Source organism: Rosistilla ulvae, assembly GCF_007741475.1.
GTDB lineage: Bacteria > Planctomycetota > Planctomycetia > Pirellulales > Pirellulaceae > Rosistilla > Rosistilla ulvae.
The window spans coordinates 7,036,447-7,094,117 of record NZ_CP036261.1 but is presented as its reverse complement, the minus strand read 5'-3'; the positions used below and the strand labels follow the sequence as shown (position 1 = coordinate 7,094,117).

The following is a 57,671-nucleotide window of genomic DNA, read 5'->3' as shown; positions in this document are numbered from 1 at the left end:
TATCCCGACCAGACCAACGTCCTGGTCGTCTCCTATCTGACGATCCGCCGCGCGATCGGTGTCAGCGGGCTGCTGCTGCCGCTGGTCCTGGGCCCTGGAGGCTGGCTGTTTGGAATTCCGTTTCAGCACAACATCAGCAGCTACTATCACACCGGGATGCGTGACATCTTCGTCGGCACGCTGTGCGCGATCGGTATTTTTTTGTACTGCTACCGCGGTTATGACTGGATCGAAAACTGGACCGCCAACCTCGGCTGTGCTTCGGCGCTCGGCGTGGCGCTTTTTCCGCTGGACTTCAACAGCGACCCGCTGGTGCAGAAATCGCTGACCGGGTACCTGCATACGTTCAGCGGCGGCGTCTTCTTCCTGACGCTCGCCTTCTATTCGCTGTACCACTTTCCCCGCGATTCGCAGCGGGAAGCCGAACCGCACCTGCAGGAACGACGGTGGATCTACCGGGCCAGCGGGATCGTGATCCTGATCAGCTTGGTCACGATGGGAGGATTCCTGTTCGTCTTGAATAGCCAATGGAAGCAAACGCTCAACGATTACAACTTCCTGTTCTGGATGGAGTGGATCGCGATCTGGGCGTTTGCCGCCGCCTGGCTCGCCAAAGGACGCACGATCATCGCCGACATCGCCGTCGACGTATTGGCCTACGCCAATCAATTGATCCCCAAACGCCGGACGGGGAACGATCGGCCCCAATGAGCAGAAAAAGCACTCCAACCAGCCGCTGCGACCCGGCGATTCGCGGCGGATCTCATGTCAGCCGCCGCCACATTGGACCGGATCTTCAGCGGCGATGTGCCGATTATTTTGGAAGCCGATGCGTCGATCGCCGCCGCTTCGCCCGGGATGGCGGCCCGGGCGGTTTCCTGGACAATGCTTGCAATTGCCGGCCGGTTCGGGATGCGGGCGGCCGCGTCCCAGCGGCTGAACGTCGACCAGTAGCGTGCTAGCAATACCGACCAGAACTCACATTTTCATCGCGGACCTGAATTAGTCATGCCCGATTTTCAAGACCGCTTGCGGCAGCTGAGCCCCGAGAAACGTGCGCTCCTGGAACAGATGCTGCTCGAAAAATCGCGGCGTCGGCCGGCGCAAACTGCTCCGACGACCAAGATCCCGCGGCGCCCCGCCGATGCGCCGCAGCTGCTCTCTCAGGCCGAACAGCGGTTGTGGTTCGTCGATCGACTGGAACCGGACGATCCGTTTTACAACATGCCGCTGGCCGCGCGGATCACGGGGCCGCTGGATCGGCAGGCCTTCGCGCGTTCGATCCAGGCGATTGTCGATCGCCACGAAACGCTACGGTCGACCTACCACTTGGTCGATGGCCAACCGGAGCGGCGGGTCGCCGAAACGCTAGCGATCGAGCCGCGGTTCGTCGACGAATTCGAAGACCTTCCGCGACAACTGACGCTGGAGAGCCGAGAGTCGTTCGACATCGAGACCGGGCCGCTGTTCCGCGCGATCGTCTACCGGATCGCAGAGGAAGAACATGTCGTGCTGTTAGTGATGCATCACATCGTCTCCGACGGCTGGTCGATGATCGTGATGCTCAAAGAGATCGCGGCCTTCTACGCCGCTTTCCAATCCGATCCCTCGCGGCCGATCGACGACGCGTCGATCCTGCCACCGCTGCCGATTCAGTACTCCGACTTTGCCTATTGGCAACACTCGGCGATGTCGGAATCGCGGATGGAGCAACAGCTGGAATACTGGCGAACCCAGCTGGCCGGAGCTCCGATGGCCCTCGACTTCCCGACCGATTTCCCGCGGCCGGCGACGCAAGATTTTGATGGGGCCACGCTGCCGTTGGAACTGCCGCAGGCGTTGACGCTGCAGATCAACGCGCTGGCCCAGTCGATGCAGTGCACCCCGTACATGGTCTTGTTGGCAGCTCAAGCAACACTGCTGTCGCGGTTCGCGCGGCAGAGCGACGTCGTGCTGGGAACCGCCGTGGCCAACCGCACCGAACCGGAACTCGAAGCGTTGATCGGGTTCTTCGTCGGCACGCTGCCGCTGCGGATCAAGACCGCTGGCAACCCGACGTTCCGCGAACTGTTAGATCATGTCCGGCAGGTCACTTTGGGCGGCTACGATCACGCCGATCTGCCGTTCGAGCGGATGGTCGAAGAGTTTGCTCCGCGACGCGACCGCAGCTATTCACCGATCTTCCAATCCGCTTTGGTGATGCAGAATCTGCCCCGCGACTTCAACCACGGCCAGACGACGATCCAGCCAATTCCGATCGACAACGGAACGGCTAAATACGACCTGACCTTCTTCTTGTGGGAAGAGACGCAGCGGTTGATCGGTCACGTCGAATACCGCACGCGGCTGTTCCGCCCCGAGACGATCGCTCGACTGATCGACAGCTTTACCGTCCTGTTGACCGCTGCGGTCGCCGATCCCGATTGTGGCATCGATCTGTTGCCAGCGGTCTCGCCCCAGCAGCGGCGGTGCGTGATCGACGATTTTAACCCGCCCGTCGTGGAGTTCGTTCCGCCGCATACGGTGCACGAACACTTCGATCTCCGCGCGGCGACCGATCCCGACACGGTTGCGGTTCGGGCCCAGGGAGATTCGATCACGTTTGGCGAACTGAACCGGCGAGCCAACGCATTGGCGGCGACATTGGTCGCCCGAGGCGTCGGCGACGAAGCGACCGTTGTCGTGGCGTTGCCCCGATCGATCGACGCGATCGCATCGATGTTTGCCATTTTCAAAGCCGGCGGGACCTACGTTCCGATCGATCCCGCAGTCCCCTTCGCGCGGGTCGCGTCGGTCGTTGGCGACGTCGCGGCGACGCTGACCATTGCCGATGAAGACCTCTGTTCGGAGCTAACGTTTGCCGGGATCACGTGTTCCACCGTCGCCGGCTTGTTGGAATCCACAGCCTCCGCGCCGGCCGAAGCGAACCTGGCCGGACGCGCCACCGCGACCAGCCGCGCCTACATCATCTTCACCTCCGGATCGACCGGAGTTTCCAAAGGGGTGCAGATCGAACATCGCACGATCGTCAACTTCATCCTCGCTCAGATCGAACGGATGGGAGTTACCGACAGCGATCGCGTGATGCATGGCTTTTCGCCAAGCTTCGACGGTGCGATTTCGGAGATCCTGCTAACGCTGCTCAGCGGCGCGACGTTGGTGATCGCCGACGCCGATACGATTCGCGATCCGCGTCTGTTGACCGCGATGCTGCAAGACGAACAGGTCACCGTGGCAAAGTTTCCCCCTGCCCTGCTGTCGATGCTGCACAGCGATCAGCTTCCCAATTTGAAGATCGTCGCTTCGGCTGGCGACAAATTGACCGGCGAACTGGCGCGGCGTTGGGTGCCGGGCCGACGGATGTTCAACGGCTACGGACCGACCGAAGCGACCGTTGGCGTGTCGATGATGCTGATCCCCGATCCGTGCAGCGACGATCGGCCGCCGATTGGTGGCCCGATGCGGAACATGCGGATGTATGTTCTCGATCCGCAAGCCCAGCCGGTGCCGATCGGGATGCCGGGAGAGATCTACATCGGCGGCCGAGGCGTCGGTCGCGGCTACTTGAACCAACCCGAACTGACAGCCAAGGTCTACGTTCCCGATCCGTTTGTCGACGATCCGACGGCGCGGATGTATCGGACGGGCGACCTGGGCCGCTGGTTGCCCGACGGCGTGGTGCAGTTCCTTGGCCGCGTCGACGATCAGATCAGTCTGCGTGGTTTCCGCATCGAACCGGGCGAGATCGCGGCGGCACTGGAGCGTTTGCCACAAGTTCGCCAAGCGGCGGTGGTGCTGCGAGGCGAAGCTGATTCGGGACAGCTGGTCGCTTATGTTGTGCCCGAGTCGGCCGACAGACAGGATTCCGCGGCGCAATCGCTCGAGCACGCGCATGTCGACAGTTGGAGCGATCTGTTTACCAACGCGCACCGCGTCGCGCCACCGGTGCTGAACCCCGAGTTCAACATCACCGGTTGGATCAGCACGTTTACGGGACAGCCAATTCCGGGCGATGAGATGGTCGAGTGGGCCGATGCGGCGGCGCGGCGAATCGAAGATCTGCAGCCTCAAAACGTGCTGGAGATCGGCTGCGGAACGGGGCTGATTCTGTTGCGGATCGCTGGCCAATGCGATTCGTACGTCGGAACCGATCTGTTGGCTCCGTCGTTGGAAAACGTGCGGCAAGCGTTGAAGAACCGTCCCGAATTGGCGGGCAAAGTCGAATTGTTCCATCAGCCGGCCGACGATTTGGAAAACCTGGCCGATCGCCGCTTCGATCTGATCGTGCTCAACTCGGTCGTCCAATATTTCCCCAGCGTCGACTACCTGGCTCGCGTCATCCAACAGGCCTCGCGTCTGCTGGCTCCCGGCGGACGGATGTTCCTGGGCGATCTGCGGAACTACCGTCTGCAGTCGGCGATGGCGACGGCGATCGAACTGCAACAGGCTCCCGACGCGCTGTCGATCAAGTCGCTGCGGGACCGCGTCGCGGCGCGGATCCAGCACGAAGAGGAACTGTTGATCGACCCACGGTTGTTCGCGGCGCTCAAGTCGCGAATCGAAAACTTGACCGGCGTCACGGTCCAGTTGAAAGATGCCACCGCCGAAAACGAACTCAGCTGGTTCCGGTACGACGTCGTGCTGGAGTTCGATCGACCGACGCCGGCCGAGGATCGGCAGCGGATCGAATTCACAGACGACTTCGATTTCGAATCGTTCTCGCGCCAGTTGGCTCAATCGCCGCAGCAGGCTTTTGTGCTGCAGGGTGTCCCCAACGCGCGGGTCGCCCGCGACGTCGCGATCCAAAACAAACTGGCCAGGTTTGTCGAGGACCGAAGCGTTGGCGAACTGAAGCAATCGGTCGGCGAGATCCCGACGCAACATCCGCAAACATTCTGGAAACTTGCGACCGAGCTCGACAGGTCGGTCAATCTCTCCTGGAACGTGGACGATCCCGCAGCCTTCGACGTCACGATCGACGCGGCCATCAATACGGCGGAATCGGTGCCGGCGGTGGCTCCTGTGGTTCCAGGCACGCTGGTCGGGCTGGATGGGCTTGGGCAATTCGCCAGCAACCCGTTGGCCAGTCGGACGCAACAACAGTTTGCCAAACAGGTACGCGATGCGTTGAAGGATCGGCTGCCGCAATACATGATCCCGTCGTCAGTGGTTACGCTGAACGAAATCCCACGGACGATCAACGGCAAGCTGGACAAAGACCGCTTGCCCGCCCCGGCGGGACGCCCGGAAGGTGCCGCGGGATTTGAGCCACCGGCGACTGACGAGGAACGATTGATCGCGGGGATCTGGGAAGATCTGTTGGATGTTCGTCCGATCGGCCGCGTCGACAACTTCTTCGAACTGGGCGGGCACAGCATGTTGGCGGTCCGGATGATGTCGGAGATCGAACGCCTGGCCGGGCATGCGATCCCGCTAGCCGCTCTTTTCCAAGACCCCACGGTGGCGCATCTGGCATCGATCCTCGGACGCCCCGAATCGGCCATGACCGCATCGTCGCTGGTCCCTCTGCGAACCAGCGACTCCGGCGTCCCGTTGTTCTGCATCCATCCGGCCGGCGGAACCGTCTTCTGCTACCTGGACCTGGCCCGCAGCTTGTCGCAAGACCGCCCAGTCTATGGACTGCAGGCGGTCGGTGTCGACGGCAGCCACCCACCGCAAGAGACGGTGGAGGAGATGGCCGCGCATTACGCGAAAGCGATCGAGCAGCAATGCCCCGAGGGAATGTTGCACGTCACCGGATGGTCGCTGGGAGGGAACATCGCGTACGAAGTCGCTTGTCAATTGAAAGCGATGGGACGCGAGGTCGGGATGCTGGGGCTGATCGATTCGGGGCTGATGGACGACAACTCGACGCTCAGCGAAGAGGACTTCCTGCCGCTGATCATGGCTCTGTTCCCCGGCGCCGAAGCTCATTTCTCGTTGGAAGAATTGCGGAAAAAGTCGCCAGCCGAACAGCTGGCCTACTTCACCAGCCAAGCTGCTCAGGCGGGGATCGTGCCGGACGAAGCCTCCGATTACGGCCAAAACGTCTACCAAGTCTTCCAAGCAAATGTCAAAGCGGTCCACACGTATCGGGCCCCAAAGTTTGATGGTCCGCTGACCCTGATCCGCCCCGCCGAACAAGCGCGGACCGGCAACCTGTTCGACGACACCGCTCTGGGGTGGCAGTCGCATGTCACCGAAGTGCGGAACGTCCAGGTCCCAGGCGACCACGCTCACATGCTGCAGCCCCCCGCGGTGGAAGTGCTAGCAAAATCGCTGGAGACGATCATGCAGCAGACCGAACAGACTGGCCGCTAAAAACAAATGCTTATCCGTGGCGGGGCGTCGGTATGGGCACCCTTGCGGATCGGCAGATGGCGTTTCGCTGCAAAATCTGGCTGTCCAACGAGGATGTCGGCGATAAAAATAAATATTCTTTCACCGCCGGAATCGCTCGTCATCAGATGACTCTAAGTCGACTGATTTGCCATTGAATGCAGTTTTGCCAGCTCAATGGCGATCAAAGCGTCGGGCAAAACTGGCGTGAAAGCCGCACGAATTTGGGTGGTTTGCAGATTGTCGGCCAATGTATACGCATTGGCGTGGACAATGGTTCGGTGGGTCGCTAATATTTCCCTCGGACAGCAGCTGAGTGGTTTTCCGACACATTGGGAAATCGAAAGCTTGGAGATGGCTTTGGCAGCATGTCCACTTATTACATCTCTAAACCTTATACTGAGTGCATTCGTCGATTGGCGAGTGCACTTTTTTTATTGCCTGAGACCGCTTTCTCACCCTCCCTGGCAATACGAGCGCGAAGCGCAAGCGAGTGAATCCTCAATTCTCTGTGAAACGATACCAGCACGAAGCGCAAGCGAGTGATTAACAAAACTCTTCACTCCGCGATGATACCAGCACGAAGCGCAAGCGAGTGACAGGGAAATCCACTCGCTTGCGCTTCGTGCTCGTATGGGGACCTCTAACTCTCGTGCCCCGGTGCCATGGGCGGATGGTTCTGCACGAACGACCGCAGGCACTCTTGGAAGCGGAGCACTAGCTTGCTCTGGAATCGATACGGGTTCCATGCCATCACGATCTGACGCGTCGGTTGGTTGCCGGCGAGCGATCGGTAGATCCGCCGATCCGAAGCGTCCAACGCCCGAGCCATCGCGGGGATCAAACTGATCCCGTGTCCCAGCGTCACCAGTTCCTGGACCGATGCCAGTTGGCTGGTCCGTTCGACCGAGACCGGCTGCATCGCCTTCTGCTGGCAGAATTGCACGATGTTTCGCGTCAGGCAGTGCGCTTCGCCTAACAGCACAAACGGCATCGCATCGAGATCGGTCAAGTGGATCTGAGGTTTGTCGCGCAGCGGATGCTGTGGCGACATCACCAGCAGCAGCTCCTCTTCGAACAGGTCTTCGAAATCTAGATACTTCGCGTCCAACGGGCGAGCGAGGATCGCGAGGTCGGTCTCGCCATCGGCCAGCTGTTTCAGCAGGACCTCGGTCGTATCCTCCTGCACGCGAACCGTCGCCTCGGGACAGGCTTGGCCGAATTCGCGCAGCAGCGGCGGCAGGAAATAGGGGACGATCGTCGGGATGCCTGCCAGCCGGATCGTCCCGGTTTCGCCATCGTCGGTGATCTCGCGATGGACGTCGTCGACCAGCGCTAAGATCTGGCGAGCCCTCTCCTGCAGGATGTGCCCCGCGTCGGTCAGCGCGATCAACCGTGGTTGGCGTTCAAAAACCGGCTGCCCCAGTTCCTCTTCGAGCCGCGCGATCGAACGACTGAGCGCCGGTTGAGAGAGTCCGATCGCTTCGGCAGCGCGGGTGAAGTTGCCAAACTCGGCGACCCTCAAGAAATTGCGTAGCTGATCGAGTTCCAAAGCGACCTCATTGCCAAAGGTTGGCGGAATGATTGAGAACAGAATGCGCGGCGTCGAATACATATCATTCTGCCCCCATCATTCTGCCAACCTTCCCTCTGTAGGGTAGCAAAATGTCTCCGAGGGCGAAGGTCGAGCGTCCTGCGACTCAGCCCGCAACCGCGAAGGTGCCGAGCGTTAGCGCACCGCTGCGGGGATCGACCGCTTGGTTGGCGAAGCGGAGTGGTTTGCCTGAGGGCATCGGGTTGGGGATCTGCAGTTGCAGTTGATGTTTGCCGGCGGGCAGTGTTGCCGGATCGAGCGTATGTTCGAACGTCTTCCGCGCTCCCGGTTGGATCATGCGTGGCGACCAATCGGTCGCCAGTTCCCCAATCAACTTTTGATCGCTGGCGATCTGCAAACGGACGGTCCAGCCATGGTGATAAAACGGAGCGATCCCGCGGTTTTCGACCGTCACTTGAACCTTGACCGATCCGTCGGGCTGACGCTTCGCCGCCGCGGCGACAACTTGCAGGTCGTAGCCCATTTTCTGAACCGCCTCGATCGCCCGCCGATAACGATCCGCATCGGCTTTCTTGCGACTCAACCCCGTGTCCATCATCCAGGTCGCGTGCGTTACGTCGCGGCACTCATCGAAACTCTGCGATGCGGCGGTGCAAGGTTCCTTATCGAAACAGCAGCCCCAGACCTCCGGCCGAATCTCGCCTCCGATCGGCGCGGTCTGCCAGCGCTGCGACAAACCAGCGTGCAACATCTTGGGCCAGAAGTACCAATCGTCCTGCTTCCGCCCGGTGGGGAGTGTCGAATGAGCGAACGAGTCGTCGTGGTATCCGAAGGGATAGGTGGTGCTGTCGTAGTAGAGTTCGTCGTTGGGGCCGGCGGGATAACGCAGCAGAACCGGTGTCTTTGGGAACGCGGCGACATACGCATCCAAGATCTCACGCTGCACCTGCTTGCTGGCCCACAGTTCGGACTTCGGATAGGTGTGCCATTCGCCCCACGTCCCCAACAGCCCCGCGGTGATGTAGGCCAGGCGAGGGTCCCCGTCGTAGCGTGCGCCCCAAGCGGCGATGAAATCGGTCATCGTTTTCCGCAGGTTGGGATCTTCGTAATCGGGAGTCTCGATCGCGGCCGGTGGGTGTGGCGCGGTGTTGGTGTTCATGTAATAATGAACCTTCAATCCGCCGTCGATCAGAAATTGTGGGATCAGGTTTTTCCTGCCCGGGTATTCCAAGAAGACGCGGACCACGGTCTGCCGGCCGCGCGACGCGATGTCTTCGAGCATCGCATCCATCGGTTGCCAGTCGTATTGCCCCGGCCCGGTCACCAGCTTGGCAAGCGGCAGATAGTTGAACTCCATGCTGTACGGAAACCGATCCGCCGGCGGATCCTGATAGGGAACCAAACCTTTGAGCGGATTGTCGGCGGGGCCCGGGGAGTAGCTGAAATCGGCGGGCGTGAATCGCCACGATGCCGTTGGCTGGGCAAGCGTTGGCGATGCGAGGGCGGCCAGCAAAAGCAAGGCGATCGAAAATGGGAGGCTTGCAAACGGGCGAGTTCTGGTCACGTGGAATCTCCGGTGGTGGCAGCGCGATGTGCCGCAGTCGCCCCTGGTTGCCCTCCTACTTCGCAACGACTTCGATTCGATACGGTTGCGATTGTACCAGTGTCTTGCGCGCCGCAGGTTTTGCCAAGGCGGCGATCTCTTTGTCCGCAGCCGCTTTGGCAGCGGTGATCTGCGCCAGCTTCGCATCGAGAGCCTTCTGTTTTTCGGGATCCTGCTCCGCGGCGCGTTCCGTTTTGGTCGCCTGTTCGACCGAGTCGAGATGCTTGCGGTACGCGACAGCTCGGGCATGAGCCGGTTGGTTGGGGATCACGCTGACCGCGGCGTCGGATTGCAAATAGAAATCGTAAACGCCCGGCTTGGCATCTTTGGGAACGGGGATCGCATAATCGGCGGTCGCGGTTTTTTCATCGATCGTGATCTCGGGAACCTTCCAATTCGCGGCCAGCCCGATCGCTTTGAACTTCAGCGGCGTCTTAAAGTCCATCCGCCGCGTGACGTTGCACTTTACCGTGTGCGTCTCTTCCGGCTTCACCTGCGGCGTCGCTTCGGGATGCGTGAGGTCGACAGATGCGTGCGACGAATCGCCCGCCAGGGAAAGTATCAGCGTCGATGTCGTCCGCGCCGCGGCAGCAGTGGTCGTGACGTTGGCGCTTGGACCAACGCAGACGACCGGGATCGCTGTCGTTTGAAATTCCGTATCTCCCATCGTGGCGGTCGCCGTGACGGTGATCGGCGTCGCATCAAACGCAGCTTGTTCGGCAGCCGACAACAGCAGCGTCGTCGCGTTTTCGCCAGCGGAGATGATCGATGGCCGGGCGATGATGCCGTCGGGAAGTCCAGCGGCTGCGACCTGGATCTCGCCCGCGAAATCTTCGCGATCGACTTCGACAACCAACGGAATCGTTTCTCCCTTGCGAACGGCTAAGGAATTCGAAGGGTAGTGATTGGCGTTGTCGATCCGCAGCTGTTTGACCAGCGCGTAGGCGCGGAACTGGGGCCGCGGCGTCCGCAGCGTCAAGCGATATTGGATCGGTGGGCCGTCGTTGGCGGCACTGAATTGATCGCCGACGCGAATGTAAAACGGACCATCGCGATCGGCTTTAAACGCTCCCGAAGGATCGACGCTGGAGCGATGATACGGATTGGTTCGCTCTTTGTCGCGGGCCGGATGGTCATCGAAAAACTGGACCTGCACCGCGTTCTGTTTTCCGTCTGCAGCGGTGTCGACGCGGAAGATGCCCAGCACCGGATCGCAGGTCTGCCCAAGCCGACTGGCGAACAGGTCGACCTTCACCGTCTGGTCTTTCTTTGCATCGAAGCGATACCAATCGGCATCGCGTCCCGCCCCAAAGACCCCCGAGACTTCGCTGTCGATCGCGATCGGCATCGCTTGCGGATGCGAATCGTTTGGTTCCTGTTCGACGTTCACATCGACATCGGTCAGCGCGATGCTGTGCCCGTCGACTCGCAGCGTGTCGTCGAGAAAGCGATCCATCGTTGCGGTGGTTGGTCGACCGACGGGCGGAGTGGCTGCTGCGACTGCAGGAGCGGTGATCGTCCGCTGCGCTGTCTGCCATGGGCCTGTCTTCCCCGTCGGTTCTTGGAGCCCCAGTCCTGTCAGCGTGATCGTTGTTTCGGAGTTCGCTTTGGCCGCGATCGGTTGCACCCAACGGACGACCGGGCCGCGATGCAGTTTGATCGCAAAGAAGGCGTTGTCGCCGCCGGCAAACAGATGGTCGGAGATGGCCAGGTAGTATTTGCCTGGAGCCGGCGGGGTGAACAGCACCACTGGGTCTTCGCGAGTCGGGTCGGTTGCCGCTCGGACCAGCCGCCGTCCCGATTCGTCGAGGACTTCGATTTCCAGTTCCGACGCGGAGTCGATACTGCCAGCAGCGGCTTCGATCACGATCGGGTCTTTGGAATCGAGTTGGAACGCGATGTAAGCGAATCCGCTGGCGCGAACCGTTCCGGTGACCCAGCATGGCAGCGTTGCGACGGCAGCTTTTTCGAGCGTGCTGGTGTCGGCTGGCATCGTCACGACGGGTAGGTCGGTGACGATCAATCGCAGCGGATTGCTGCTGCCGTGAAACCCGTCGGCGCGGACTTCGTAAACGCCCGGTTTCGCTTTGGCGGTGATTTCGAAGTGACCGTAGTCGTGCTCGGTAGCTTCCGCGGCAAAGGCTTTGCCAGCGCGTGATTGCAGCGCCGCGGTGATCGCTGGGTCGGAGAACCACAGGCGATCGATATCGACAAGATCGCTGCCGACCAAACGTGTTTTGGTTGGTTGGTCGACCTGGAATACCGGCGGCTGGATCGCTCGCAGATGACCGATCGGGTATTGGGCGGAGAGCTGCGTCGACAGTCCGGCAGCAGTTAGCGTCAGCGCAAGGGTCAGGAGAGTTCGCATGTTGGGATGGCCTTGCCGAAGCGTTTGCGATCTTTGGGTGGGGTGGGACTTCAGGTGTCGGTAAGCAGCAAGCAGGGAATTTTCTAGTTTAACCGCGTGGGCATCGCCCCGCGTTTTTCAGGGCCGCGCGGCCCGATGGGCACGCGGTTAAACGAAAAAATACAATACGACCTGCTTAGCACCGTCGTGATCGATGGTTGAGCGGGCGGGCGAGTGCAAAAAATTTGCAGTCGCCCGATTTCCGCGAGGCGATCAGTGGTTGAACAAAAACTCTTTGGTGTTGATGATCGCCCAGACCAGATCTTCGATCGCAAGTCGGCGGTCGGGTTTGCTGGCCAGGTAATCGGTCGCTGCTTTTGCTTCCGATTCGATCGGCTTCCGCGACAGCGCGGCCAGGTAGAGTTCTTCGACAAGGGCGTCGTCGGCTGATTTCTCAGCCGCCAGCCGCGCGATGCGACCTCCCGCACCGGTCAGTTTGGACTGCACCTCTTTGCTGTTGATCAAGTGCAAGCACTGGGCCAGGTTCGATTCGCCGCTCCGTTCGCACTCGCACGCACTGCTTCCCGCGGGCCGGCCAAAGACCGAAAGGAAGTAGGAGTTGAAGCCGTTGTCGGGCAGTTCGTAGGGGCTGGTTCCCGCGGGCATGCCGGCGAACTGCGTCGGGACCTCGGTCACCGTGTCGATCGCCGAAAGCAAGGTCTCGGCGGCCAGTCGGCGTGGGTAGAAACGCGAGAAGTTCAGTTTGTCGTCGGTGTTCCAGTCGTTTGGTTCGCTGGAACGTTGGTAGGTCTGCGATGTGCAGATCAGGTGCGTGAGCGCCTTTAGATCGTAGCCCGAATCGACGAACCACTGCGCCAGGCCATCCAGCAGTTTTGGGTTGCTGGCCGGATTGGTGACTCGCATGTCGTCTTCGGGATCGACAAGTCCGCGGCCGAAGTAATGCTTCCAGTAGCGATTGACGATCGCGCGGGCAAAGAAGGGGTTGTCGGGATTGGTCAGCCAGTCGGCCAGTTCGGTCCGCGGATCGTCCCAGGCGTCGACCGATAGCGGTTCATTGCCGAGGCTTGTCGGCGGAACGGCTTGCTTGTTCTTGGGATTGGTCGCCGTCGCGTTGCCGGGACGATGCACGACCAGCAACTCGCCCGGCGTGTCTCCCGTCTTGCGGCCGACGCGCGAGAAGAAGGCGGTCAGGCCGTAATAATCTTGTTGGCTCCAGACTTCAAACGGATGGTGGTGACAGCGGGCGCATTGCAATCGCAGCCCCATGAATAACTGAGCCGTATCTTCGGTAAGCGATTCGGGGTCTTTGACTTCACGGTACCAACCGACAGCCGCGTTGCGGTCGGGAGAGCCCGATGCGGTCAGCAGGCCGCGGACCCATTGATCGTAGGGGACGTTGTTGTCGAAGGCTTCGTGCAACCAGCGGTAGAAGGCAAACGTCGATTCGCGGTCGGTCGCTGCGTTTCGCTTGTTCCGCAAAATCGCCGACCACTTGGTCGCGAAGTGCGATGCGTAATCGGGGGATGCCAGCAGGCGATCGATCAGCTTTTCGCGACGTTCTGGATCGGTGTCGTCGATGAACGCACGCGTCTCTTCGATCGACGGCAAGCGACCGACGATATCGATCGTCGCACGGCGCAAGAACGTCACGTCGTCACAGGTTGGCGATGGCGGCAGTCCCAGTTCCTGCAAGTTTTCAAAAACCCAACCATCGATCGGATTGCTCAGCGATTCGGGCGCTGGCACTTCCAGACCCAGAGGGATCGATGCGCGGAACACGCCAACGTGACCTTGGTAGCGAGCCATCACGGCAACCGAACCACTTAGTTTGTCGACCGATACCAGCCCCGCGTCGTCGACTTCAGCCATCGACGTGTCGTTCGATTCGAAGGCGGTCGTCCGCGTAACATCCTGCGTCGAGCCATCGCTGTAGCGGGCGACGACTGTCAATTGTTGAGCGCTGCCACGCTGCATCGTCATCTCCAACGGCAGCACATCGATGCCAACAACCACGGGATCGTCGGGGCTTCCGTAGGGCATTCCTTGAGCGATCCAGCGACGCATCACGCGGTAGGAAGGACTGTCGGTTGCGACCAGCGATCCGCCGCCGTGAGGGACGACGCCCGATGCTTTCTGCAGCAACAGGCTGTGATCGGGAGAGGTCGGGAAGACGCGGCGGTTACGTCCTTCGGCGACTAGCCATTCATAATCTTCCTGCGGTTCAAATCCCAACAGCGACATGCGGAAGCCGTTTTGGCCGCCGCTTTTGCCGTGGCATCCGCCGCCGTTGCAGCCGAACTTGGTGAAGATCGGCGTGATCTGATCGGGGAAGTTGATCGGGACGTCGTTGACCAAGTTCTCCACGCGGACGGCGATCTTCGCGGTCTGCTGCGTCGCGTCGTCGGCTCCCAAAATCGCCGCGGTGACGGTGCAGTCCCCTTCGGCCAGCGTGCTGATGTATCCGGTTTCCGAAACGTCGACGATTCCTTCGGGGTGCGGATGCCATTGCACATCGCGCGTTACGTCGCGGATCTGCCCCGATTCGTAGTGCCCCAGCACAACGCATTGCTGTGCGATGTCGCGGCCGCGGAGGGTGACGATACCATCGACCTCGCGTCCGGTGACGATCTCGATCGATAGCAAATTTCCTGGAGCTCCCATGCCCGGCGGTTCCACCGCAGCGGAGGTCGGCTCCGACGTGGCTGGACTCGCCGCGTAAAGAGACCCAACGAGGGGAAGTGACAACAACGCAATCAGACAGCACGTCGCACGCATGACTCGAAATCCAAATCGAGGTGACGCGGTCTACTGCATTCAAGGTGGGGCGAGGGGCAGGAGACCGCTGAAGGAGGGCATTTAATGGCAGTCGGAGGAGTGATTATCTGCCATCGAATCGCAGATATCAAGTCTTTCCAGCGATTTCGGTGGTTTTCCGCCAGCCGCGATAACGCTAGCAATCTCGTTTAACGGCGGCGGCAACGCCCCACGCACGCGTCCACTACGAGGCCGAGTGCGCTTGCCGATTTGGACGCGCGGCCCGTTGGGCACGCGGTTAAACGATTGGGCGTAACGCGTTGGGTGCGAAGGGCTTAGGCTTTTGCGAAGACGCCGCGGAGGTTGTTGGCTTCGAAGCCGCCGGGGGCGTCGCCGCTGGAGCCGTACATATAGATAGCGGCTTGCACGATCGCCGACATCGCGCTGGAGATCAGCGAAACCAGCAACAGGCCGATTACTCCCAAGACGATCACAGCGATTCCTGCTGCTCCGATCGAAGCTGTCAGGAAGCCGCCGCCAACGATCAAGGCGATGCAAGGGAGCGAGGCGAGGAAGCCGAAAAATCCGATTCCTCCCTTGGCACCCAGCGATTCGCCCCAGGTGCTTTTCAGGATCGTTGCCGATCGCTTGAGGGCTTCGAACGGGCCGGCTTTTTCGATCACCAGTACCGGGACGACAAAGAAGCTGGCCGCCGCCCAGGCCATCCCCAACAATCCTGAAACGATCGCGCCGACCTTCTCGCTGCGACTCTCGATCACTCGCAAGATCACGCCGACGGTGGCGCTAAGCAATGCCCAACCGGCGATCTGGGGCAGTCGAGACATCGCGGCGGAGATGCCGTCCGATAGCGTCGGTCGCTCGCCGTAGAAGCTTTTTACCGCGCATGCGATCAAGGCGGAGTTGAAGAAGACGATCACGAAGTAGTTGACGAAGTAGAAGGCAAACAGAACCGCCAGGTAGAGCGGGTTCTGCATCGGGTCGCCCGCTTCCTGTCCCTGTTCGATGGCGTTTTCCACCGCGCCGGTCATCACCAAGGGGATGGCGAAAGAGATCATCACCAGGGTGCAGCTGATTCCGCTGAGCAGCGGGAAGATGATCAGTTGCTTATCGCGTTGCAGTACGCCCAGGCTTTGTTTGGCCAATGCATACCCATTACTTAATCGTTCGAACATCGTCCTGCCTCTGTGTAAGTTCTGTTGTTGTTTTAACCGTCTGCCGCCCCAGCAGCAGCTCATATTTATAAAAGTAGTTCGTTCACCACGTCAGTGGTTTGCCTGCGCGGAGATCGTCGCGAACCTTCTTGAGAATTACGGGGAGATCAAAGACGCGGCGAGCGGAGTTCTGGTCGGGATCCAAGACAGCGACTTCGATCGCTCCTTCGACACACATCGCCATCGTGCGAACCAGGTCGATTGGGCTCGGTTGCAGGCATTGTGAGTTCTGCAGTTGAGCATTGGTTGCGTATTGTTGAGCTTTGGCTTGGTCGGTGAACATCGCCAGCGCGATCCGATCGTCCTGCATCTGCCAGCAGGCCGGACCGGCATCGGAGAGCAACAGCCAGGGTTGCAGATTCACCGATTCGGAGGAGAGGTCATCCATTAAGAATCGCTCCCGGCGTCGGGAGTTGTGGGTTGGGTGGCGGGCGAATCTTTGGGGCCCAGGCTGTCCAAGTCGGCATCGAGTTTCGCATCGGCCGCCGGTTTGTCCGCCGGTTTGTCCGCCGGCTTCGCATCGGCCGCGTTATCTTTGTCCGCTGGTTTTGCGTTCAGTGCCGGTGAGACGGGGATCATCACCATCCGGATCGGCGTTCCTCGCGGTGGTATGTTTTCGGTGCACGCGCTGAATTCCAGGTACTCCGCGTCTTTGCTGCTCTCGATCGGAACGTCCAGCGTCGCCGAAGCGAAGTTCGAAACGCAAACGAGATCGCCGTCGTCGGCTGAATAAAAGTCGCGTCCGCTGCGGGGATCGGTCCACCATTGGCTGCCCGCGAAGACGAAATCGGTGTTCAGCTGCTCTTTGGTTCCGGTCTTGCAGATCCATTCTTGCGCCTTGGCTCGATGGCGTTTGCCCTCCTTGTCGCGCCACAGCACCCAGATCGCGATCCGATCGCCGGTGGGGGGCGAGAACTTGGGCTGGAACTGAACCGGCCGGCCGGGGGTCGCTCCCACGGCCAGCAACGCCGCGTGGACATATTGACTGCGAGCCAGCACAGCGACCGCCGATTCGTGTTCTTTGGTCCCCGCCGGGCAGGCGAACATCTCCAACAACCCCTCTCGAACGGCGACGTATCCGTCGACGATCACCCGGCGGTTCGGTTTGTCGATCCACAGTCGGGCGTCGGGAGACAACCGCGTTGCACCTTTAGGGGCGTCGAAAGCGGCGATCACTCCTTTGATCGTTGGACTCTCGCTCTCCTCAGGCGTCGGCGGCCGTTGCGGACGGTCGGGATCTTCGCTGGCTGGCAGGTCGGCAATCGGTTTGCTGGTGTCGGCTGGCTGAGCCGTCGCGGATCCGATGCTCGCGAGCGTCAACAACAAACAGGCCAACGAGCGAGGGACCCGCGCAGCGCTCTTTTGGTTGCCGTGTCGCAGTTGAATTAGGTTGGCAAGCATCGGATATCCTTCTCGCGTGGGTGGCAAAATGCAAATGTCGATGGCGATGAAGAATCGCAGCGAACAACGATCTTCGCCCCAACAGGCATTGCATCGCAGGTTGGATCAGAAAGAATAGGCATCGACAGTCCCCGGCCGTAGGGCAAATTGGCCCCACAGGTCGGCAGCAAGTATCTTAGCATCGTATCCACCATGGCGACTACAACATTGACACAACGAACTGAAGCACCCCCAATCGATGCGAGTGAGGACTATCTGATGGACAGCGAAAACGCTTGGGGTGAATTGATCGTCCAGTTGACCCGGCGGCAGACCAGCCGTCGCAAATTGAAGGCCGATCCGGTTTGGGAGATGTTTTCCGACCTGCCGCCCTCCGCTGGCAACGCCGACGTCGACACTGCATTGGCGGATGCCGCCGCTGCCCTGATCGCTGCGGCTCGCACAAAAGAGGAGGCTGCCGAAGCGAAGCCTTCGGATTTTGATTGGTCAGCCGCTGCGGCGGCACTCTCCGGCAGCACGCCAACCGAATCGGATCTGTTGACCTGGGGCTACGTTCTGCCATTGTTAGCCGACACGCTGGGCGAGGCGCAGTGGTGGGAGGTGTTGGGCGTTTTAAAGTCGGCTCGGCAAGCGGCACTCACCGACCTGCCATTCGAAAGTTCGCGGCGAGTGATCCTGGCGGCTGAGCTGGGGTTGGTGTTGGCTTGGGGGCTGAAGAACTTTCAGACCTCGGTTCGTTTAGCCGAGTCGAGCTGGAACGTCTATTGCGAGTACTTGGAATGCGAAGACGATCGCTTGCAGGAGTTGTTGTCGGGCGGAGCCCAGCGGTTGCCGAAAGCGTTGGCGTCGGCGCTGCGATCGATGCAGATCGCCCGCGTCGGATTTAAGCACAAACCGGCCAACGAGCAGCTGGGCGAATTGAACGAGATGGCGGCTTGGCAGTCGCATTTGGTCCGCTGGGACGGTTCGTTGTGTCTGCAGCCGATGGAGACCAAGCTGTCGAGCGATCTGTTGGATACGGCGACGCGGTTGTTGAAGGATCCAGGGCTGCGGATGGCTTACGATTTCGCTTGCCGCACTGCCGACAAGGCTTTGAAGAATAAGCTGACGACCGAAATCGAACTGCCCGAGAGTGGGATGTATTGCGATTCGGCCGGCCTGGTTTCGATGCGTCCTTCGTGGTTCCGACATCACGGATGGATCGTCGCCGATTTTCATTCGCAGCCCGCGCCGCGGATCGAACTGTCCGCCGGCAAGCGGATGATTTTGGAAGGGGCTTGGGAAGCGACGATTCAAATCGATGGCCAGGATTGCCAACCTCGCGGCGACTGGGAAGAGGTCTGTTGGCACAGCGATGACGACGTCCACTACATCGAGATGGAACAGTGTTGGACGCATGGCGTGACGTTGCAGCGACAATTGATGGTCATCCGCGAGGATGGGGCGGTGCTGTTGGCCGATACCGTGTTGTCTCCCGATGCCAGCGAGATCTTCTACCGTTCCAGCGTCCCGCTGGCGGCGACGATGCAAGCGGCGGCGGACGAGGAAACGCGCGAGGTGGTGCTGCACGATAACAAGCCGCGGGCGATGGTCCTGCCGATCGGATTGTCGGAATGGCGAGTCGGTCGCAGCCCGGGGAAGATGGAGGTCGTCGAGGGGCGTTTGACGGTCAGCGGCCGAGGCGAGAGGCGGCTGTATGTTCCGGTGTGGATCGATCTAGAACGCCGTCGATTTGATCGCCCGCGGACGTGGCGGAATCTGACGGTGGCGTCGCGGTTGGTGATCGCCAAGGCGAACGAAGCGGTCGCGTCGCGTGTTCAATTTGGATCGGAGCAATGGATCGTGTTCCGGTCGCTCAGCGAGCACAAGGCTTACACCTTCTGCGGAAAACATTTGGCTGCCGATTTCTATTGCGGCCGGTTCGATCCAAGCGATGGATCGTTGGAAGATTTAGTCACCGTCGAAAATGCGTCGGATTCACAGGATGGGAATGCATGAACAAGTCGATCACGGCCGAACAACAGCGTTTGTTAGCCAGCAACGAGCGGACGGGAAACTGGCAGCGTTGGGGGCCTTATCTTTCGGAGCGTCAGTGGGGGACGGTTCGCGAGGACTATTCGGAAAGCGGCGATAGCTGGCAATACTTTCCGCACGACCACGCTCGCAGCCGCGCCTATCGCTGGGGCGAAGACGGCTTGATGGGGATCACCGATCGCCAGGGACGACTCTGCTTTGCTCTGGGGTTATGGAACGGCCGGGATCCGATTCTCAAGGAGCGGCTGTTTGGGCTGACCGGCCCCGAGGGGAACCACGGCGAAGATGTCAAGGAATGTTATTATTACCTGGACAGCACGCCGACCCATTCGTACATGCGAGGCTTGTACAAATATCCGCAGGCTCGCTACCCATACGAAGACCTGGCGGCGGTCAATCAAAGTCGCAGCCGCAACGAGCTGGAATACGAACTGACCGACACGGGAGTCTTCGACGAAGACCGCTACTTCGATGTCGATGTCCGTTACGCCAAGCGGGCTCCAGACGACATGCTGATCCGCGTGCTGATCACCAATCGCGGACCCGACGCCGCCGTCTTGCACGTCGTGCCTCAGTTGTGGTTCCGCAACACGTGGACCTGGCATTGCACTCACGAAGGCTGCACCGCGCGGCCTCATCTATCGTTGAACGATGACGGGCGGATCGTCTCGCGACACGAGACGCTTGGTGCGTTCCAGTTTGCCGCCGACACGGGGCCTCAAGGCGAGGAACCAACATGGCTGTTTACTGACAACGAAACCAATGCTCACCGGCACCCCGACCTGCCCTGCGAGAGCGAATACTATAAGGATGCGTTTCACCAATACGTGATCGAAGGGGATACCAAAGCGGTTAATCCCAAGCAGCATGGCACCAAAGCGGCTCCCTATTATCTGCTGCGGATGAAGCCGGGCGAACAGGTTCAGTTGCAGTTTCGGCTGGCGGGCAACCAGGACATTCCTAGCGGCGATTGGTTTGGCGAGGCGTTTGACGCCAGCTTTGAAGAACGGGCGTCGGAGGCGGACAGCTATTACGACAACGTGATCGCAAAATCGCTGAGCCCCGAAGAGCGGAACATCTCGCGGCAGGCGTACGCCGGGCTGCTGTGGACGAAGCAGTTCTATCACTTTGTCGTCGACACCTGGCTCAACGGCGATCCCAACGGACCGCCTGCTCCCGCGTCGCGTCAGAACATTCGCAACAAAGACTGGCGGCATCTGTTCAACCGCGACGTGTTGAGCATGCCCGACAAGTGGGAGTATCCGTGGTTCGCGGCTTGGGACAGTGCATTCCACATGATCCCGATGGCGCGGTTGGATCCGCATTTCGCCAAAGAGCAGCTGATCCTGTTCTTGCGGGAATGGTACATGCACCCCAACGGCCAGATTCCCGCGTACGAATGGACCTTCTCCGACGTCAATCCGCCGGTCCACGCTTGGGCTTGTTGGAGTGTCTATGAGTCGACTGGAGAACCCGGCAATCGCGATCGGCTGTTTTTAGCGCGGACCTTTCAAAAGCTGCTGTTGAATTTCACCTGGTGGGTCAATCGCAAAGACCCTCGCGGGCGGAACGTCTTCTCCGGCGGCTTCTTGGGGTTGGATAACATCGGAGTCTTCGACCGCAGCAAACCATTGCCCGATGGCGGCTACATGGAGCAGGCGGACGGGACCGGGTGGATGGCGTTTTATTGCGGCACGATGCTGCGTATGGCGTTGGAACTAGCCGACAATAACCCGGCTTACGGCGACATGGCCAGCAAGTTCCTGGAGCATTACGTGGCGATCGCTGAAGCGATGAACTCGATGGATGGCGACGGTCTGTGGGACGATCAGGACGGCTTCTATTACGACCATCTTTACATCAAAGATCACGGCACGCCGATGCGGATCCGTTCGATCGTGGGGCTGATTCCGCTGTTGACCCCGGTGATTTTGGATGAAGCAGTGATCAACCGCCTGCCCGGATTTAACAAGCGGATGAAGTGGTTCTTGGATTCCAAGCCGGATCTCCGCGATCGGATGACGTATGCGGAACGGAAGGATCCCAACAGCCAACAGCCCTGCCATCGATTGCTGGCGATTCCGTCGGAGGCTCGCTTGCGGCGGTTGCTGTCGATCATGTTGGACGAATCGGAGTTCCTGTCGCCGTACGGAATCCGTTCGCTCTCGGCGGCTCACCGCGAAGATCCGTTTGTGTTCGAATTGCACGGCGTCCGCAACGAGGTGCAATACGTTCCTGGCGAGAGCGATTCGTGGATGTTTGGTGGCAACAGCAACTGGCGCGGGCCGGTCTGGATGCCGTTGAACTTCTTGATCATCGAATCGCTGCGGACCTATTACCAGTTCTGCGGCGATACCGTTCAACTGGAATGCCCGACCGGTTCGGGGCAACTGATGACGCTGTTGGAGATCGCCGAAGAGTTGGAGCGACGGTTGACGACGCTGTTCAAAGCCGACGACGAGGGGAATCGCCCGATCCACGGCGGCGAAGCGCGATATGCCGAGGATCCCGCATGGAACGATCTGGTCTTGTTCTACGAGTACTTTCATGGCGACAACGGTCGCGGTCTGGGGGCGAGTCATCAAACCGGATGGACCTCGTTGGTCGCGACGATGTTGGATCATCAAGCCCAATCGACGTCGAAACGCTCCTAAAAACAAAAGGCAATCCGATGATGAAATCCGTTCCGATGTTGCTGGCGATCCTGTTGGTCCCAGCGTTTGCTGTCGCTCAGAATCGGGTGCAGCCCGAGCTGATGGAGGTTCCCGAGATCCGTTCGTCTTGGGACGATCTGACCGAGGGGATCGCGACGAAAGAGGACTGGATCGCGCGTCGCGAGGTTCTGAAGCGGCGGTATCTGGATCTGTTGGGCGACCAGCACAAACCGGAAAAGCCGCCGCTGGATTTGATCGTTCACGAAGATGTGGTCGTCGACGGTTTGTATCGCCGTCAGTGGATCAGTTATGCCGTCGAAGCGGACGAACGCGCCCACGCTTATCTGGGAACGCCGCTGGAGCTCGACGGAAAGGCTCCCGCGATCGTGGCGCTGCATGGTACGTACCAGCACGGCAGCAAGCGGGCGGCGGGGCTGATCGACAACCCTGACAAAGCCTATCTCGATCATCTGTGCCGTCGCGGTTATGTCGTGATCGCGCCGGAGCACTTCGTCTCGGGCGAGCGGACGCCGGCCGCGGGCCCTTACGACACCGCCGCTTTTTACGAGAAGCATCCCCAGTGGACGGCGGTCGGAAAATTCACCTACGAGCACTCGATCGCCATCGACGTTTTGCAGAGTCTACCGCAGGTCGATCCCCAGCGGATCGGAGCGCTTGGGCATTCGTTGGGAGGCCACGGCACCTTTTTCCTGGCTGCTTATGACGATCGCATTCAAGCCTCCGCGTGCAATTGTGGAGCGTCTTTCTTTCGGCACAATCCCAACGTCGAAGGCTGGGGACGCAACCGTTGGTACATCTATTTCAAGCCGATTCGCGAGGGGCTGCTGAAAGGTGAACTGCCGCCGATCGACTTCCACGAGATCATCGCCTTGATCGCTCCGCGGGCTTTTCTGGACGTCTCCGGTTTGAACGACGGCCATATTCCAACGCAGAAACAGCGACTGTTGATGCTGATGAAAATCATGGATGTCTACGAACTCAATGGGGTGCCTGAGAACCTCGGCTTCTACGTTCACGGCCGCAAGCATTCGGTGGCTCACGAATCGCGGCAATTGATCTACGGATGGATGGACGCGCATCTGAAACCTGCTGAAGCGACGCAGACGCACCTCGTCGTTCCCGCCGCCGAGGAATGATTTCCTGGCCAAGTCCACGCAAATCAGCCGCTACCGCGTGGCGGTTGGTAGTTCAAGTCGATCAAGTCTCGGTCGAAGAACGACGCGGTGACGGATCGCGGTGGGCTGGGTAGAATGATGTTGCCGGAGACCGCTCCGTCTGCTGGCTGCTGTTTCACGCCGGCTTGGTATTTTTCTGAGCCGCCGAGTCCCATCGCTTACCAAATCATCCGATGACTGAAACCATCTTCTCCAAGATCATCCGCAAGGAAATCCCCGCCAAGATCGTCTTTGAAGATGATCTCTGTCTGGCGTTTCACGATATCGCTCCCAAAGCTCCGGTTCACGTGCTGGTGATCCCGAAGAAGGTGATCCGCAGCGTTGCCGATCTGGAGCCGGAAGATCACGCGTTGATCGGGCACTTGTTTGGCGTGATCCGCCAAGTCGCCGAGCAATTGGGGCTGGAGAAAGGTTATCGTGTGATCACCAACAGCGGCCCCGAGGGAGGTCAGGAGGTGCTGCATCTGCACTTCCACGTGCTCGGCGGCCGGCAACTCACCTGGTCCCCGGCGTAACCCAACCCTCACGGAACCCAATGCCTGACAGCCCGCTTCCCGAATCATCTCCTCACGCTTTGCCCGCTCGGCCAGCGGAACAGTTTCTGATCCAACAGTTCAGCGAAGGCAATCTGCTGCCCGCGGCAGGCGATGTGTTGACCACGTCGTTGGGTCGCGCTCAATTAGCCGCCGTGTTGGCTGCGTCGAACCAATACAACCGCGTCGATTGTTGGTACATCGATCTGTATCAAGCGAACCATGCGCGGGCTCACCATCCCGAGCCTCCGGCGTCGCTGAACATCGTCTGCGAACCCGATCCTCCCGAACATCAGTACGATCTGGCGGTCCTGCCGCTGGGCCGCCGCGGTGAGACCGAACTGGTTCGCGACCAGTTGCAATCCTTCTTCAATGCGTTGAAGATCGGTGGCCAGTTGTGGGTCGCTGTCGACAACCCGACCGATAAATGGGTGCATGAGCAGATTCTCAAGCTGGGCGTGAAGCCGACGACCATCTCCGGCAGCGATTCGATCGTGTACGGTTGCGTGAAGACGGCGGAACTGAAGAAGCAGAAGAACTATGGCTGTGAGTTTGCGATCCGCGATCGCGGCCGGTTGCTGAAGGTCTACTCCCGCCCCAGTGTCTTTTCGCATCGGCGGATCGATCCGGGAGCGCGACATCTGATCGACGCGATGCCCATCGAAGCGGGAATGCGTGTCTTGGATCTCGGCTGTGGTGCCGGGACCGTCTCACTTGCCGCTGCGACGGCAGCTGATGATGTGACGGTCCACTGCATCGACAGTAATTCTCGCGCGGTGCAGTGCGCATTGGCTGGGGCCGAATTGAATCAGTTGACGAACGTGACGGCAAGCGTTTCGGACATCGGGCAGATCGACGCCCCGGGGAGTTTCGATTTGGTGCTGGGTAATCCGCCCTACTACGCCGATTTTCGGATCGCGGAGTTGTTCATGTCGACCGCGCACAAAGCGCTTCGCTCGGGCGGACGCGTCGTCTTGGTCGGCAAAGACGAAGAATGGTACACCGACCAGATGCCGGTGTTGTTTCACAGCATCGAGATCCAGCCGGTTAAAGGATACCTCGTGGCCAGCGGAACCCGGTTGTAGAAGGTCGCCTTTCGCTCCGCGAAAGGTCGTACGCGGACAATTTACTAGCACGAAACGCAATACTAGCACGAAGCGCAAGCGAGTGATTCTCGAGTGATAAAAGTGTGCGCGTTCACTCGCTTGCGCTTCGTGCTAGTATTGGTAACGCTGCATCCCAGGTGCTGGATTGGGAGCATGGGCTACAACTAAATCGACGCCCAAACGTTTCACGCGTTTCGAGATTTTTGGTTGGTCGCCTTTCGCTCCGCAAAAGTGCGTGCAGGAACAGTGTGTTTGTAAGGCGGGCCTGGCTGGGGTGAGTTGTGTGTCCGGTTTCTTTAAATTCTGCTTGGGGATTGGCTTGCGGTCGCCGAGAGGGGCTGTTTTGCAGGGGGGCGGTGTCGGTTGGTTTGTGTGTTTTCTTCCGTCCGCTGGGGCTGTTTCTTGCCTGGGGCACTGCAGGTAGCTTGCGACAGGGGCGTTGATGAGATTCGCAAGCTCTCGAAAGTGATCGTCGTCGATGGCGAGGTGCCGTAGCCAAGAGTGGATCGGATGCGCGGTAGCGGTGGGAAGGTGCTTCAAGTCATACCCCGTTTCATCGGAATGCATCTTGGTGGTGCAGGCGTATTAGTTTTTGCCGTCATTCTTTTAGCTACTTCATTATCACACCAAACACAGGTGCCTGGTCCCGACGAAGCCTTGGCACGAGTTTGTTACCTCAATCGGGCCCCGGTCGGAGGCCAATCTCTGTGGCTAGTCGTTTTCGCGAACTTCTTGCTCTCAATCGGCCTCCGTTTGCTTTGCCAGCATTTTTTTTAGCACCCTCCCCTTATTTTGGTTGATATCACATGTCTGACGTGTTACTATCGCCCCTGACTAGGCGGAAGTTGATCAGTTTTATTACAAGACAACACGAGAGAGTTGCTGAGCTTGTCTCTGCTGCTTTCACATCCTCCTAGGGGAATCGGCATGAAGTTTTTTAAGAGGGATCTAGTATCTTTCCGTGCGGGCTTTACGCTCGTCGAACTGCTCGTCGTTATTGCAATCATTGGTATTTTGGTTGGATTGTTGCTGCCGGCGGTTCAAGCGGCGCGTGAAGCGGCTCGGCGGATGCAATGCAGCAACAATTTCAAGCAGATTGGTCTGGCGCTGCACAACTATCACGACACCTATCGGTCGTTTCCGCCGGGTGAACTCACCGTGAGCCGGCTCGGCGTGCTGGCTCTCATCCTGCCACAGATCGAGCAAGGCCCGCTGCACGATCAGCTCTCTGCTGCAGGCGCCTACATTGGTCGAAACACCACTGCGGCACCGGCTTGGCATAGCAACCCGGCCATTGTTTCGACCGGCACTGTTCCCCTGGCGAAGACGGTAATCCCTGCCTACGTCTGCCCATCGGACCCCAGTTCCGATCTGAACGAGCGGATGAAGTCAAACGACAGCGGCGCATTCGCCAAGGCGAACTATGTCGGTGTTTATACGGCCGTCAGCTACGACGCCGCTGGTGCAAAGACCGCTGATCGCAAAGCGACCTTCTACGAAGACTCGAAAGTCCGGTTCCGCGATATCACCGATGGAACCAGCAACACGATTGTCATGGTCGAACGTGCCGGCATGGCGCCTTACAACAGTTCGATGTGGATGGGGTGGCATAACCTGCCCGGGCCGATCGACAATAGCTACCAGTTTTCAATTCGAACGCGAATTAATCGGCTTTCCAACGACACGAATTACCCGATCCATGGCACCAGCGCTTACGCGGCCAGTAGCGCCCATCCCGGTGGTGCCCAATTCTTGCGTGGTGACGGATCGGTCACTTTGCTTCCCGAGACGATCGACCTGCCAACGTATGCCGCGATGGGGACGATCGACTGGGGCGAGGTCATCGGCGAATACTGATTCGTTCGATGAAACGCAAGCTTGTGGCGTTATTGGAATCGAACCAAAGTCACGCCGCAGCTTCTCACAAATACACCAAATAGCGACGATCGTTTGCGTCGCTATTTGGTGATCCAATTCATGCAAAGCAACGTCGTCTCTTTACGATCGGTCTAAAAACTTGTACACGCTAGATAAATGGAGCGGAGCTGGAATGCATCGAGAGCGCATTATATTGTCGCTGATGGTTTGCTTGGTCGTCAGTTTGGTCGGGTGCGGCCAAGATAGCGGGCCAGCCTTGGGGAAGGTCAGTGGAACCGTCACACTCGGCGGGCAGCCGTTACCCGACGCCATGGTCAGCTTCTACCCGACCTCGGGCGAGCGATCGGCCCACGGCATGACCGACGCGGCTGGCCACTACACCCTGATGTTCACCGGCCTCAAAGAAGGCGCCATCGTGGGTCCGCATTCTGTCAAAGTTGAGACCGGTGTGCAGGTCGGTGAGGAAGAGGTAACTCCTGCCGCAAAGGTCGTTCAACTGCCCGCCAAGTACAACAGAAACACGGAGCTGACCGCCGAAGTCGAAGGTGGCTCAAACACATTCGACTTTGGATTGCAATAGCTTACGCCTGGCGGCTATCAGTGGGGGATGTGCTGCACGGTTGAGCGTTTTGCTCGCCGGAGCAATGCTGAGGACGAGCTTCGTAGGCACTTCTGCGAAGCTCGCTCTTGTAGTCAAATTTTGCGTGGCGAATCGAGTTTTTTGGCTGCGCAGCTTACGTGGACCTGCAAATCGTGAAAATCGACGCCCCTGAATCGCAGTGGTCCCTGCTTCCGCAATCGTAAGAGAGATAAGTGAGTGGTTTGCGCTTCAGTGGAGCTGCGTGCGATTGCGTGACGCCGATACGCAGCGGAACCGAACGGCCGCCGATGATGTGACGGTCCACTGCATCGACAGTAATTCTCGCGCGGTGCAGTGCACGTTGGCCGGAGCCGAACTGAATCAGTTGACCAACGTGACGGCAAGCGTTTCGGATACCGGGCAGATCGACGCTCCGGGGAGCTTCGATTTGGTGCTGGGCAATCCACCCTACTACGCCGATTTTCGGATCGCGGAGTTGTTCATGTCGACCGCGCACAAAGCGCTTCGCTCGGGCGGACGCGTCGTCTTGGTCGGCAAGGATGAAGAATGGTACACCGACCAGATGCCGGTGTTGTTTCACAGCATCGAGATCCAGCCGGTTAAAGGATACCTCGTGGCCAGCGGAACCCGGTTGTAGAAGGTCGCCTTTCGCTCCGCGAAAGGTCGTACGCGGACAATTTACTAGCACGAAGCGCAATACTAGCACGAAGCGCAAGCGAGTGATTCTTGGGTGATAAAAGTGTGCCCGTTCACTCGCTTGCGCTTCGTGCTAGTATTGCTGGCGTTGCATCTCTGGTGCTGGATTGGGAGCATGGGCTACAACCAGACCGACGCCCAAACGTTTCACGCGTTTCGAGATTTTTGGTTGGTCGCCTTTCGCTCCGCGAAAGAGCGTACGCGGACAATTTACGAGCACGAAGCGCAATACTAGCACGAAGCGCAAGCGAGTGATTCTCGAGTGATAAAACGGTGCGCGTTCACTCGCTTGCGCTTCGTGCTAGTATTGTTTGCGCTGCATTCCGGGGGGATGGGCTCAACACGGCGATCAACCGTTTCAATAATTTCAAGCTCAACGGCAGGTAGTTCCGCAGAATGGACGCACGTTTCGACTGGATCGCTAAACGACTGAAGCAATTCGATGGCGAAGGGGCGACGCGGCGACTGGCGCCTCGGCAGTCGCAGCCCGGCCGGATGGTGATCCAATCCGATGGCATCAACATGGTGAACTTCGGGTCCAACGATTACTTGGGATTGGCGGCGGAGCAATCGACGCAGCGGCCTGAGCATGGATCGATGGGGAGTGGTGCGAGCGCACTGGTCACCGGGTTTTCTCCCGTTGCGTTGCAGTTGCAACAACGACTGGCGAAGTGGGAAGCGACCGAGAGCTGCGTTTTATTCCCAAGCGGATTCGCAGCCAACTTGGGGACGATCTCCGCTTTGGCCGAAGCGGGGGATCTGATCTTGAGCGACGCCGCCAACCACGCGAGCATCATCGACGGCTGTCGATTATCGAAGGCGCAGCGATTCGTCTACCCGCACAACGACACGTCGGCCGTCGCCGCGCTGTTGGAAACCCATCGGCGGCGATTTGCGCGGGTCTTCATCGTCACCGATAGCGTCTTCAGCATGGATGGCGACTTTGCGCCGCTGGAAACGTTGTGCGATCTGGCCGACCGATACGATTCGATTCTGATCGCCGATGAAGCGCATGGAACGGGAGTCTTTGGCGATTCGGGGAGCGGGCTGTGCGAGCACTTGGGAGTCAAGCATCGGGTGCCGATTCGGATCGGCACGCTCAGCAAAGCGATCGGTGCGATGGGCGGGTTTGTTGTCGGGCCGCAAGTCGTCACCGAATATCTGGTGAACCGAGCCCGATCGATGATCTACAGCACGGCCCTGCCACCGGCGCTCGTTTCGGCGGCGCTTGCCAACGTGATCCAGATTCAAGAGGAACCGCAGCGGCGGGCGCAGCTGTTTGAACTCTCCCAGCGGTTGCGCGATCGCGTCGCCAGCAAGTGGCGGCTGCCGCCGATGTCGACTCCCGGGCAGATTGTTCCGTTTGTTGTTGGCAGCAACGAGGAAGCGGTTCGCGCCTCGCAGCGGCTGGCCGATGCCGGTCTGTTTGTTCCCGCGATTCGGCCTCCCACGGTTCCCGCGGGGACGGCGCGATTGCGGGTGAGTCTGTCGTCGAGTCACAGCGACGAAGAGATCGATCGCTTGGCGGAGGCGTTGTGCGGGCTGCGATGATCGGCAGCGCGGCATCACATCGATCGGCGCCCTGGGCTGGCGAGATCTACTCGCGCGGACGCAACTGATAAAACAGCGCCTTCTTTTGATCGGGCAGCGCGTAATCGAAGCCGCACGATTGCAGGAACCGTTCCGACGAACTGATCGCCATCACCTCCATCACTCCCAATTCCCGAGCTCGCATCGCACAGCGGCGGACCAATTCGTGGCCGATCCCTTGGTTGCGGAACCTTTCGGAAACGGCCAGGCACTGAATTTCGGCCAGCTTGCGGCTGTAGATCTCGACGGCGGCAAATCCGATGCAGACATCGGCTTCGAAGGCGACGAAGCCGTGTTTGCTGAGCACTTGGACCTCTTCCTCGCTGCGGCGCAACAACAGCCGATCGGCGAAGAAGGGTTCCAGGAATTCCCAGATCACCGCAGCGTCGTCTACTGCCGCTTCACGAATGGTTACACTCATCAAGATACCCCGAAGATTACGCTCGACGTGGGTGCGGTTCGCAACACCAACGCTGAATCACTTGTTGATAGACTTCCACGCCACGATCAAGCTGCTGCAGATCGATCCATTCGTCCACGGTATGGGCTTGAGCAATATCGCCAGGCCCGCAGACGACCATCTGTTCGAACTCGCTGAAGATCCCCGCATCGGTTCCGTAACATACGGTTTTCGGTTTTTCCGCCCCGGTTAATTCAACCATCTCGCGAACGAAAGGGGCATCGGAGTCGATCCACATCGGGCCGCAACCGTTGATCCGTTGGAATGTGATCCCCAGCTCCGCGGCTTTGGCTTGCACTTGAGCGACCAATTCGCTGCCGTCGATGCCGGGCATCGTTCGCAGACTGCCCCAAGCCTGGCACTTCGCAGGGGTCACGTTGATCGCGGTTCCGCCGCCGGTGATGCCGATGTTCCAGGAGAGGTCGGGCGGATCGAAGCGGCTGTCTTGCAGAGTGGGATCGCTTTGCGTTTGTTCGTAGATCGACTTCAGCAGCTGCAGCATCGAGATCATCGGCAGCGTGGCGTTAACGCCGTCGCGCGTGCTGCTGTGCCCCGCTTTGCCGCGGCTGGTCAGTCGGAAGCCGTCGATCCCTTTGTGGGCGTGGACGATGTCCAGCGAAGTCGGTTCGCCGATCACGGCGACCGGTTGTTGTTCGACCATCTGGCGATACAGCTGCGACTGGTCAACGACGTTCCGCGCGCCGCCAAACCCCGTCTCCTCGTCGGCGGTGACGACGATCCACAGCGGCGCTTGCTGTTGTGTTGTTGTGACGCTTTCGGCGGCGATCAACATCGCGGCCAGCGAGCCTTTCATGTCGCAACTGCCGCGGCCGTACAGCCGCTCGCCCTCGATGATCGGATCAAAGGGATCGTTGCTGCCGGGGCCCTGCCAGTCGTCGACTGGGACGACATCGTTGTGCGCGAAGTAGGCCATTCCGCCCACTCCCTCGCCACGGCGTGCGACCAGACTGACCTTCGTGACACCCGCGGGGTCGATGTAAGAGACGCGTTCGGTGGTGAAGTCCAACCGATCCAATCGCTGCTGAATAAACGCAGCGACATCTTCGTTGCAGCGGTGGCTGACCGATGGAAAACGAATCAGATCGGACGTTAAGTCGACGACGGGCGACATCAAACAAACCTTTCGAGGTGGCGACGGAATGGAACAAGAGAACCTTGGGAGGTCAAAAGGTTCGCCCGCGCGTGAGGATATCGGTCGCCGAGGCGGTTGTCGACGGGCAGGTTGTCGTTAAGGAAAGATCGCTTTGACTTCCGCTTCCAATCCGGACACGTCCGCGTCAGCCGATTGCCCGGCAACACGTTGCCAATCCTTGAATGCCAGCTCGCGATCGGCGGGTGTCGCTTCCTTTTGAAGACACTGCCAAGCGGATCTAAACGTGGTCACCAAGGCGTCGTCTTTAGGCAGCGACAGCGGAGCCAAGGCGTTGGCAACCACGGCGGGAAGCGTCGCTCGCGGGTAGGTCTTATTGCGTCCGGGAAGCCGCAGCGTCAGTTCGGTCGGGGTGACTTCGACTACCGCGACGGTCAAACCTTCGCGGATCTCCAACGTATCGAGCGGTTGGTCCAAGCTGCGGTCGATCGCAGCCTGATACTCCCCAGCGTAGTGAACCAACCGGCGGCGAGCCGATGCCGATTGTTGTTGCTCGGGTGTCTGAGCTAGATCGTTTGCTTTTTCAGCCAGCGGCATCATTTGATCCCAGTCGCCGGCGGCGATCGCGTCGCGGGCCTGCTTCGCTGCCGCCGTCGCGGCTTGAATCATCGCCGGTGAAGGGGCTTCCGGCTCGGGAGGTTTGGTTGGCTTGGGATCTTCGGCCATCGGGATCTCGTCGACGGTTGTCATCTCCATCGAAGGGGACATCCCCATCGGCTGATTCATCCCCATCGAGGGCGACATGTCGTTTTGGTTGAAGCTTCGGCCTCCCAATCCTTCACCATTGTCAGCGGCTCCATCGTCGGTCAGCAGGACGCCCATTCGGATTCCCGAATCCTCTTCGGTCGACTGCGTCGGTGAGCCTTCGGGCAACAAATCGCCCATCACGTTGTCGCGTGGTCGCTGGGGGGCGGCCGCCGGAGCAGCAGCGGGTGCGGCGGGACGTGTCTGAGCAATTTGAGCTGCATGGTTCTTTTCGCGGTCCATCAACAGCTTGACGCAGTATCCCATCGCCCCAAACAAACTCAAGACGAACAGCGTCATCAAGACGCCTGCAACAGGGAACCCACGCTTGCGACGCACTCTCGTTTTCGGAGTGTTGACGATCGCATCGCTAACGACAGCGGTTCCCATCGATCCCGGATCGCCCATCGGGTTCGGTGCGGTTTGTCCAAAGGGATTGCCCGTTGCAGCAGCCGTTGCGGCGGTCGCGAGATCGTCGTCGGCGGCGGCCAGCGATTCTTCGATTTCTTGATCGAGTCGTTCCGGTTCGGACGACAATTGCTCCAGCGCGGCAGCCATATCAAAAATGGAGAACGGGTCGGACTCGGGAAGCCAGCCGGCCAACGGATCGGTTGGCGCTGTCGTCGCCGCGCCAGCCGCGGCCATCACCGGTCGCGATTCCCCGACAGCAACCGAATCGAACGTGCTCTGCAATCGGCTGTCGTATTTGCCCTTTTGCTGTGGATCACCCAGGATCTGTTGAGCCTTGTTAACGCTCTTGGCTGCCTGAGCCCATGCGGTTGGATCGGCGCTCTCCTTGGCAGCTTTCAAGCTAGCAATCCGCGTTCGGATCGCCGCTCGAATCGTCGCGTCGTCCGACTCCAGCACCTCGAGCCCGAAGATCTGGTAGGCGTTGGGTCGCTCGATTCGCGGGTCCAGCCCCAGCAATTGGTGCATTTCGGACATGGAAGGCCTTTTCTTGTTGTCTTGTAATGTGTCTCGAAGTCGCATCGTTCCGACGCGCCAGATCGGATCGAGTTCCATCGCGCGGCAGCTGTCGCTGCATTTGAGCTGTCCGTGGAATCCACAACATGGTCGGCGAACAGCCAGCGTTCGAACCATCAATAATAGCCTGAATCGCTGTTTTTCGCGAAGCGTCGTTTGAAAAACTCGACGTCTAGCCCGATTGGCCGCTCGTTATATCCCCACCAAACCAGCCTGGCCGTTTTCCGGGTTGACATCGCCCCGCGGTTTCGGCGAATAGATTGACTGGGTATAGCCGCCCGCTGGGCGATCGCTTCGGAAAGCGTTGTCGATCGATCATGCAGTGGGCTCAAGAAATCAAGGAATAGCGCGCGGGATGTCAGAAATGAAAGAAATCAATCGCCGTCAGTGCCTCGGCGGTCTGCTGGTCACAGGAGCCGCAGCAGGAGTTGCCTCATGTGGATGCCGCAGCGCCCCATACACTGGCCGCAAGCAGTTGTTGATCTATCCCGAAGGGAAGGAGATGACGCTGGGATCGGAAGCTTACGGGGAGGTGACGAAAGAGACTCCGTTGAGCGAAAACCCGCAATACACCGCGATGGTCCAACGCGTTGGAGAGCGGATCGCGGCGGTCGCCGGCCGCAGCGATTTCCAGTGGGAATTCAAGACGCTGCAGAGCGAAGAGCAGAACGCCTTCTGCCTGCCCGGCGGCAAAGTCGCCATTTACGAGGGGATTCTGCCGGTCTGCCAGAACGAAGCGGGGTTGGCTGTCGTGATGGGGCACGAGATCGCCCACGCGTTGGCTCGGCACGGCGGGGAACGGATGAGCCAAAACGCGGCGGTGCAAGGTGTCCAGACTGCGGCCAGCTACATCCTGCAGAATCAGGAAGAGACGAAGAAGGAGATGATCTTCAAAGCCTACGGGATGGCGACCGAATATGGCGTGCTGCTTCCTTTCAGCCGCAAGCATGAATCGGAAGCCGATGAGATCGGGATCACGCTGATGGCCAATGCCGGATACGATCCTGCGGAAGCTCCCAGATTCTGGACTCGCTTTGGCGCCGCCGGTACGGGGGAGAAGCAGCCAGAGTTCCTGTCGACCCACCCGTCGGATGAACGCCGGTCCCAAGATCTCGAAGCATTGTTGCCCGGTGCGCGAACCTTATATGAACAGGCTGCCGACCAGGTTGGGTTGGGCGAAGCGATCTCCTGATCCGCCGACAACAGAGCTTTGTTCATTGCAAACAGAGTTTGGGGAACGGGGCGAGGTTCGGAAATCCGCAGCGTTTGATTCTGACAAGTCGCCCCGCCGCAGGTAAGCCCTGCTCGACGCTTGTTTGCCGACCCTGCCACTGCTCGCCGGGATGGTGGGGGAACTGCAAGCCAGGGCGTATCGCTTGTTCACACGGGAGCGTCTCTGGAAATGGTAACCCGACGCGTCAGCGAGGAATTCACGCGGTGCCTCGCTGACGCGTCGGGTTATCAAACGCCCTGAACCTCCAATCCGATTGTCGTGCATCCACTTGGGCGAAGCGTTAGAATACGGGCTTTCCCGCTCTCTTTCTACTTTTGCTCCCGGGTGCATCGCATGGGTCTGTACCGTCACAGCGGCCGCGTTCCGATCGCTGGATTGATCTTATGCAGCTTGCTGCTGGCACCGTTGGCGATTTTTGGGGGGGCGGCCTATAGTGCCGCGATGGTTTTCCTCCCCTTCATCAAGCTGAAGTGGCTGATCAGTCTGCTGTTTGCTGCGGCTGTCGGGTTTGTCGTCGGGAAGGTTTGTGAATCGGGAAAGATTCGCAATCGCGGCTTTGTGATTTTGGCCACCGTTATCACGATGGGCCTTGCCTACTACGTATCATGGGGTGTGCAGCGTTTTTGGTTGGTGGTAGGTGAGTTGGGATTTGATGGCGCGATCGACAACGTCGGCTTGGCCGATTTGTTGCCGATCTCGCTGGCAGCCTGGGTTACTTGGCTGTTCGAAAACGGATTGTGGAGCATGCGCGGGGGAGCCGACACGATCAAGGGTTGGCCCTTGGTGGTGTTGTGGGGGATCGAAGCGGCGACGCTGTTTGTCACCAGTTGGACGCTGGCACTTGGCACGTATGGCTTCCGGCCATTTTGTGAAGCCTGCGAACGCTGGACGACGTTGGATGTGGGGATCGCCGAACTGCCGGTCGATGCCGACGATCCGGCTTGGGCGGAGGTTCGCGACGGTCGATTCGAAGCCTTGCGTCATTTGAAGATCAATCCCGCCGAAGACCGACACGCCCGCATCGATTTGGCGACCTGTCCTGAATGTGAAACGGGGGATCACGTGTTGATCTCGGGGGTCGTCTACGCGGTCGATAAAGAAGGTAATTTGACGGCAACCGAGACACCGATCATCGAGTATTTGCATATGACGCGGGAAAAGACGAACGAGCTGCGCGAGTTTGCGGCGGAGATGAACGAAGCTGTCGAGTTGATGCGAGCCGATGAAGAGGCGTTGAGTGAAGAGGCGACCGATGAATAGGTTTGCGGGGGCAGAACAGGACGAATTCGCTTGAGTACGAGGTTGATGTTGGAGTAAATGCTTGGCTGACGAACGAAATTTTGGTGTCGATGCATCCAAAGCGGCTGCGGCTCGCGATCATCATACGACCGAACACGGGTACGTCACCGCTCACGATCCGTCCGTCGACCGCACTTTGTTGTTGCCCGGCATGCAGGTCGATCGTTTTGTGATCCAGCAGGAGGTCGGCCGCGGCGGATTTGGGATCGTCTACAAGGCATTGGATCCCAACCTGGGAAGGCACGTCGCCATCAAGGTCCCAAGAGCCGACTTTTTGACGGCCCCCACCGATCGACTGTATCGGGAAGCGAAGATTGTCGCGACGTTGGATCACGCGGGGATCGTGAGAGTCTACGAAGCGGGGAACGACAGCGAGACCTCGTTCATTGTTTCGCAGCTTTGCGAAGGGCCTGATCTGCACACCTGGATGCTCGATCCAGCGAACCGATTGTCGTTTGTGCAGGCTGCCGAATTGATCGGCCAGTTGGCCGATGCGTTGAGCTATGCACATGCTCATGGCGTCTTGCATCGCGATGTCAAACCGGGCAACGTGTTGCTGTTTCCGCTGGCAACGCCGACGTCGACCGATGAACCACTGCCGGGCCACGTATTGCCGTTCCAGCCACGGTTGACCGATTTTGGGCTGGCGTCGATGCAATCGAGCGATTGGGCGATCACTCGCAACAGCGTTGCGATCGGCACCCCGCTCTATATGGCTCCGGAGTGTTTCGCTCGCGGTGACCAGACGCCTGGTGAGCCCGCCGACATCTATGGTCTAGGAGCTGTGCTGTTTGAACTGTTGATTGGCAAGCCGCCTGTCAGAGGTGAGCATTTTGGGCAACTGTTGCACAGCATCACCAACGAGGTTCGCGAGTATCCGCATCAACTGGATGCTCGGGTTCCGATCGATCTTTCGATCATCTGCAACAAATGCCTTCGCAAAGATGCCGAGGATCGGTACGCGTCGGCCGGCGATTTACGCGACGATTTGAGACGCTTTCTGCAGGGGCAACCGATCGACGCCCGCGTGCCCACGTGGCGCGATCGGTTTGCCAAATGGTGCCAACAGCCGCAGCGAATTCGGCTCGCCGGTGCGAGCTCGTTTTGGTTCCACTTGATGCTTGTCCCTTGGTTGGTAGGCCAGTTGTTGCTGCTGGGGAGCATGGGAGCGATCCCGCGGGATATTTTAGTTCGCAGTCTGATCGATGCCTTTTGGGTTTCCGTCGTCCTGCACCTTCCCCAGGTCTGGCTCGGCTATCGACTTGCCAAAGGAAGCCGCTGGCCCTTTTGGCCCTCTGCGATCACCAGCGTTTTGAGCCTCTGCGTGTTTGCAGCTTCCGCATTTTCGCAGCAAGCATTGTTCGACTATATGTACCCCTCATCGGTATCGAAAGTGGCAACCTTTTCTCTGCTGATCTCCGCTGGCAGCATCGTCCTGGGGTGCTACGTGCTCGCCATCCCGGCCTATTTGCGATCTCGCCGCCACGCAGCTTGACCGGTTTCTTGCAATCGCCCTTGTCTGTGTCATGCTGGTTGGTAGCCCGACCGTTCGCCGATCCGGTAGAATGTTCGGGCAACGGTTCGATCCCCCCAGCAACCGTCCCCATCCGATTCCCACCCGTCGCCCCCTGCGACGGACGCCCGCCTAACCTTCGAGAGTTTGCCCATGTTCGATCGACGCTGCCTACTTGCGCTGGGGGTTGTACTTTTTTCTATCGGTTCGCTTGCCGCTGCCCCGTCGCGTCCCAATGTCGTCTTCATCCTGACCGATAACCACGGCGCATGGACTCTCGGTTGTTATGGTAACCAAGAGATCAAGACGCCGCATCTGGACAAACTGGCTGCCGAAGGCGTTCGCTTCGACAACGCCTTTGCCGTCAATCCGGTCTGTTCGCCCAACCGGGCAACGCTGCTGACCGGCTTGATTCCCAGCCAACATGGCGTGCACAGCTACCTGCACGGCGGACGCTGGCAGTCCGGACCTGACGCTCGCAACACGATCGCCCCGTTCATGTCGGTCCCTGCGGTCTTGAAGGAATCCGGTTACGCGTGCGGTTTGGTCGGCAAGTGGCATCTGGGCGGCAACATGAGTCCGCAGAGTGGGCTGGACGATTATTGGATCACCAAGCCTGTTGGCGGCAGCGGCACGTTTTATGGCGACCAGGTGATCGAAAACGGCAAACAACGCAGCGAACCGCAATACACCACCGATCTCTGGACCGATCACGCGGTGAAGTTCATTCGCCAACAGGCGGCGGTCGAGAAGCCGTTTTTCTTGTACCTCGCCTACAACGGTCCCTACGCTTTGAGCAATCTGTTGTTGCGCGAAGGAAAGAACCGACATGCCGAAGCGTATCGCGGGAAGAGCTTGGATTCGTTCCCCGATGGCAAGCCGCATCCATGGCAATACAACAACAAAGACTTCCAAAACAATCCGGTCTCGATCGCCCGCGTGGCGACCGAAGTCAGTGGCGTCGACGATGGCGTTGGCGAGATCATGCAGACGCTTGCCGAACTGGGAATCGATGAAAACACCATCGTCATCTTTACCGGAGACCAAGGCTGGGCCGGTGGCCACGGTGGGCTGTTTGGCATGGGCGATCACACGCGTCCCACTATGGTGACCGATCCGATGATGCAGGTGCCGTTGATCTGGCGTCACCCCGGTGCGATCGATGCGGGGAAGACCAGCGATCTGCTGACCTGCAACTACGACTTTGCCCCCACGCTGCTGAACTATCTGGGACTCGGCGATTCGATTCCGGAATCGGCCAATCTGCCCGGCCGCGATACCAGCGGCGAACTGCGCGGCCAGCCGTTGCAGCGTTCGGTCGACGATGCGGTCTTCTTCGAATTCGAGACGCTCCGTTCGATCCGCACCAACGACTGGAAATTGATCCGACGCTTTCCCAACGGCCCCGATGAACTGTTCGATCTGAAAGCGGATCCCGAAGAGCAATACAACCGGATCGCAGAACAACCGCAAGTCGCGGGCGATCTGTCGGCGCGGCTGGAGCGATTCTTCAACGAGCACGCCGATCCGAAGTACGACCTCTGGAATGGAGGGGATGCGCAGACGGTGCTGTTCGAGCCGGTACCGGAAAAGAAGCAGCCGTTGCCCGCCGTCGAACCGCCAGCCCTGTCCGAGGGCTACGCTCCGGCAGAGCTCACGGTTCCCGAAGGTTACAGCGTCGAACTGGTCGCCGGTCCGCCGATGATCCAGCATCCGATGATGGCTTCGTTCGATGATCGCGGGCGATTGTTCGTCGCCGAAAGCGCGGGGCTGAACCTGCGCAGCGACGACTTGGAAGAACAGCTGCCCAATTCGATCGTGATGTTGGAGGATACCGATCGCGACGGCCGGTTCGATCGACGCAGTCTGTTTGCCGACAAGATGACGCTGCCGATGGGAGCCGCTTGGCACGCCGGGTCGCTGTACGTCGCCGCTCCGCCAAATATCTGGCGGCTGCAGGATACCGACGACGATGGCGTCGCCGACGTCCGCGAGAAATTGGTCAGCGGGTTTGGGTACAACGGAAACGCGGCGAGCATTCACGGTTGCTTTGTCTCGCCCGACGGCCGGATCTATTGGTGCGATGGCCGGCACGGACACGAATTCAAAGACGACGCCGGGAACGTGACCAGCAAGGGGTCGGGATCTTATATCTTCTCCTGCCGTCCCGACGGTTCGGATGTTCGAGCCCACTGTGGCGGCGGGATGGACAATCCTGTCGAAGTCGACTTCACCGAAACGGGCGACGTTTTTGGTACCGTCAATATTCTCAAGACCTCGCCTCGCGAAGACTGCTTGGTCCACTGGCTGCACGGCGGCACCTATCCTCACTCGCAGCGGGTGTTAAGTGAATTCAAGCGGACCGGCGATCTGTTGGAACCGGTTTTCAGTTTTGGTCACGTCGCCGTCTCGGGAATGGCTCGGTATCGCAGTGGCGTGATCGACCGATCGTTCCGCGACGACATCTTTGTGACGATCTTCAACACCGGCGAGGTTGTCCGCTGCACTTGGAACGAAGAGGGATCGAGCTTCCGTTCGGAGATGTCTCCGTTCCTGAAGTCCTCGTCCCCCGATTTCCATCCGACCGACATCTTGGAGGATGCCGATGGCAGCTTGTTGGTCGTCGACACCGGCGGCTGGTTTCGCATCGGTTGCCCGACATCACAAATCGCGAAACCGGAGCAGTTTGGCGGCATCTATCGGATCACTCGCGATGGCGTTACAAACCTTCCCGATCCGTGGGGGCATGCACTCGATTGGCAGGATCCGCCGATCTCCGACTTGGTGCGACGATTGCGAGACACGCGGTTTAAGGTTCGTGAGCGAGCGATCGCCGAATGTGCGGCTCGCGGCGACCAAGCCGTTGCGTCGCTGAAGTCGACGATCGATCGGCAGCCTTATCCCGACGGACGCCTTGGTGCGTTGTGGGCGCTAGCGCGGATCGGCACTCCCGCCGCTCAAGCGGTTGTTCGCCAGGCGTTGACCAATCGGTTTGCACCGATGCGAAAAGCGGCTTGCCAGATCTTGGCGAGTAACCCCGATCCCGAGGCAACGGCCGGCCTGATCGAATTGTTGCAAGACGATTCGCCGCAGATCCGCCGCGTGGCGGCGAAGGCGTTGGGGCGAACCGCCGATCCGGCCGCTGTCGGTCCGCTGTTGGCATCGCTATCGCACAGCGTCGATCGTTCCGAGCAGCACGCGATCATCTACGCATTGATCGAGATCGATGCGATCGATCCGACGCGCAAGGGGGTGGTTGCCGATTCGGCTGCGACGCGATTGGGAGCACTGATCGCGATCGACCAGCTCGACTCCGGTTCCCTGACTGCCGAAGAGATGACGCGTCTGTTGGATGATCCCGACGATCCCGTTCGCGCCGCGGCGCTGCAGATTATTCGCCAGCATGCAGAGTTCCGCGACGCGGCGCTGGCGACGTTGCAGCAGTGGTTCGGCGACGGTCGCGATGTCACCGAACTGCTAGCCGCCTTCCTCTCGGATCCCTCGATCGCCGCCTGGGCTGCGGAGCAATTCAGCTCGCCGTCGTTAAACGACTCGCAGCGCCGCGAATTGCTCACCGCGATCGCCCGCGCCGAATCGCCTCATTCCGCATCGTTGGCATCGGTGGTCGTCAAACAGTTGGCCGACGCGGAGGATTCGCAGCGGATGCTGGTGATCGCCGCAGCCGGTAAATTACGCAGCCCGCAGATCGCGGAATCACTAGCTGCGATCGCTCACGATTCCAGAACTTCGACCTCGGTTCGGTTGGCCGCTGTCGCCGCCGCTGCGGTGACGAACAAGTCGTTGGACGCCGAATCGTTTGAGTTGTTGATCGAGACGCTGGCTGATGAAGCTGCCGGCACTGACGCCAGTAGTGCGGTTGCGATCCTCAGCCGCGCCTATCTGACCTCGCCGCAACTGATCCAGCTCAGTCGCCATCTGCGTGGACTCAGTCCCACATCGTTGGCCGATCTGTTGGTCGCCTACAGCCGCGACCGGAATCCCGAGGTGGCGTTGGCGCTGATCGAAGCGTTGCAATCGTCGACTCACGGCGGGCTGTTGTCCGAAGCACAAGTCACCGTGGCGATCGGAGGGCATGCTCCCGAGGTGCGAGCTGCTGCCGATCCGTTGTTGGAACGCATCCGCCAGCACGCCCAGACGACTTCGGAAAAACTGGCTCGCTGGAAATCAAAGCTCTCCAGCGGCGATCCGGTTCGCGGACGCGAGGTCTTCTTTGGCAAGAAGGCTCAGTGCGCCAGCTGTCACCGCGTTGGCGATGCTTCGCTTGCCGGCGGTGCTGTCGAGGGCAATCCGATCGGCCCCGATCTGTCGCGGATCGGCCGGATTCGCGGTTCTCACGATCTCTTGGAAGCGATCCTGTTTCCGTCGGCCAGTTTTGCTCGCGAGTTTGAACCGTACAGCGTGCTGACCAGTTCGGGCCAGCTGCTCAACGGACTGCTGAAGCAAACCGGATCGATCGACACGGTGACGCTTCAAGGAGCGACGGGCGATCCGATTGAGATCGATCGCGACGAGATCGAACAGATGAAACCGGGCAGCGTTTCGATCATGCCGCAAGGCCTGCACGAATCGTTGACCGACCAAGAGATGGCCGATCTGATCGGGTATCTGCAGTCGCTGCGTTAGGCGGTGCGATTGGAAAGCGGTTTTATTGCGTGCGATCGGCTAAAGCCTTTACTCCAGCGCTTTAGGGCGTGAGGCTTTGGAAGATGGTTTCCAGTCGGTCGCGGGCTGCTGCCGCTTGCGGATCTTGGTTGTCCGCATCGGGTTCGGCGGGAAGCGATCGGGCGTCTTTTAAAGCGTCCGATTGGCGGAACAGCCGCCACGATCCGTCGAAAAGATTTTCTTCTTTGCCGATCCCTTGATGCGTCCATGGACGCGTTGGTCCAGGTTGGCCGTGGATTTGAGCGGCGATGCTGTGCCCGTCGATCGACAGTCCCTCGGGGATCGATGTTCCCGTCAGTTCGCAGAACGTCGGAAACAGATCGACGACGTCGACCAGGTCGTCGCAGACCTGCCCCGCCGGAACGCTAGGTGGTCCCCAGACGATCAGCGGAACATGAGTGCCGGTATCGCCGAGTTTGAACTTGCCGCCGTCGACGTTCCCGGCGCGGGTGTGCCGCGTGTGACGTCGCTGCCCAGGTTCGCTGGCTCGAGGATTAGGAAAGTCCTCCTCGTGCGTGCCGTTGTCTCCCATGAACAACACGTAGGTGTTGTCTCGCAGTCCCATCGAATCGACAGCATCCAACAGGCGGCCGACCAGATGGTCCATGTAGTGAATCATGTGATCCAGTTTCGCGGGGCGGCCCAACCGGCGATCCTCCGGCGTGGCGATGATCGGATCGTGCGGAAGCATTTCGTTGTGGACGATCAGAAACGGTTGCTCTTTCGCTTGAGCGTCCCGCATCTGGTCGATCACGTAATCGACAAGCACGTCGGGGCCAAAGCGGTCGGCGATGTCGTCGCGAACCCGGCCGTCTTGATTGAGCGTTGGGTTCCAGTGCCGCAGTGTCTTCTTGCCCTGCAGCCAGATCTGCCAGACGCACCACGAATCGAAACCGGCGTCGCGGATGTGATCGGGCCAATATTCGAGTGTCGCCAGTTGCCACTTGCCCGTCACGCTGGTGGCGTATCCTGTCGACCGGATCGATTGAGCGAAGGTTGGCATCGCTTGGAAATCGACAGTCTTTTTGGTCCCGCGGTGGACCGGCAATACGATCGTGTGTTGGTGTCGCGTGGTGTAGAGACTGGTGTGCAAGCTGACTCGCGTCGGCGTGCAGACGGGACTCGCGTAGGCGCGGGAGAATCGAAGCCCTTCGGCCGCCATCGCGTCCAGCCGTGGCGTCTGGAAATCGAGGCCGCCGTAACAGCCCAACGCCTCGTAACCGATGTCGTCGGCCAGAATCAAAAGGACGTTGGGACGGTCGTCGGCGGTGAGCGGCGTCGACAGCAAAAGCAGCAACAGCGGAAGCGTGCGGAGCGGAGTTGGCATCGGCTTGGGCATCTATAAAAGAACAACGGGCGAGCGACATCTCACAGCGCCACGGATCGTGCAGCGACCGCGAGAAAAGATTGGAGTGCCAGTATATTAGCAGCACGCCCAAAGTCGAGCTTCGCCCGCAAGCCGCCCGATCCTCCAACGCTTTCGCCCGCTGGACGCCCTACTGCGCGGCGGGGTTGTCGTAACGCTCCAACGATCGCGGCCCAACGGTTTGAAGCGAGTTGCTCGCTTCGCGGACTCGCACCTCCGGTCCGGTCACGACGATCAGCAACGCTCCATCACGCACCCGGGCAGCATATCCCGACGCATCCTCCTCTTGCACGCCATGGTTCTCCATCGCGCTCCACACACTGCCACCAACCGCTCCCGCAGCCATCCCCACGATCGGCCCGGCGAGCAGCATCGGGCCAACCATCGTCGCGGTGCCCAACAGGCCTCCCAAGGCCCCGCCGATCAACGCACCAACTCCCGTCGTCTTGCTGCCCGGCGGTTGAACTCCTGTCTCTTTCCCGGATCCGGACAATTGGGCGAAGCTTGGATCGGTCACTCGCGTGATCGTCGATACCTCGTCACGCGTGTAGCCCGCTTTCTCCAAAACCCGAAGCGCGGTAGCAAAATCGTCTCGGTTGTCGAACTCCGCGATCACGCAGTATTCGGCGTCGTTCTGCTGGCTGGCCTCCGGTTCTGCGTCAGTTGGCGGGGATTGCTTCGGCGTCATTGTCGCTGCGTTTTCGGGAAACTCCATCGGCGGGTGACGCGTTGGAGTGATTCCGCCGGGGACCTCGACGTAGATTCGTTCTCCGCAATGAGGGCATCCAACCGCTCGATCGTCCACCTCCCGATGGCACTTGGGACACGCGGTGTGATTCAGCGGCGGTTCTTGATGTTGTGGACACATGGCAATTGCTCCTCTTTCCGACTCGATCGGTTCGAAACACGGAGCGTTGTCGACTGACAACATCACCGGCTGCGTTCAGCGCGGTCGCTCCGCAAATACGCACCCGCGGAAAAGTAGAGGGCCATTGTCCCGTTGCCTTCCGCAGTTGCATTTAGAACGTTATGCATTTTGCGTGCCGCCGGGCGAGATCGTTGCTGTCTGGTATCGCACCGCTTAGCTTTGGCCGCAAAGGTGATTGCAATCCGCAGTATCAGCGACCAGCGCGGTCGATCAGCCAGCAGATCTTTGGCCGCAACCGCTTCGGTGACGCAGGCTCGCCGCCGGGGAGACGCAGCAGCAATTGCTGCGTGAAAGAGAGAGGGCCACGAGTGATTGTGGGGCCAGCGGAAATCCAGCCGAGGTGCAAACGCACGGCGATAAGAATGAAGGGTGAGTGATTAAAAGTTCGCTGGGCTTTCTGCCTGCAGTTGCTGCGATGTCACAGCAACCGCACGGCATCCTCGCCTGGCCAGCGGATCGACTTCCTAGTGGTTGATCCGGAAGTTGGTCTTGAGGACCGCGTCGTTGAAGTCGCGGTCGCCAAGATTCTTCAAGTCTTCGATGCCGATCACTGTTCCGCCATCGTGCGTATCGGTGTAGCGGAAGTGGTCCTTGCCATCGAGGTTGAACTGGGCATCGGAGAAGAAGACGTCGGCATGGACCGCCCTCCCGTCGGCTATCAGACCGCCGTGGCCGTCGAAGTCGAGCGACTTTGCACCGGCGAAGTTGCTGCCGTTGGCGATCACGAACATGTGCAGATCTTGATCGACGTTGTTGGAGACCGTGCCAGCCGCTTGATGGTTGGTGTTCCCTACAAGAACTTGGAAGTTCGTCGGTTTCCCTTGAGCATCCAGTTCATAGGTTCCAATCACGTTGTTGAAATCAGCACCCTCGGAAACGAAATCCAGTCGACCCGTCTGATTGGCTTCGCTGCCGTGACCTCCGGTGTCAACTTTATCCTGAGTGTTGTTCTCCTTGGCGTCCGCGTCATGCGGGTTCTCCACCTTGGCCGCCGGCTTCGCATTGTGAGCGTCGTTACCAGCATCGACTTGTGGTTCGTGAGGATCGTCGCCACTCGGGCCATTGCCGATGTCCAAGATCTTGCCACCTTGAACCTTCACGTTTTCGATGTTGTCGAAGTGGATCTCGAAGCTCATCTTCTGGTTGGTCAACGCTCCGTGGCCGTCGCGAGCCGACATGATCGTGTTGATGCTGATCTTGCCGTCGGCGATCGTGATGTCCTTTTCCGGGATGTTCGACAGATCGATCGTGTTGTGGCCATCACCGCCATCGACAGTGAACTTGTCGCCGTTTTCGGCGCCACTGAAGGAGAAGTTGTCATCGCCCGTGGTGCCGATCACCTTCTCGATGTTCTGGAATGTGACCTTCTCACCACCCACGTTTGCTACGCCGCTGGCGACATTAATCTCTGCTGGCTTATGCGCGTCAGGTGGCAGTTCGGAAAGGTCCAGCGTGTCGTTGCCCGCACCGCCGTTGACCTTCACGTTTCCAGCTTTGGCGACGATCACGTCGTCACCCGCTCCGCCATTGGCGACGTCGTTTTTACCAGCGATGATCTTGTCGTCACCATTGTCGCCGTTGAGCGTATCGCGCGTTGCATCGTCGCTGCCGTCGATGACGTCGTTGCCTTTGCCACCTCGCAGCGTATCGGATCCTTCGCCGCCGGTCAGAGTGTCGTTGCCTTCGTTTCCATCGATGACATCGTTGCCGGCACCACCTTCGATGACGTCGTCACCTGCTCCGCCGGAGATGCGATCGTTCCCATCGCCGCCATCGATCTTGTCGTTGCCGTCACCGCCGTTGATCGTATCGACTCCCGCTCCACCATCGATGTGGTCGTTCCCATCGCCACCTTCGATCTTGTCGTTCCCATCGCCGCCGCTAAGGTTGTCGTTCCCCTTGCCGCCATCGATCACGTCGTTCCCTTTACCGCCGTCGATGACATCGTTGCCGTCGCCGCCGTTGAGCTTGTCATTGCCAGCTCCGCCTTCGATCTTGTCGTCACCCGCTCCCGCATCGAACTTGTCAGCGGTGTCACCGCCGACTTGATGGTCGTTGCCATCGGTGGCTTGGTTCTGTTCATGGCGAGCGACTTCGCCTTCGATATCCAAGACCTTGCCACCCTGAACCTTGACGTTTTCGACGTTGTCGAAGTGAATCTCGAAGCTCATCTTCTGGTTGGTCAACGCACCGTGGCCATCCCGAGCTGACATGATCGTGTTGATACTAATCTTGCCGTCGGCGATCGCGATATCCTTCTCTGGAATGTTCGACAAATCGATCGTGTTGTGGCCATCGCCACCATCGACAGTGAACTTGTCGCCGTTTTCTGCGCCACTGAAGGAGAAGTTGTCATCTCCCGTCGTGCCGATCACCTTCTCGATGTTCTGGAATGTGACCTTCTCACCACCCACGTTTGCTACGCCGCTGGCGACATTAATCTCTGCTGGCTTATGCGCGTCAGGTGGCAGTTCGGAAAGGTCCAGCGTGTCGTTGCCCGCACCGCCGTTGACCTTCACGTTTCCAGCTTTGGCGATGATCACGTCGTCACCCGCTCCGCCATTGGCGACGTCGTTTTTACCAGCGATGATCTTGTCATCACCTGCGTCACCGTTGAGCGTATCGCGAGTTGCATCGTCGCTGCCGTCGATGACGTCGTTGCCTTTGCCACCTCGCAGCGTATCGGATCCTTCACCGCCGGTCAGAGTGTCGTTGCCTTCGTTTCCATCGATGACATCGTTGCCGGCACCACCTTCGATGACGTCGTCACCTGCTCCGCCGGAGATGCGATCGTTCCCATCGCCGCCATCGATCTTGTCGTTGCCGTCACCGCCGTTGATCGTATCGGCTCCCGCTCCACCATCGATGTGGTCGTTCCCATCGCCACCTTCGATCTTGTCGTTCCCATCGCCGCCGACAAGCGTGTCGTTCCCCTTGCCGCCGTCGATCACATCGTTCCCTTTACCGCCGTCGATGACATCGTTGCCGTCGCCGCCGTTGAGTTTATCGTTGCCGGCGCCACCTTCGATCTTGTCATCACCCGCTCCAGCATCAAACACGTCCGCGTTGTCGCTGCCGACTTGATGATCGTTGCCATCGGTCGCTTGGTTCTGTTCATGGCGAGCGACTTCGCCTTCGATGTCCAATACCTTGCCACCTTGAACCTTGACGTTTTCGATGTTGTCGAAGTGGATCTCGAAGCTCATCTTCTGGTTGGTCAACGCTCCGTGGCCGTCGCGAGCCGACATGATCGTGTTGATGCTGATCTTGCCGTCGGCGATCGTGATGTCCTTTTCCGGGATGTTCGACAGATCGATCGTGTTGTGGCCATCACCGCCATCGACAGTGAACTTGTCGCCGTTTTCTGCGCCACTGAAGGAGAAGTTGTCATCTCCCGTCGTGCCGATCACCTTCTCGATGTTCTGGAATGTGACCTTCTCACCACCCACGTTCGCTATGCCGCCCGGAACGTTGATCTCCGCTGGCTTATGCGCGTCGGGTGGCAGTTCCGATAGGTCCAGCGTGTCGTTGCCCGCACCGCCGTTGACTTTCACGCCGCCAGCTTTGGCGACGATCACGTCGTCACCCGCTCCGCCATTGGCGACGTCGTTTTTACCAGCGATGATCTTGTCATTGCCGGCGCCACCGTTGAGCGTATCACGCGTTGCATCGTCGCTACCGTCGAGGACGTCGTTGCCGTTGCCGCCGTTGAGCGTATCGGTCCCAGCACCACCGGTCAGATGATCGTTGCCGTCACCGCCGTTGATCTTGTCATTGCCGTCGCCACCGGTGAGGAGATCATCCCCTTTGCCGCCGTCGATCGTGTCATTCCCCGCACCGCCGTCGATCTTGTCGTTGCCATTGCCACCGTTCAAGATGTCGTTGCCAGCTCCACCATCGATGTGGTCGTTGCCGTCACCACCATTGATCTTGTCATTGCCGTCGCCGCCATTAAGGAGATCATCCCCCTTGCCGCCGTCGATCGTGTCGTGACCTTTCCCGCCATCGATTTTGTCGTTGCCATTGGTGTCGACGAGTTTGTCATTTCCATCGGTGCCCGTCTGGACCAAAAGGTCAGCTGCAACATCCTTGGCAGGTGCGACAGGTTCCGCGGACGTGACGACGACTGGATCGCTTGTGTGACCGACCGACGCGACTACTTTCTCAACAATCACTTCCTTGGCAGGAGCGACAGGTTCCGCGGGCGTGACGACGACTGGATCGCTCGTGTGACCGACCGGCTCGACTACTTTCTCAACAGCAACTTCTTTGACTTCTTCTACGACTTCGTCGACGCTAGGAACGGCATCTTTGCTGGGCTGTGGTGCATTGCTGGGGGCGTCGCCAGCGTTAGATTCCAGGACATTGACCTTGAAGTCTGTTTTGACGCTCACCGCATCCAAGTCATTGTCGAAAGCAACAACTTTCGCAGTGAGGTCGATTGTGCCTTTCAGTCCGGGAGCTGGATTAAGTGCGAGGTCATCCAACTGGTCGACGCGAACCAATGCTTCGCCATTGTTGGGTGTGATCACCGAACCGCCGCTGACCAGGGTCGAACCATCGGGGATGCCTTTGATGACGACTGTCGTTTGAGCCGCCGCCTGTGTCTCCAGTTTCAGATCCAAATCGATCGGACCGCCTTCGGTTCCGGCGACATTGCCCGCCGAGACCTTCACATCGGGATCGATATCGATATTGACGACTTGGGTAACATCGCGAGAGACGCCGTTGTCGGTCGTGGTCACACGAACAGTGACATCAAAATCATCGGCCGATCCGGCGGGGGGCACAATTTTTACGCTATTGAAGTCGTTGGCATTCAAGCCGACCTTGCCGTCGATCGGTGTCAGGACGATCCCGCCCGCTTCCACCTTGGTTCCCGTCGGCAGGTTTTCAATGGCAACGGCTGTGATCGTGTCGTCGCCCACGGCGGCTGCATTGATCGTTAGTCCGACCTTCTGGCCGGTAATCGCGGTGTCGGCAACAGCGTTCAATTGGGCTGCTTCGACTCCATCATCGGGGGCAGCGGTCTTTCCGGCGACCACGTCGACCGAGAACGTTGCCACGTCGGCTGCGGCGTCGCCATCGCGATCGGTCGCCAGCGAAGTGACTTTCAGGTCGACGTTCCCTGTGAAATCGTCAGCCGGAACGAATTGCAAGTCGTCCAATTGGTCGTTTTGCACAAGCGTTTGGCCACCGTTGTTCACCAGTTCGACGTCGCCGATTGTCAGAGTTGCGTCGTCCGGTAGGCCGCTGACCAGGGTGAACAGGTGGTCGGCCGCTTCGCTGTCGATATCGATATTCAGATCGATTGCGTCGCCTTGCTTGCCACTGACATCGGAAGCGTTCACGTCGACCGTTGGGTCGATTTCAACAGTAAACGATTCCTGGGTTACCTTGCTGTCATTGCCATCGACCGTCGTCACGGAAATGGTGACGTCGAAGTCATCGGCCGATCCGGCAGGTGGGACGATCTGCAATTCATCCAGTTTGTCGACTGCGACGTCGACTTTGCCATCGGTTGGTTGCACCAACGCATCGCCGATTTGAACTTTCGTTCCATCGGGCAATCCCGATAGCTCGACCTTGTCGATTCGATCACCCGCTTCCGCTTGAGCGCTGATCACTACATCGATCGGCTGGCCCGGAGTTCCCGTTTCGGCACTCACGGCAATCTTCGCATCCTGTGCGATACCATCGCCAACCGAAGCCTCGTTGCTAACGGCGCCCCACGGATTGGTGTCTTTACTCAACAAGTCGTCTTGAGCGTCATCCAGTTCGGTCGCGTCGAAGAGGTCCTTTCCGGGCGGTACGGGGGAGTCGAATAGATTGTCGTCCACCGGTGACGTGGCTTCGAAATCGATATCGTCAAGCACGTCAACTTGTTCCACACCTTCGATCGGACTCGCCGACATCAACACCATCGGCTCCACCGTCTCCAGGTCGGAGACCCAAGGCTGCTGCGGGGCCGATTTGGTCTCGCTGTGGTCTGCAGTGTCGCCCGAGAACGCATTCAGGAGTTTTTTGATTGTGTTTTTCATCGTATCGAATTCGCGGATGTCATTGGGGATGAAGAGTTTGTGGAGCGGGGGGCACGCTTGGTCATCGAGAGACGAAGCGCGGGTGATTGGGCGGCCAGTCGGTCCGTTGGGAAAAATGCCTAGTGTCAACGGAGCTGAACGTCTGGAACGTGGCGATTGTTTTCACAAACGATTTTTCGGCGGTTTGATTTGGCCGGCGACACCGCGCGTCACGGTAGAATGGGCGGTTATTCATGGCACGCCTCGTATACAGCCCACTCCGATATCGCTTGTTCGAAATCTTGTAGGATGACCAGTGGGTTGGTAGGCCCATCCCAGCGTTGAAGAAGTATTCCGCCCCGGTACAACAAGACGCTTGGGATCGTGTCGATCATGAACGCTTCGCTTGCGTCGGGGGCTTGCGTGACGTCGATAGGTTCCACCGTCAATTTTGTTTGATGCGCCGTCGCAGCCGCCTTCAATTCGCACGGAACTACCGATCGGCCTGGTGACCAGTCGGCGTAGAACTCCAGTAAAACAAATTGGTCTTTGCTGTCGGTGAGCGTTTGCAGGTCTGTTCGCTTCATTGCCCAATGCTTCCTGGCATTTCACGCCAGGAGCCCCTGTTGCGCTGTCTTGGCTCGCCAGCAGCCGGCTCCGGTTTGCGCAGCTTGCTCGTCGGCCGAACCGAATCGTGTGAACTAATACCTAGCTTAGCTCACTATTTGCAGTGGGCTCGGAAAAGCGAGAAAAGCACGGCTCGAGAACTTTTCTTTACACTGCGGAAAGTCGCACCGACACGGACGTTGTCGGTGCGGGATGTTGACGCGAAACATCGTCTGTGTGGCGAAATGGCAACGTCGCCCCCAGCACGCGTTGGGGCAGGTGCCGGTTTGCTGTCGGGAAGGCTGGTGGCGATCTCGCCACTCACCCGGTAGCGTTTGGCATCTGATGGAAAAAGCGTAGGAAACTCGCTCCAATCCTTTCCCTGCAGGGCAAAACGTTAATAATGAAAGCCTCGGCGATGAACCCCCGTTCAACGGAACCGAATTGGACGATGCAACCTACGTGCTTTTTGGAGTTCAAACGATGAAATGCTCTTTCTTTGGTCAACAGGCCAGCAAACCTCAGCAGCAACCAAAACGCTCGGTCTGGCGGGCAAACAAGCTCTCTTCGCGTCCACGGCGACTGACTTGCGCGCTGATGCTGTTGGTGATTTCGCCCGTTGCGACAGCTCAAGAAAACGACGTCCCTGCAGCGATTCCCACTCCGCAACTCAAAGCACCGAAGCTTTCGGTCGACGAGACGCTGTTGAACGATCTTAGGCCTGAAAAAAGGCCCCGGCTGGGATTGGTTGTCGAGGATTTGACGCCTCAATTGGCCAAACACCTGCGCACCGACCGAGGTGTCTACGTCGCAAGCGTCGAACAGGATGGCCCCGCGGAAACAGCAGGGGTTAAATCGGGAGATGTGATCGTTCGCGTCGGCGAAACCGAGGTGGCCACGATTGCGGATCTTATGGCCGCCGTGGCAAAGATCGATGGCGAAACGATCTCGTTGACGCTCGAAGGCGAAAAGGGGCGTCGGACCGCGGAAGTAAAGCCGGTGATGGTCGCCGAAGAGCCGATCGAACTGATGGACTTGGACGAATTCGAGGACTCCGCACCGGGCGATCGCGATCCGCTGATCACCGGTGATCTGATCCGTCAATTGATGAATGAATTTGGCCAAAGTCTCGACGGGCGGACGCTCCGCGATCTCGGCGGGTTGGCCGATCAACTGCTGAACGATAACCTCGGCCAGAATCAACCGTTGATGGACCGCCAGTTGAAGATCACGATCGATCGGCGTGGCGACGATCCCGCGGAGATCTTTGTCGAACTCGATGGTGAACAATATAAGACCGATGCCAAGCACCTCGACCAACTGCCGCAAGAGTTGCGGGCAACGATCGCGGAACTGGTCGGCGCTCCACGAACCGGCAAGAGCTTCCGTTTCGGCGGCATCCACATCGACCTCGATGGCCAACGACGGCGGAGCATCGATCCTCCGTCGTTGAAACAGCCGAAAGCTCCGCGAGGCTTCGAACCACTAGACGAAGAAAACGCCGCGCCGTCGCAGATCGACGAATTGCGCCGCGAACTTAACGAATTGCGACGCAAGCTCGATCGCATCCAACCCAACCCAGGTGATTTCGATTGAACGATTCCGCTTTACTAACGGAAACTCCCCACCTTCCGCCACTCTCCCTCGGTCCCGTCGAGATCGGTTTTCCGGTCGTCCAAGCGGCTCTGTCGGGATACAGCGACTGGCCGATGCGCGTGATCGCGCGTCGCGCCGGGGCCTCGTACACGTTGTGCGAAGTCATGCTCGACCAGTTCCTATTGGCCGTCAAACAACGCAATAAGACGCGGCACTTCCTGCACATCAGCGATGAAGAGCATCCGGTCGGCGGCCAGTTGATGGGAGCCGAACCGGAGCAGTTTGCCGCCGGAGCGCTGCGGTTGGTCGAAGCTGGCTTCGACGTGATCGATATCAACTTCGGGTGTCCCGTCAAGAAGGTGCTGGGTCGCTGCCGCGGCGGCTTTCATCTGTCGCAGCCCGAGGTAGCGCTTGAGATCGTTCGCAGGACGCGCGATATCGTCCCCGACCCGATCCCGATCACCGTCAAGATGCGACGCGGCATCGACGACAGCGAACAGAGTCGCGATAACTTCTTCACGATCATCGATGGTGCTTTTGACGCTGGTGTCGCCGCGGTCACCGTCCACGGCCGGACGGTGGAACAGCGTTACAAGGGCCCGAGTCGCTGGAGCTTCTTGAAAGAGGTTAAGCAGCACGTTGGCGACCGCACGATTCTCGGCAGTGGCGATCTGTTTACCGCGGACGATTGCCTGCGGATGATGCGTGAAACGGGGATCGACGGCGTCACGGTCGCTCGCGGTGCGATCGGTAATCCGTGGATCTTTGCTCAGGCCAGAGCCTTGTCGCAAGGGCTCGAACTGCCCGCCCCGCCAACCGTTCTTGAGCAGCGAGCGGTGATGGAATCGCATTACGATCTGATGCAGCAGATGTATGGCGATCGGGCGCCGATGCTGATGCGGAAGTTCGCCATCAAATATTCCGCCAGCCACCCCGAATTCGACGCACTGAAAGTCGCGTTCTCGCGGCTCAAGTCGGCTGAGGAATTTGTCGCCGTGCTCGACCAGTATTATCAACAGGATCGACCCGGACGATATCCTCCTTCGACCGTCCACGCGACGCAGCAGGAATGTTAAGCTGGTCGCTTGTGTTTTTTCGTTTAACCGCGAGCCCATCGGGCCGCGCGGCCCTGAAAAACGCGGGGCGATGGGCTCGCGGTTAAACTAGAAAACTCCGTGCTTGCTGCTTCGTCTCGCTCCGGCGACCGATCACTTCAACTCACCTCGCGACAGTAAGGTTCAAGACGATGGATGTCTCCAGCTTAATCCTCGGCGCGTTGGTGCTGTTGGCCGCGATCCTGCTCCAGTGGCGGACTCCACAGGGCGATCCCGGCGGGGAACCCCCAAGCGAACTCGACACGCGGTACTACAGCATTCGCACCCGCCGCCGACGGCTGGTCCATCTGCTGCTGGGGATCATCGGTTCGCTGAGTATCGCCGCGGGGGTGATCGGCCAGGGGAGCGCCTTCTTTTTGATCTGGGCGGCGGTCCCGCTTGTCGTCTTTCTGATCGTGATCCTGGCGATGTTGGACGCCTACCAGACGCATCGCTATCTCGTCAAAAAACTGCCCGAAATCCAAGCGGCCAGCTTTTCCGATATCGATCCCGAAAAGGGGCTGCGTTGAGTTTGGCGAGCTTGCCGATCAGGCAGCTTGTCGCCGCAGCGGTTTCATCGCGGCAAAGCGGTGAGGCTCTGTTGAGTGTTGGCTGAGCCTGATAGATTAGGCGGCTATGACAACACCGATGATGCGACAATACGAAGAGGCGAAACAGGCGTGCGGCGACGCGATGCTGCTGTTCCGCATGGGCGATTTCTACGAGCTTTTTGCCGAGGACGCCAAGCAGGCGGCCAAGGTTCTGGGGCTGACGTTGACAAGCCGCGACAAGGACTCAGCCAACCCGACGGCGATGGCTGGATTTCCCTATCACCAGCTGGACGCCTACCTGCGGAAACTGATCTCCGCCGGCTTCCGCGCCGCGGTCTGCGAACAGGTCGAAGACCCAAAAGAAGCCAAGGGCTTGGTCCGCCGCGAGGTCACGCGCGTCGTCTCCGCCGGGACGCTGACCGACGACCAATTGTTGGACCCTCGCGAAGCCAACTACTTGGTCGCTGTCTACAAGCCGCCGGCGGAATCGAAGCGAAAAGCGGCCGCCGGTGCACCCGAGGTCGTCGGCATCGCCTGGGCTGAACTCTCCAGCGGTCGCTTCGAAGCGGGGCTCTTCCCGGCCGAGCGTTTGGAGGACGAACTGGCTCGCATCGGCCCGGCCGAAGTTTTGATCCGCGAAGACGACGTCCGCACTTCGTTGGACTCGACTGCCAACTGGTCGGTGACCAATCGTCCCGCTTGGACCTTCGCCTTCGATGAATCGATGCAGCTGCTGTGCCGCCAGTTTGGCGTCCGCTCTCTCGAGGGCTTCGGTTTCAACGATGAACACCGCCCCGCGATCCAAGCCGCCGGCGCCGTCTTCGCCTACCTCAGCGAAACGCAATCGGGCGGGCTGGATCACTTCGACACCTTGATCGCTCACCACAACAGCCCCTCGGTCCAGATCGATGCCGCGACCCGACGCAGCCTCGAGATCACGCGGACCTTGCGTTCGGGATCGCGCACCGGTTCGCTGTTGGATGTGATCGACCAAACCTTGACTCCGATGGGCGCTCGCCAGCTGGGCGCTTGGATTGCGGCGCCGCTGATCGACATCGAAGCGATCGAGCGGCGGTTCGATGCGGTTGCGGAGTTTCGCGAGAGCGAAGCGCTTCGCGAAAACATCCGCTCCACTCTCAAAGGGGTCTACGATCTCGCTCGACTGTTGGGCCGAATCGCCACCGGGCGGACGAACCCACGCGACCTACAATACGTCGGCAAAACGCTCGCCATGCTGCCGCCGCTGAAAGCGAAACTAACGGGCCGCAAAAGTGGACTGCTTCAAACGCTCGAACAGAACCTGCATCTCTGCCCCGAGCTGCGGTCGCGTCTGGAAGCCGCCTTGGCCGACGATTGTCCGATGTCGACAAAAGATGGCGGCTTCATCCGCGAAGGCTTCGATCCCGATCTCGACGCCCTGCGGGAACTGGCCAAGGGAGGTAAGCGTTGGATCGCGACCTACCAAGCCGAGCAGATGGAACAGACCGGCATCCAGAATCTGAAGGTCGGGTTCAACAAGGTGTTTGGTTACTACTTGGAAGTCTCCAACGCCCACCGCGACAAGGTTCCCGAGACGTTTATCCGCAAGCAGACGCTGAAAAATGCGGAGCGGTTCATCACGCCAGAACTGAAAGAATACGAAGAGAAGGTGCTGGCCGCCGACGACCAGGCCCAGATCCGCGAATTGAATCTGTTCGACCAATTGCGAGCCGATGTGCATCAGCACTTGCAGATCTTGCAAGTCGTTTCGGCGGCGATCGCCGATCTCGACGTCTTGGCTTCGCTGGCCGAATTGGCGGCGAAGCGGAACTATGTTCGTCCTAAATTGACCGACGAACCGGTGATGGATGTCGAAGAGGGGCGGCACCCGGTCTTGGACGCCACGTTGCCGCAGGGTGAATTTGTTCCCAACGATATCAAGTCGTCCCCTGAAGACGGGATGGTGCTATTGATCACCGGCCCGAACATGGCGGGTAAGAGTACCTATATCCGGCAGGTCGCGCTGCTGACGTTGATGGCTCAAGTCGGTTCGTTTGTGCCGGCCAAATGTGCAACGATCGGCATCGCCGACCGGATCTTCGCTCGCGTCGGCGCCAGCGATGAACTGAGTCGCGGGCAGAGTACGTTTATGGTGGAGATGGTCGAGACGGCGCGGATCCTCAACACTGCCACGCCTCGCAGCCTGGTGATCCTCGACGAGATCGGCCGCGGCACCAGCACCTACGATGGCCTCTCGTTGGCATGGGCGATCACCGAACACCTGCACGATCAGATCGGTTGCCGAACGCTTTTCGCCACCCACTATCACGAACTGACTCAGTTGTCCGATATGCTACCGGGCGTCGAGAATCTGAACGTCTCGGTCCGCGAATGGGGCGATAAAGTTGTCTTCCTGCATCGCATCGTTCGCGGCGGTGCGGACAAGAGTTACGGAATTCACGTCGCCCGTTTGGCTGGCGTTCCGCAATCGGTGAACGAACGAGCCAAAGACGTTTTGGCTCAATTGGAATCGGATCACCGCGACGCCTTCGACCGACCGACGATCGCGCCGCCGGACGGTCGCAAAAGTGGCAGTGCGATGCAGATGACGTTGTTTGGGTACGTCGATCATCCGCTTGTCGATGAGCTTCGCAATTTGCAGATCGATGCGATGACACCGATCGACGCGCTGCAGATGCTGCAGCAGTGGCAGCAGAAAATTCGCGCGGGCGAAGACACCCCCGAACTCTCGCCCAGCAAGTAGAATGGCGGCTGGAACGGTCTCGCCGGAGATCGTTTTCCGGCCCCCAACCGACTTGACCTGCGAGCTGCCTCCATGAACCTCCGCTCTCTCCTGACCCTCTGCATCGTTGTTGCAGCACTTCCCGCCGCACAAGCCGATCAACCCGAAGAATCGTTCAAGCGTCCCGTCCGTGTCATCTTCGACACCGACATCACCGGCGACGTCGACGACGTGTTGGCATTGGCGATGCTGCACACGTTGGCCGATCGAGGCGAATGTGTCATCGAAGCGGTCACCGTTTCGAAGATCAACCCGCTGGCAGCTCCCTTCGTCGACGCGGTCAATACGTTTTATGGCCGTCCCGACATTCCGATCGGCGCGACGCGCGACGCTCAAAAGCGGGACAGTAAGTACCTGTCGTTGGTCGAGAAACGCGATGGCGGTAAATTTCGCTATCCCCACGATCTCCTCTCCAGCGACGACGCTCCGACCGCTGTCGAGGTGTTGCGCCGCACGTTGGCTGCCGCCGAAGACAGCTCGATCACATTGGTCCAAGTCGGCCTGGCGTCGAATCTCGCCGATCTGATCGAATCGCCAGCTGACGCAATCAGCCCGCTGACGGGAGCCGAATTGGTTCGCAAGAAGGTCCGCTTGGTCTCGTTGATGGCAGGCGCATTTGTGCCGGTCAACGGGAACAAACATTTTCTGGAGGCAAACGTCCGCAATGGGATCGGCGCGATGCAGCGGTTTGTCGATGGATGGCCCGACGATGTGCCGGCGATCTGGAGCGGCTATCCGATCGGCGTCGCCACCGCGTTCCCGCGGGAGAGCATCGCGCGGGAGTTCGAATACCGCAAGCATCACATCGTCAAAGAAGCCTACCTGATGTACTGCGGGCCGAATCACGATCGTCCCAGTTGGGATCTGACGAGCGTTTTGTATGCAGTCCGTCCCGACGACAACTTCTTCGGCCTATCCCCTCGCGGTCGCGTGGTCGTGGAAGACGACGGCTTCACGCGATTTGAACCCTCGGAAACCGGCCGCGATCGCTACATGACACTCTCGCCGAAACAGCGGATCCGCGTCATCGAAGCCCAACGCGGCCTCGTCAGCCAACCCCCGCTGCGCTAAACGATTTAGAGCCCCTGCAAATCGCCATA

At 59.4% G+C, this 57,671-nt stretch carries 37 protein-coding genes (1 of these 37 running past the window's edge); 21 read left to right on the top strand and 16 right to left on the bottom strand.

Annotated features, from left to right (window positions below):
* The 3 genes in view from EC9_RS24970 to EC9_RS24960 are tightly spaced (at most 54 nt apart) and all read left to right on the top strand, a layout consistent with a single transcriptional unit that may run on beyond the window.
* Window positions 1–711: the 3' portion of a hypothetical protein gene (locus tag EC9_RS24970; protein ID WP_145348707.1), read on the top strand. Its footprint begins 12 nt before the window's first position; the window shows 711 of its 723 coding nt (coding positions 13–723); the start codon falls outside the window, past its left edge; its stop codon occupies window positions 709–711.
* Window positions 712–765: 54 nt separating this feature from the next.
* Window positions 766–954: a hypothetical protein gene (locus EC9_RS24965; RefSeq protein ID WP_145348706.1), complete on the top strand. Its 189-nt coding sequence runs from the start codon at window positions 766–768 to the stop codon at window positions 952–954.
* 54 nt (window positions 955–1,008) lie between these two features.
* Window positions 1,009–6,321, top strand: a complete 5,313-nt coding sequence (locus tag EC9_RS24960; RefSeq protein WP_246105868.1) for a non-ribosomal peptide synthetase — start codon at window positions 1,009–1,011, stop codon at window positions 6,319–6,321.
* Here EC9_RS24960 and EC9_RS26795 read toward each other — a convergent pair.
* From EC9_RS26795 to EC9_RS24930, 8 genes are all read right to left on the bottom strand, one after another.
* Window positions 6,318–6,464 carry a hypothetical protein gene (locus tag EC9_RS26795; protein WP_218934423.1) on the bottom strand — a complete coding sequence of 49 codons (147 nt, stop codon included), beginning with the start codon at window positions 6,462–6,464 and terminating at the stop codon, window positions 6,318–6,320. The genes EC9_RS24960 and EC9_RS26795 overlap by 4 nt on opposite strands.
* 518 nt (window positions 6,465–6,982) lie before the next feature.
* Window positions 6,983–7,891, bottom strand: a complete 909-nt coding sequence (locus EC9_RS24955) for a LysR family transcriptional regulator (RefSeq protein WP_145349343.1) — start codon at window positions 7,889–7,891, stop codon at window positions 6,983–6,985.
* 148 nt (window positions 7,892–8,039) lie between these two features.
* On the bottom strand, window positions 8,040–9,458 hold the full coding sequence (locus tag EC9_RS24950; RefSeq protein WP_218934422.1) for a DUF4832 domain-containing protein: 1,419 nt from the start codon (window positions 9,456–9,458) through the stop codon (window positions 8,040–8,042).
* Window positions 9,459–9,513: 55 nt separating this feature from the next.
* Entirely contained in the window at window positions 9,514–11,865 is a 2,352-nt protein-coding gene (locus tag EC9_RS26790; protein ID WP_218934421.1) for a hypothetical protein, read from the bottom strand.
* A gap of 252 nt (window positions 11,866–12,117) precedes the next feature.
* Complete coding sequence (locus tag EC9_RS24945; protein WP_246105866.1) at window positions 12,118–14,526, bottom strand: DUF1549 domain-containing protein; 2,409 nt, start codon at window positions 14,524–14,526, stop codon at window positions 12,118–12,120.
* Window positions 14,527–14,954: 428 nt separating this feature from the next.
* Window positions 14,955–15,812 (bottom strand): DUF6159 family protein, encoded by an 858-nt coding sequence (locus EC9_RS24940; RefSeq protein WP_145123881.1) that lies wholly within the window; start codon window positions 15,810–15,812, stop codon window positions 14,955–14,957.
* 82 nt (window positions 15,813–15,894) lie between these two features.
* Window positions 15,895–16,239 (bottom strand): hypothetical protein, encoded by a 345-nt coding sequence (locus EC9_RS24935; protein WP_145348703.1) that lies wholly within the window; start codon window positions 16,237–16,239, stop codon window positions 15,895–15,897.
* The gene (locus EC9_RS24930; protein WP_145348702.1) at window positions 16,239–17,252 is read right to left on the bottom strand and encodes a YdjY domain-containing protein; all 1,014 of its coding nucleotides are present in this window, start codon (window positions 17,250–17,252) and stop codon (window positions 16,239–16,241) included. The genes EC9_RS24935 and EC9_RS24930 overlap by 1 nt, the downstream gene beginning before the upstream one ends.
* A 258-nt stretch (window positions 17,253–17,510) precedes the next feature.
* Here EC9_RS24930 and EC9_RS24925 point away from each other — a divergent pair, with 258 nt between their 5' ends.
* The 3 genes from EC9_RS24925 to EC9_RS24915 are packed head-to-tail and all read left to right on the top strand — an operon-like array spanning window position 17,511 to window position 23,097.
* Window positions 17,511–19,250, top strand: a complete 1,740-nt coding sequence (locus EC9_RS24925) for a hypothetical protein (RefSeq protein ID WP_218934420.1) — start codon at window positions 17,511–17,513, stop codon at window positions 19,248–19,250.
* Window positions 19,247–21,940: an MGH1-like glycoside hydrolase domain-containing protein gene (locus EC9_RS24920; RefSeq protein WP_145348700.1), complete on the top strand. Its 2,694-nt coding sequence runs from the start codon at window positions 19,247–19,249 to the stop codon at window positions 21,938–21,940. Before EC9_RS24925 ends, EC9_RS24920 begins: the two co-directional genes overlap by 4 nt.
* A gap of 17 nt (window positions 21,941–21,957) precedes the next feature.
* Window positions 21,958–23,097: a dienelactone hydrolase family protein gene (locus tag EC9_RS24915; protein ID WP_218934419.1), complete on the top strand. Its 1,140-nt coding sequence runs from the start codon at window positions 21,958–21,960 to the stop codon at window positions 23,095–23,097.
* A 23-nt stretch (window positions 23,098–23,120) separates the two neighbouring features.
* Here EC9_RS24915 and EC9_RS27225 read toward each other — a convergent pair whose 3' ends face one another.
* Window positions 23,121–23,255: a hypothetical protein gene (locus EC9_RS27225; RefSeq protein ID WP_261342913.1), complete on the bottom strand. Its 135-nt coding sequence runs from the start codon at window positions 23,253–23,255 to the stop codon at window positions 23,121–23,123.
* 54 nt (window positions 23,256–23,309) lie between these two features.
* On the opposite strand from EC9_RS27225, the gene EC9_RS24910 reads away from it, so the two are divergent.
* From EC9_RS24910 to bioF, 6 genes are all read left to right on the top strand, one after another.
* Entirely contained in the window at window positions 23,310–23,651 is a 342-nt protein-coding gene (locus tag EC9_RS24910) for a histidine triad nucleotide-binding protein (protein ID WP_145123875.1), read from the top strand.
* 20 nt (window positions 23,652–23,671) lie between these two features.
* A complete protein-coding gene (locus EC9_RS24905) occupies window positions 23,672–24,754 on the top strand; it encodes a class I SAM-dependent methyltransferase (protein ID WP_145348698.1) in 1,083 nt (360 codons plus the stop codon).
* 948 nt (window positions 24,755–25,702) lie between these two features.
* Window positions 25,703–26,632: a DUF1559 domain-containing protein gene (locus EC9_RS24900; protein ID WP_145348697.1), complete on the top strand. Its 930-nt coding sequence runs from the start codon at window positions 25,703–25,705 to the stop codon at window positions 26,630–26,632.
* Window positions 26,633–26,825: 193 nt separating this feature from the next.
* Complete coding sequence (locus EC9_RS24895) at window positions 26,826–27,233, top strand: carboxypeptidase-like regulatory domain-containing protein (RefSeq protein WP_145348696.1); 408 nt, start codon at window positions 26,826–26,828, stop codon at window positions 27,231–27,233.
* Between the two features lie 262 nt (window positions 27,234–27,495).
* The gene (locus EC9_RS24890; protein WP_218934418.1) at window positions 27,496–27,891 is read left to right on the top strand and encodes a methyltransferase; all 396 of its coding nucleotides are present in this window, start codon (window positions 27,496–27,498) and stop codon (window positions 27,889–27,891) included.
* Window positions 27,892–28,346: 455 nt separating this feature from the next.
* Complete coding sequence (gene bioF, locus EC9_RS24885; RefSeq protein WP_145348694.1) at window positions 28,347–29,501, top strand: 8-amino-7-oxononanoate synthase; 1,155 nt, start codon at window positions 28,347–28,349, stop codon at window positions 29,499–29,501.
* Window positions 29,502–29,547: 46 nt separating this feature from the next.
* Here the strand turns inward: bioF and EC9_RS24880 are convergent, their stop codons facing one another.
* From EC9_RS24880 to EC9_RS24870, 3 genes are all read right to left on the bottom strand, one after another.
* Window positions 29,548–29,961, bottom strand: coding sequence for a GNAT family N-acetyltransferase (locus EC9_RS24880; protein WP_145348693.1), 414 nt, complete (start codon window positions 29,959–29,961; stop codon window positions 29,548–29,550).
* Window positions 29,962–29,977: 16 nt separating this feature from the next.
* Window positions 29,978–31,132 (bottom strand): M20 family metallopeptidase, encoded by a 1,155-nt coding sequence (locus EC9_RS24875; RefSeq protein WP_145348692.1) that lies wholly within the window; start codon window positions 31,130–31,132, stop codon window positions 29,978–29,980.
* Window positions 31,133–31,249: 117 nt separating this feature from the next.
* Window positions 31,250–32,860 carry a J domain-containing protein gene (locus tag EC9_RS24870; RefSeq protein WP_145348691.1) on the bottom strand — a complete coding sequence of 537 codons (1,611 nt, stop codon included), beginning with the start codon at window positions 32,858–32,860 and terminating at the stop codon, window positions 31,250–31,252.
* Between the two features lie 403 nt (window positions 32,861–33,263).
* On the opposite strand from EC9_RS24870, the gene EC9_RS24865 reads away from it, so the two are divergent.
* From EC9_RS24865 to EC9_RS24850, 4 genes are all read left to right on the top strand, one after another.
* On the top strand, window positions 33,264–34,091 hold the full coding sequence (locus tag EC9_RS24865) for a M48 family metallopeptidase (RefSeq protein WP_145348690.1): 828 nt from the start codon (window positions 33,264–33,266) through the stop codon (window positions 34,089–34,091).
* 375 nt (window positions 34,092–34,466) lie between these two features.
* Window positions 34,467–35,393, top strand: coding sequence for a hypothetical protein (locus EC9_RS24860; RefSeq protein ID WP_145348689.1), 927 nt, complete (start codon window positions 34,467–34,469; stop codon window positions 35,391–35,393).
* A 61-nt stretch (window positions 35,394–35,454) separates the two neighbouring features.
* Complete coding sequence (locus tag EC9_RS24855) at window positions 35,455–36,927, top strand: serine/threonine-protein kinase (protein ID WP_145348688.1); 1,473 nt, start codon at window positions 35,455–35,457, stop codon at window positions 36,925–36,927.
* Window positions 36,928–37,098: 171 nt separating this feature from the next.
* Window positions 37,099–41,589, top strand: coding sequence for a PVC-type heme-binding CxxCH protein (locus EC9_RS24850; RefSeq protein ID WP_145348687.1), 4,491 nt, complete (start codon window positions 37,099–37,101; stop codon window positions 41,587–41,589).
* A 61-nt stretch (window positions 41,590–41,650) separates the two neighbouring features.
* Here the strand turns inward: EC9_RS24850 and EC9_RS24845 are convergent, their stop codons facing one another.
* The 4 genes from EC9_RS24845 to EC9_RS24830 form a co-directional block, all read right to left on the bottom strand.
* Window positions 41,651–42,955: a sulfatase-like hydrolase/transferase gene (locus EC9_RS24845; RefSeq protein WP_145348686.1), complete on the bottom strand. Its 1,305-nt coding sequence runs from the start codon at window positions 42,953–42,955 to the stop codon at window positions 41,651–41,653.
* 169 nt (window positions 42,956–43,124) lie between these two features.
* Window positions 43,125–43,862, bottom strand: coding sequence for a hypothetical protein (locus tag EC9_RS27105; protein WP_231745893.1), 738 nt, complete (start codon window positions 43,860–43,862; stop codon window positions 43,125–43,127).
* 524 nt (window positions 43,863–44,386) lie between these two features.
* A complete protein-coding gene (locus EC9_RS27260) occupies window positions 44,387–49,963 on the bottom strand; it encodes a DUF4114 domain-containing protein (protein WP_145348685.1) in 5,577 nt (1,858 codons plus the stop codon).
* A gap of 227 nt (window positions 49,964–50,190) precedes the next feature.
* Window positions 50,191–50,529, bottom strand: a complete 339-nt coding sequence (locus EC9_RS24830; RefSeq protein ID WP_145348684.1) for a thioredoxin family protein — start codon at window positions 50,527–50,529, stop codon at window positions 50,191–50,193.
* A gap of 502 nt (window positions 50,530–51,031) precedes the next feature.
* Here EC9_RS24830 and EC9_RS24825 point away from each other — a divergent pair.
* The 5 genes from EC9_RS24825 (at window position 51,032) to EC9_RS24805 (ending at window position 57,642) form a co-directional block, all read left to right on the top strand.
* Complete coding sequence (locus EC9_RS24825) at window positions 51,032–52,144, top strand: S1C family serine protease (protein WP_145348683.1); 1,113 nt, start codon at window positions 51,032–51,034, stop codon at window positions 52,142–52,144.
* Window positions 52,141–53,220 carry a tRNA dihydrouridine synthase gene (locus EC9_RS24820; RefSeq protein WP_246105865.1) on the top strand — a complete coding sequence of 360 codons (1,080 nt, stop codon included), beginning with the start codon at window positions 52,141–52,143 and terminating at the stop codon, window positions 53,218–53,220. Before EC9_RS24825 ends, EC9_RS24820 begins: the two co-directional genes overlap by 4 nt.
* A gap of 170 nt (window positions 53,221–53,390) precedes the next feature.
* Window positions 53,391–53,768 (top strand): hypothetical protein, encoded by a 378-nt coding sequence (locus EC9_RS24815; RefSeq protein WP_145348682.1) that lies wholly within the window; start codon window positions 53,391–53,393, stop codon window positions 53,766–53,768.
* Window positions 53,769–53,874: 106 nt separating this feature from the next.
* Window positions 53,875–56,532, top strand: a complete 2,658-nt coding sequence (gene mutS / locus EC9_RS24810) for a DNA mismatch repair protein MutS (RefSeq protein WP_145348681.1) — start codon at window positions 53,875–53,877, stop codon at window positions 56,530–56,532.
* 72 nt (window positions 56,533–56,604) lie between these two features.
* The gene (locus tag EC9_RS24805; RefSeq protein ID WP_145348680.1) at window positions 56,605–57,642 is read left to right on the top strand and encodes a nucleoside hydrolase; all 1,038 of its coding nucleotides are present in this window, start codon (window positions 56,605–56,607) and stop codon (window positions 57,640–57,642) included.
* Window positions 57,643–57,671 lie beyond the last annotated feature (29 nt).

Coding starts and splice junctions, on each gene's coding strand:
- EC9_RS24965 (WP_145348706.1), top strand. CDS start 766: ATGTCAGCCGCCGCCACATTGGACCGGATCTTCAGCGGCGATGTGCCG.
- EC9_RS24960 (WP_246105868.1), top strand. CDS start 1,009: ATGCCCGATTTTCAAGACCGCTTGCGGCAGCTGAGCCCCGAGAAACGT.
- EC9_RS26795 (WP_218934423.1), bottom strand. CDS start 6,464: ATGACGAGCGATTCCGGCGGTGAAAGAATATTTATTTTTATCGCCGAC.
- EC9_RS26790 (WP_218934421.1), bottom strand. CDS start 11,865: ATGCGAACTCTCCTGACCCTTGCGCTGACGCTAACTGCTGCCGGACTG.
- EC9_RS24945 (WP_246105866.1), bottom strand. CDS start 14,526: ATGGGAGCTCCAGGAAATTTGCTATCGATCGAGATCGTCACCGGACGC.
- EC9_RS24940 (WP_145123881.1), bottom strand. CDS start 15,812: ATGTTCGAACGATTAAGTAATGGGTATGCATTGGCCAAACAAAGCCTG.
- EC9_RS24935 (WP_145348703.1), bottom strand. CDS start 16,239: ATGGATGACCTCTCCTCCGAATCGGTGAATCTGCAACCCTGGCTGTTG.
- EC9_RS24930 (WP_145348702.1), bottom strand. CDS start 17,252: ATGCTTGCCAACCTAATTCAACTGCGACACGGCAACCAAAAGAGCGCT.
- EC9_RS24925 (WP_218934420.1), top strand. CDS start 17,511: ATGGACAGCGAAAACGCTTGGGGTGAATTGATCGTCCAGTTGACCCGG.
- EC9_RS24920 (WP_145348700.1), top strand. CDS start 19,247: ATGAACAAGTCGATCACGGCCGAACAACAGCGTTTGTTAGCCAGCAAC.
- EC9_RS24915 (WP_218934419.1), top strand. CDS start 21,958: ATGATGAAATCCGTTCCGATGTTGCTGGCGATCCTGTTGGTCCCAGCG.
- EC9_RS24910 (WP_145123875.1), top strand. CDS start 23,310: ATGACTGAAACCATCTTCTCCAAGATCATCCGCAAGGAAATCCCCGCC.
- EC9_RS24905 (WP_145348698.1), top strand. CDS start 23,672: ATGCCTGACAGCCCGCTTCCCGAATCATCTCCTCACGCTTTGCCCGCT.
- EC9_RS24900 (WP_145348697.1), top strand. CDS start 25,703: ATGAAGTTTTTTAAGAGGGATCTAGTATCTTTCCGTGCGGGCTTTACG.
- EC9_RS24895 (WP_145348696.1), top strand. CDS start 26,826: ATGCATCGAGAGCGCATTATATTGTCGCTGATGGTTTGCTTGGTCGTC.
- bioF (WP_145348694.1), top strand. CDS start 28,347: ATGGACGCACGTTTCGACTGGATCGCTAAACGACTGAAGCAATTCGAT.
- EC9_RS24880 (WP_145348693.1), bottom strand. CDS start 29,961: ATGAGTGTAACCATTCGTGAAGCGGCAGTAGACGACGCTGCGGTGATC.
- EC9_RS24875 (WP_145348692.1), bottom strand. CDS start 31,132: ATGTCGCCCGTCGTCGACTTAACGTCCGATCTGATTCGTTTTCCATCG.
- EC9_RS24870 (WP_145348691.1), bottom strand. CDS start 32,860: ATGTCCGAAATGCACCAATTGCTGGGGCTGGACCCGCGAATCGAGCGA.
- EC9_RS24865 (WP_145348690.1), top strand. CDS start 33,264: ATGAAAGAAATCAATCGCCGTCAGTGCCTCGGCGGTCTGCTGGTCACA.
- EC9_RS24860 (WP_145348689.1), top strand. CDS start 34,467: ATGGGTCTGTACCGTCACAGCGGCCGCGTTCCGATCGCTGGATTGATC.
- EC9_RS24850 (WP_145348687.1), top strand. CDS start 37,099: ATGTTCGATCGACGCTGCCTACTTGCGCTGGGGGTTGTACTTTTTTCT.
- EC9_RS24845 (WP_145348686.1), bottom strand. CDS start 42,955: ATGCCAACTCCGCTCCGCACGCTTCCGCTGTTGCTGCTTTTGCTGTCG.
- EC9_RS27105 (WP_231745893.1), bottom strand. CDS start 43,862: ATGTGTCCACAACATCAAGAACCGCCGCTGAATCACACCGCGTGTCCC.
- EC9_RS27260 (WP_145348685.1), bottom strand. CDS start 49,963: ATGAAAAACACAATCAAAAAACTCCTGAATGCGTTCTCGGGCGACACT.
- EC9_RS24830 (WP_145348684.1), bottom strand. CDS start 50,529: ATGAAGCGAACAGACCTGCAAACGCTCACCGACAGCAAAGACCAATTT.
- EC9_RS24825 (WP_145348683.1), top strand. CDS start 51,032: ATGAAATGCTCTTTCTTTGGTCAACAGGCCAGCAAACCTCAGCAGCAA.
- EC9_RS24815 (WP_145348682.1), top strand. CDS start 53,391: ATGGATGTCTCCAGCTTAATCCTCGGCGCGTTGGTGCTGTTGGCCGCG.
- mutS (WP_145348681.1), top strand. CDS start 53,875: ATGACAACACCGATGATGCGACAATACGAAGAGGCGAAACAGGCGTGC.
- EC9_RS24805 (WP_145348680.1), top strand. CDS start 56,605: ATGAACCTCCGCTCTCTCCTGACCCTCTGCATCGTTGTTGCAGCACTT.